36 protein-coding genes are annotated in these 41253 nt (G+C 73.6%); 24 read left to right on the top strand and 12 right to left on the bottom strand.

Features of this window, described 5'->3' with window-relative positions:
• Positions 1-210: 210 nt before the first annotated feature.
• A complete protein-coding gene (locus tag IEZ17_RS22765; protein ID WP_189303041.1) occupies positions 211-1785 on the top strand; it encodes a fatty acyl-CoA synthetase in 1575 nt (524 codons plus the stop codon).
• 88 nt (positions 1786-1873) lie between these two features.
• Positions 1874-2674, top strand: a complete 801-nt coding sequence (locus tag IEZ17_RS22760; RefSeq protein WP_189303039.1) for a VOC family protein — start codon at positions 1874-1876, stop codon at positions 2672-2674.
• A gap of 39 nt (positions 2675-2713) precedes the next feature.
• Here the strand turns inward: IEZ17_RS22760 and paaK are convergent, their stop codons facing one another.
• Positions 2714-4051, bottom strand: a complete 1338-nt coding sequence (gene paaK, locus IEZ17_RS22755; protein WP_189303037.1) for a phenylacetate--CoA ligase PaaK — start codon at positions 4049-4051, stop codon at positions 2714-2716.
• Positions 4052-4202: 151 nt separating this feature from the next.
• Here paaK and IEZ17_RS22750 point away from each other — a divergent pair, with 151 nt between their 5' ends.
• Positions 4203-4343, top strand: a complete 141-nt coding sequence (locus IEZ17_RS22750) for a hypothetical protein (RefSeq protein WP_189303287.1) — start codon at positions 4203-4205, stop codon at positions 4341-4343.
• A gap of 138 nt (positions 4344-4481) precedes the next feature.
• Positions 4482-5135, top strand: a complete 654-nt coding sequence (locus IEZ17_RS22745; protein ID WP_229852526.1) for a chorismate mutase — start codon at positions 4482-4484, stop codon at positions 5133-5135.
• A gap of 22 nt (positions 5136-5157) precedes the next feature.
• Here the strand turns inward: IEZ17_RS22745 and IEZ17_RS22740 are convergent, their stop codons facing one another.
• Positions 5158-6786, bottom strand: a complete 1629-nt coding sequence (locus IEZ17_RS22740) for an acyl-CoA synthetase (RefSeq protein ID WP_189303035.1) — start codon at positions 6784-6786, stop codon at positions 5158-5160.
• A 162-nt stretch (positions 6787-6948) separates the two neighbouring features.
• Between IEZ17_RS22740 and IEZ17_RS22735 the strand changes: the two genes are divergently transcribed.
• The 5 genes from IEZ17_RS22735 (at position 6949) to IEZ17_RS22715 (ending at position 11379) form a co-directional block, all read left to right on the top strand.
• Positions 6949-7794: a crotonase/enoyl-CoA hydratase family protein gene (locus tag IEZ17_RS22735; protein WP_189303033.1), complete on the top strand. Its 846-nt coding sequence runs from the start codon at positions 6949-6951 to the stop codon at positions 7792-7794.
• Between the two features lie 23 nt (positions 7795-7817).
• Positions 7818-8765, top strand: coding sequence for a Zn-ribbon domain-containing OB-fold protein (locus IEZ17_RS22730; protein ID WP_189303031.1), 948 nt, complete (start codon positions 7818-7820; stop codon positions 8763-8765).
• A complete protein-coding gene (locus IEZ17_RS22725) occupies positions 8765-9874 on the top strand; it encodes a thiolase family protein (protein WP_189303020.1) in 1110 nt (369 codons plus the stop codon). Before IEZ17_RS22730 ends, IEZ17_RS22725 begins: the two co-directional genes overlap by 1 nt.
• Positions 9871-11037 carry a thiolase family protein gene (locus IEZ17_RS22720; protein ID WP_189303018.1) on the top strand — a complete coding sequence of 389 codons (1167 nt, stop codon included), beginning with the start codon at positions 9871-9873 and terminating at the stop codon, positions 11035-11037. The genes IEZ17_RS22725 and IEZ17_RS22720 overlap by 4 nt, the downstream gene beginning before the upstream one ends.
• Before the next feature lie 99 nt (positions 11038-11136).
• Positions 11137-11379, top strand: a complete 243-nt coding sequence (locus IEZ17_RS22715) for a DUF397 domain-containing protein (protein ID WP_189303016.1) — start codon at positions 11137-11139, stop codon at positions 11377-11379.
• A 274-nt stretch (positions 11380-11653) separates the two neighbouring features.
• On the opposite strand, the gene IEZ17_RS22710 is transcribed toward IEZ17_RS22715, so the two are convergent.
• From IEZ17_RS22710 to IEZ17_RS22700, 3 genes are all read right to left on the bottom strand, one after another.
• Positions 11654-13144: a carboxylesterase/lipase family protein gene (locus IEZ17_RS22710; RefSeq protein ID WP_189303014.1), complete on the bottom strand. Its 1491-nt coding sequence runs from the start codon at positions 13142-13144 to the stop codon at positions 11654-11656.
• Between the two features lie 258 nt (positions 13145-13402).
• Positions 13403-14134 (bottom strand): maleylpyruvate isomerase family mycothiol-dependent enzyme, encoded by a 732-nt coding sequence (locus tag IEZ17_RS22705; protein WP_189303012.1) that lies wholly within the window; start codon positions 14132-14134, stop codon positions 13403-13405.
• Complete coding sequence (locus IEZ17_RS22700) at positions 14131-14784, bottom strand: pyridoxine/pyridoxamine 5'-phosphate oxidase (protein ID WP_189303010.1); 654 nt, start codon at positions 14782-14784, stop codon at positions 14131-14133. Before IEZ17_RS22700 ends, IEZ17_RS22705 begins: the two co-directional genes overlap by 4 nt.
• 49 nt (positions 14785-14833) lie before the next feature.
• Here IEZ17_RS22700 and IEZ17_RS22695 point away from each other — a divergent pair, with 49 nt between their 5' ends.
• Positions 14834-15457 (top strand): CGNR zinc finger domain-containing protein, encoded by a 624-nt coding sequence (locus IEZ17_RS22695; RefSeq protein WP_189303008.1) that lies wholly within the window; start codon positions 14834-14836, stop codon positions 15455-15457.
• A 74-nt stretch (positions 15458-15531) separates the two neighbouring features.
• Positions 15532-16029: a hypothetical protein gene (locus IEZ17_RS22690; RefSeq protein WP_189302999.1), complete on the top strand. Its 498-nt coding sequence runs from the start codon at positions 15532-15534 to the stop codon at positions 16027-16029.
• A gap of 95 nt (positions 16030-16124) precedes the next feature.
• Here the strand turns inward: IEZ17_RS22690 and IEZ17_RS22685 are convergent, their stop codons facing one another.
• On the bottom strand, positions 16125-18161 hold the full coding sequence (locus IEZ17_RS22685) for an N-acetylmuramoyl-L-alanine amidase (protein ID WP_189302997.1): 2037 nt from the start codon (positions 18159-18161) through the stop codon (positions 16125-16127).
• Positions 18162-18503: 342 nt separating this feature from the next.
• A complete protein-coding gene (locus tag IEZ17_RS22680; RefSeq protein ID WP_189302995.1) occupies positions 18504-19637 on the bottom strand; it encodes an aminoglycoside phosphotransferase family protein in 1134 nt (377 codons plus the stop codon).
• Between the two features lie 284 nt (positions 19638-19921).
• Here IEZ17_RS22680 and IEZ17_RS22675 point away from each other — a divergent pair, with 284 nt between their 5' ends.
• A complete protein-coding gene (locus IEZ17_RS22675; RefSeq protein ID WP_189302993.1) occupies positions 19922-21442 on the top strand; it encodes a DNA-binding protein NsdB in 1521 nt (506 codons plus the stop codon).
• Positions 21443-21859: 417 nt separating this feature from the next.
• Here IEZ17_RS22675 and IEZ17_RS22670 read toward each other — a convergent pair whose 3' ends face one another.
• Positions 21860-23332, bottom strand: coding sequence for a PP2C family protein-serine/threonine phosphatase (locus tag IEZ17_RS22670; RefSeq protein ID WP_189302991.1), 1473 nt, complete (start codon positions 23330-23332; stop codon positions 21860-21862).
• A 313-nt stretch (positions 23333-23645) separates the two neighbouring features.
• Between IEZ17_RS22670 and IEZ17_RS22665 the strand changes: the two genes are divergently transcribed.
• The 5 genes from IEZ17_RS22665 (at position 23646) to IEZ17_RS22645 (ending at position 32089) form a co-directional block, all read left to right on the top strand.
• Positions 23646-25070, top strand: coding sequence for a HEAT repeat domain-containing protein (locus IEZ17_RS22665; RefSeq protein ID WP_189302989.1), 1425 nt, complete (start codon positions 23646-23648; stop codon positions 25068-25070).
• A gap of 158 nt (positions 25071-25228) precedes the next feature.
• Positions 25229-26362 carry a glycosyltransferase family 4 protein gene (locus tag IEZ17_RS22660; RefSeq protein ID WP_189303252.1) on the top strand — a complete coding sequence of 378 codons (1134 nt, stop codon included), beginning with the start codon at positions 25229-25231 and terminating at the stop codon, positions 26360-26362.
• Positions 26359-27603 (top strand): glycosyltransferase, encoded by a 1245-nt coding sequence (locus IEZ17_RS22655; RefSeq protein ID WP_189302987.1) that lies wholly within the window; start codon positions 26359-26361, stop codon positions 27601-27603. Before IEZ17_RS22660 ends, IEZ17_RS22655 begins: the two co-directional genes overlap by 4 nt.
• 2 nt (positions 27604-27605) lie before the next feature.
• Complete coding sequence (locus IEZ17_RS22650) at positions 27606-28469, top strand: SGNH/GDSL hydrolase family protein (protein ID WP_189302982.1); 864 nt, start codon at positions 27606-27608, stop codon at positions 28467-28469.
• On the top strand, positions 28466-32089 hold the full coding sequence (locus IEZ17_RS22645) for a hydantoinase B/oxoprolinase family protein (RefSeq protein ID WP_189302980.1): 3624 nt from the start codon (positions 28466-28468) through the stop codon (positions 32087-32089). Before IEZ17_RS22650 ends, IEZ17_RS22645 begins: the two co-directional genes overlap by 4 nt.
• A gap of 61 nt (positions 32090-32150) precedes the next feature.
• Here the strand turns inward: IEZ17_RS22645 and IEZ17_RS22640 are convergent, their stop codons facing one another.
• The 4 genes from IEZ17_RS22640 to IEZ17_RS22625 form a co-directional block, all read right to left on the bottom strand.
• Entirely contained in the window at positions 32151-32432 is a 282-nt protein-coding gene (locus IEZ17_RS22640; protein ID WP_189302979.1) for a hypothetical protein, read from the bottom strand.
• Positions 32433-32598: 166 nt separating this feature from the next.
• A complete protein-coding gene (locus IEZ17_RS22635; RefSeq protein WP_189302977.1) occupies positions 32599-33492 on the bottom strand; it encodes a 5-oxoprolinase subunit C family protein in 894 nt (297 codons plus the stop codon).
• Positions 33489-34199, bottom strand: coding sequence for a 5-oxoprolinase subunit PxpB (pxpB, locus tag IEZ17_RS22630; RefSeq protein ID WP_229852525.1), 711 nt, complete (start codon positions 34197-34199; stop codon positions 33489-33491). The genes IEZ17_RS22635 and pxpB overlap by 4 nt, the downstream gene beginning before the upstream one ends.
• Positions 34196-34972, bottom strand: a complete 777-nt coding sequence (locus tag IEZ17_RS22625; protein WP_189302973.1) for a LamB/YcsF family protein — start codon at positions 34970-34972, stop codon at positions 34196-34198. Before IEZ17_RS22625 ends, pxpB begins: the two co-directional genes overlap by 4 nt.
• A 176-nt stretch (positions 34973-35148) precedes the next feature.
• Here IEZ17_RS22625 and IEZ17_RS22620 point away from each other — a divergent pair, with 176 nt between their 5' ends.
• The 7 genes from IEZ17_RS22620 to IEZ17_RS22590 all read left to right on the top strand — a co-directional run bounded on the left by IEZ17_RS22620 (position 35149) and on the right by IEZ17_RS22590 (position 41138).
• Positions 35149-35892 (top strand): GntR family transcriptional regulator, encoded by a 744-nt coding sequence (locus IEZ17_RS22620; protein ID WP_189302971.1) that lies wholly within the window; start codon positions 35149-35151, stop codon positions 35890-35892.
• A gap of 125 nt (positions 35893-36017) precedes the next feature.
• On the top strand, positions 36018-36728 hold the full coding sequence (locus IEZ17_RS22615; RefSeq protein WP_189302969.1) for a DUF969 domain-containing protein: 711 nt from the start codon (positions 36018-36020) through the stop codon (positions 36726-36728).
• Positions 36725-37693 carry a DUF979 domain-containing protein gene (locus IEZ17_RS22610; RefSeq protein WP_189302967.1) on the top strand — a complete coding sequence of 323 codons (969 nt, stop codon included), beginning with the start codon at positions 36725-36727 and terminating at the stop codon, positions 37691-37693. The genes IEZ17_RS22615 and IEZ17_RS22610 overlap by 4 nt, the downstream gene beginning before the upstream one ends.
• Before the next feature lie 46 nt (positions 37694-37739).
• Positions 37740-38384, top strand: coding sequence for a pyroglutamyl-peptidase I (gene pcp / locus IEZ17_RS22605; RefSeq protein ID WP_189302965.1), 645 nt, complete (start codon positions 37740-37742; stop codon positions 38382-38384).
• 131 nt (positions 38385-38515) lie between these two features.
• On the top strand, positions 38516-40054 hold the full coding sequence (locus IEZ17_RS22600; RefSeq protein ID WP_189302963.1) for a hypothetical protein: 1539 nt from the start codon (positions 38516-38518) through the stop codon (positions 40052-40054).
• Positions 40054-40203 (top strand): hypothetical protein, encoded by a 150-nt coding sequence (locus IEZ17_RS22595; protein ID WP_189302961.1) that lies wholly within the window; start codon positions 40054-40056, stop codon positions 40201-40203. Before IEZ17_RS22600 ends, IEZ17_RS22595 begins: the two co-directional genes overlap by 1 nt.
• Positions 40200-41138 carry a hypothetical protein gene (locus IEZ17_RS22590; protein ID WP_189302959.1) on the top strand — a complete coding sequence of 313 codons (939 nt, stop codon included), beginning with the start codon at positions 40200-40202 and terminating at the stop codon, positions 41136-41138. Before IEZ17_RS22595 ends, IEZ17_RS22590 begins: the two co-directional genes overlap by 4 nt.
• Positions 41139-41253: the final 115 nt, after the last annotated feature.

The following is a 41253-nucleotide window of genomic DNA, read 5'->3' as shown; positions in this document are numbered from 1 at the left end:
CCGCGGTCGCCAGCAGGGCCACCCCGGCGAGTGCGAGGGTTCTCAGGCGGTTGCGCATGATTCCTCCCAACGGACGTGAGAGCAAAGGCGGTTGAGCGTACCAAGCGGTTGGTCATTTGCTGCCCCGCGTGCCGGATCACGCGGCACGGGCCGCGCGCCGCCACCGCCCGGCGCCTTGACCCGCCTCCGGCCGCGCCCCAGGATCGCCACATGACGCAAGCGCGGAGCAATACGGTCGACGGAGTACTGCGGCGCAGCGCCCGGCGGGTGCCGGAGCGGACGGCGGTGCGCTACGGAGCGCGGAGCTGGACCTATCGCGAACTGGACGCCGCGGTCGACGCCGCGGCCCGGGTGCTGCTGGCTGCGGGGCTGCGGGCCGGCGACCGGGTGCCGTCCTACGGGCACAACTCCGACGCGTACCTGATCGGCTTTCTGGCCTGCGCCCGCGCCGGACTGGTGCACGTACCGGTCAACCACAGCCTCACCGGCGAGGACCTGCGCTACATCCTGACCCAGTCGGGCAGCGCGCTGGTGCTCACCGACCCCGCGCTGGCGCCCCAACTGCCGGAATCGGTACCGGCGATGCCGCTGCACGGCGCGCCCGACGGGCTGCTGGAGCGGATCGCAGGGGCGCCCGGCGCACCGGGCGAGGTGCCTGCCGAGGCCCCCGACGACCCGCCCGCCGACGGTTCCGGCGACGCCCTCGTCCAGCTGCTCTACACCTCGGGAACCACCGCCCTCCCCAAGGGCGCGATGATGACCCACCGCGCGCTGGTGCACGAGTACACCAGCGCGATCGTCGCCCTCGACCTCAAGGAGAGCGACCGGCCGGTGCACTCGCTGCCCCTCTACCACTCCGCGCAGATGCATGTGTTCCTGCTGCCCTATCTGGCGGTCGGCGCGGAGAACACCATCCTCGACGGGCCCGCCCCGGACCGGATCTTCGACCTGGTCGAATCCGGCCTGGCGGACAGCCTGTTCGCACCGCCGACGGTCTGGATCGCCCTCGCCCAGCACCCCGACTTCGCCGTCCGGGAGCTGAGCGGGCTCCGCAAGGCGTACTACGGGGCGTCGATCATGCCGGTGCCCGTCCTTGAGCGGCTGCGCGCCCGGCTGCCCGGGCTCGCGTTCTACAACTGCTTCGGGCAGAGCGAGATCGGGCCGCTGGCCACCGTCCTCGGCCCCGAGGAGCACGAGGGCCGGATGGACTCCTGCGGGCGACCGGTGCTGTTCGTCGAGGCGCGGGTGGTCGACCAGGAGGGCCGGGAGGTGCCGGACGGCACCCGCGGCGAGGTCGTCTACCGCTCGCCGCAGCTGTGCACCGGCTACTGGGACAAGCCGGAGGAGACCGCCGAGGCGTTCCGGGGCGGCTGGTTCCACTCCGGGGACCTCGCCGTCCGGGACGCCGAGGGCTACTTCACGGTGGTCGACCGGGTCAAGGACGTGATCAACTCCGGCGGCGTCCTGGTCGCGTCGCGCCAGGTGGAGGACGTGCTCTACGAGCATCCGCAGGTCGCCGAGGTCGCGGTCATCGGGCTGCCGGACGAGCGCTGGATCGAGGCGGTGACCGCGGTCGTGGTCCGGCGCACCGGCGGCGCGGACGGCAGCGGGGGAGCGGACGGGGGCGCCGCCGGGGTGGGGGAGGCGGAGCTGATCGCCGCGGCCCGCGCCCGCCTGGCGCCGTTCAAGGCCCCCAAGCGGGTGGTGTTCGTTGACGCGCTGCCGCGCAACGCCAGCGGCAAGGTCCTCAAGCGCGAGCTGCGGGAGCGGTTCGGCACTCCCTGAGCGGCGCGCGGAGGGCGGCTGTCAGTGCCCCCTGCCATGCTGAGAAGCGGCGGAAGGACAGCCCGACCGCTTGATCGGAGGACCCCTCATGCTGACGACTCATTACGTTCCGGGCACACCCAACTGGCTCGATCTCGGTGCCCCCGACATCCAAGCCGCCGCTGCCTTCTACGGCGCCGTGTTCGGCTGGACCTTCCAGTCGGCCGGCCCCGACAGCGGCGGCTACGGCTTCTTCCAGCTCGACGGCAAGACGGTGGGCGCCGCGGGACCGCTGATGGAGGAGGGCGCGAGTTCGGCCTGGACGGCGTACTTCCACGTTCCGGACGCCGAGGCCGCCGCCAAGGCGGTGGAGCAGGCCGGCGGCCGGGTCCGGGTCGAGCCGATGGACGTCTTCACGGCGGGCCGGCTCGCCATGTTCACCGACCCGACGGGCGCCGACTTCGCGGTATGGCAGCCCAACGAGGTCAGCGGCCTGGATGCGGTGATGGAGCCGAACACCCTGTGCTGGACGGAGCTGTACACCACCGATACCGCCGCGGCCAAGAGCTTCTACCGCTCCGTCTTCTCCTGGAGTTTCCAGGACATGCCGATGGGCGGCGACAGCGTCTACAGCATCGTCTCCTCGCCCGGGGGCGGTAAGGGCGAGGACACCGGGCAGGGCGGCGTCATGCAGCTGGCGCAGGAGCATCTGGACGCCGGCTCGACGTCCGAGTGGCACCCGTACTTCGGCGTGGCCGACTGCGACGTCACCTTCAACACGGCCGTCGAGCACGGCGCCACGGCCCTCATCCCGCCCTTCGACGCCCCCGGCGTCGGCCGGATGGCGATGCTGAAGGACCCGGCCGGCGCCGCCTTCGCCCTGATCAAGGGGGACCCGACGACGACCTGAGGCGAGCGGCACGGATCCGCCCCGGTCCGGCCGGGGCGGTCACGCCCCGGTCCGGCCGCCTCGGGCGTCCACGATGCGCTTGAGCTTCCCGACCGACCGCTCCAGCGTCTCCGGGTCGACGATCTCGACCGCGACCGAGACCCCGATGCCGTCCTTCACGCCCCGGGCGATCCGGGCGACGGCTGCCGTACGGTCCTCCGAAGTCGCGTCCGGCCGGGCCTCGGCCCGTACGGTCAGCTGGTCCATCCGGCCCTCGCGGGTCAGCCGGAGCTGGAAGTGCGGTGCGACGCCGGGGGTGCGCAGCACGATCTCCTCGACCTGCGCGGGGAAGAGATTGACCCCGCGCAGGATGATCATGTCGTCGCTGCGCCCGGTGACCTTCTCCATGCGGCGGAAGGCCGGGCGGGCGGTGCCGGGCAGCAGCCGGGTCAGATCCCGGGTGCGGTAGCGGATCACCGGCATGGCCTCTTTGGTGAGGGAGGTGAAGACCAGCTCGCCGTGCTCGCCGTCCGGCAGCACCTCGCCGGTGATCGGGTCGACGACCTCCGGGTAGAAGTGGTCCTCCCAGATGTGGAGGCCGTCCTTGGTCTCCACGCACTCCTGGGCGACGCCGGGCCCCATGACCTCCGACAGGCCGTAGATGTCCACGGCATCGATCGCGAACCGCTCCTCGATCTCCCGGCGCATCTCCTCCGTCCAGGGCTCGGCGCCGAAGATGCCCACCTGGAGCGAGGTCTTCCGGGGGTCGAGGCCCTGCCGCTCGAACTCGTCCAGCAGGGTCAGCATGTAGGAGGGCGTCACCATGATGATCTCGGGGCGGAAGTCCTGGATGATCTGCACCTGGCGGCTGGTCATCCCGCCGGACGCCGGCACGACCGTGCAGCCGAGCCGTTCCGCGCCGTAGTGCGCGCCGAGCCCGCCGGTGAACAGTCCGTATCCGTAGGCGATATGGACGGTGTGGCCGGGGCGCCCGCCGGCCGCGTGGATCGACCGGGCCACCACATCCGCCCAGTGCGACAGATCGCGCTCGGTGTAGCCGACGACCGTGGGGCGCCCGGTGGTGCCGCTCGACGCATGGATGCGGCGCACCTCGCTCCTGGGGACGGCGAACATCCCGAACGGGTACTGCGCCCGCAGATCGTCCTTGACCGTGTACGGGAAGCGCGCGAGATCACCCAGCGAGCGGCAGTCCTCGGGCCGTACGCCCGCCCGGTCGAAGGACTCCCGGTAGAAGGGGACGTGCTCGTACGCGTGCCGCAACGAGGCTTGCAGCCGGGTGAGTTGGAGTGCGCGCAAGGCGTCCGGAGAGAGCCGTTCGGCATCCTCGAACCCCGTGACCTGTCCGGACGTCCCGCTGCCCGCAGCCGCTTCCGGCATGGAGTCTCACCGCCTCGTGTCCCTACCGATCATTCGGTAGCCGCATGCGGATCCAAGTAATTCAGCGCGCGGCGACCACGTCAAGGGGCATGCCGCGAGCAGCCGCCGGGTAGCGTCCCCCGCAGGGGCGGCGTACCGAAGGTGCAGGTCGGTGGCGTCCGGCCGGCACACCGGGTCCGGGGACTCCCGCGGGGCCGCGGCCACCCGTATCCCCGGCGCCCGACTGGTCACCGTCGAGGGCGCGGGCCCTCTCGTCCACGAGGACCGGCCCGGGGAATCCCGGCCGCGGTGACCTCGTTCCCGGCGGGGTGCGCGGAGCCCGCCGACGGCAGGTCGGGCGCCGGCTGCCGGCCCGGCCGCACCGGTACCCCGGCGGGGCCGTAGGCTCCCAACATCCGCATGTCTCCCGCAGTTTCGAGAAAGGCCGACCGTGCAGCCGACTTCCTCCCTGCGCCGTATGTTGCTCGCCGGTGCCACCGCCGCGGTGCTGTTCGCCGGCGCCGGCGGGGCCGTCGCGGCGCCTGCCGCCGCGCCCGGCGGGAGCGCGCCGGCCGCCACCGTGCGTACCGGAGCCCCGGTCGCCGCCACCGCGCCCGCTCCGTACGACCGGCTGCGGCTGCTGGCCGCGCTCTCCGAGGAGCGGCTGGCCACCGCCGATCCGGTGGCCGCGGCGAAGTGGGGGACCGGCAGCCCGATCGACGATCCGGTGCGGGAGCGGCAGGTGCTGGACGCGGTGGCGGCGCAGGCCCGGCAGCTGGGCGCCGACCCGGCGGCGACGCTGCGGATCTTCCGGGACCAGATCGAGGCGAGCAAGCTCGTACAGCGGGGGCTGCACCGCCGGTGGGCCGCGGATCCGTCGCAGGCGCCGACCACCAGGCCGGATCTCGCCGAGGTCCGGAAGGAGATCAACCGCATCAACGGCGAGCTGGTGCGGGCCATCGCCGCGTCCCCGCAGGCGCGGTCGGCCCCGGCGTGTGTGCCGTGGCTCGCGGTGTCCGCGGTGCGGGTCGGCCGTCGGCACCACCTGGACGTGCTGCACGCGGCAGGGCTGGCCCGGTCGCTGCGGTCGGTCTGCGGGGGCTGAGCGGCGGGGCCCGGCCCGGCCGTCACGCCCCCCGCTCGCCCGACACCACCGCCTTCGCCCAGCGGTAGTCCGCCTTGCCGCTGGGGGAGCGCTGGATGCGGTCGGTGAAGACGACATCGCGCGGGATCTTGTAGCCGGCGAGCCGGGTCCGGCAGTGGGCCTGGATCCCCGGGACGTCCAACACATCCGCCCCGTCCCGGAGTTGCACCACGGCCGCGACGCGGTGGCCCCAGCGCTCGTCCGGAACGCCCGCCACCAGCGCGTCGTAGACGTCCGGGTGGGCCTTCAGGGCCTGTTCGACCTCCTCCGGATAGACCTTCTCGCCACCCGAGTTGATGCACTGCGAGCCGCGGCCGAGAACGGTGACCACGCCCCGTTCGTCGACGGTCGCCATGTCGCCGAGCAGCACCCAGCGGTCGCCGTGCGCCTCGAAGAACGTCTCGGCGGTCTTCACGGGGTCGTTGTAGTAGCCGAGAGGTACGTGGCCGCGCAGCGCGATACGGCCCGGCTCGCCGACCGCGACCGGCTCGTACGTGACCGGATCCACCACCGCCGTACGGGAGTTGACGTTCAGCCGGAACCCCCGCTCCGGTCCCGAGTCGTCGGTCGCGGTGCCGTTGAAGCCGGATTCGGAGGAGCCGAAGTTGTTCAGCAGCATCGCGTTCGGGACCAGCGCGCCGAACTCGGCGCGCACCGTCTCCGAGAGGATCGCGCCGGAGCTGCTGACGCTGAAGAGGGAGGAGCAGTCCGTCCCCTTGAGGGGGCCGCCGAGCGCGTCGACGAGGGGGCGCAGCATCGCGTCACCGACCAGCGAGACGCTGGTGACCCGCTCCCGCTCGATCGTGCGCAGGACCTCTTCCGGCACGTACTTGCGGTGGATGACGACCTTCTGGCCGAAGTGGAAGGCGATGAACGCGGTGAGGGTGGACGTGCCGTGCATCAGCGGCGGCGTCGGGAAGAAGACGAGGCCGTCGCCGCCGGCCGCGACCCGTTCGGCCAGTTCCGCGGGGCGTTCGACCGGCTCTCCGGTGGGTGCGCCGCCGCCCATCCCGGAGAAGAAGATGTCCTCGTGGCGCCACACCACGCCCTTGGGCATGCCGGTCGTGCCGCCCGTGTAGATGACGATCCGGTCGCCGGCGGAGCGGGGGCCGAAGCCGCGCTCCGGCGAGCCGGCCGCCTCGGCGTCCGCGAGCGGGACCGGGGCGGGTTGCGGCTCGGGGGCGCCGGGGGGCGGGGCGCCGACCCGGACGAGGTGCCGCAGCTTCGTGGTCTGCGGCTGGGCGGCGGCGACCCGTTCGGTGAACTCCGCGTCGAAGACCAGCGCCACCAGGTCGGCGTCCCGATAGAGGTAGACCAACTCCTCTTCGACATAGCGGTAGTTGACGTTCACCGGCACCGCGCGGATCTTCAGGCAGGCGTAGACGGCCTGGAGGTACTCGACGCCGTTGTAGAGGTGCAGCCCGACGTGGTCGCCGGGGCCGATGCCCTGGTCGCCGAGGTGGTGGGCGAGGCGGTTGGCGGCCCGGTCGAGCTGCGCGTAGGTCAGCCGCCGCTCCGCGCCGGTGCCGGGATGGTCGAGGTACACCAGCGCCTCGCGGTCCGGGACCGTGTCGACGATCGACTCGAAGAGGTCGGCAAGGTTGTACTCCACGTCTCCTCCAGATCGGGCGGGCGTCGGCCTGGCGGTCATTAGAGCGCCGTCGGGAGGAGCAGGGAAGGGCCGCAGCCAAGAAAACTGACTGGGCGTCAGAAAAGCCTTGAACTCGCTGTCCGGCTACTGCAACCTGTTCTCGTCGTGAGACGGGAGGACGGAATGGGCGGGACCGAAGGACCCTCGACCCCACCGCGACCGCAGCGGGCCGAGGGCACCGAACACCTCACCGTGGAGCGCGTCGGCGCGACACTGGTGCTCACCCTCAACCGGCCGGAGGCCAAGAACGCGCTCTCGCTGCCGATGCTCGTGGGGCTGTACGACGGCTGGCTGGCCGCCGACGAGGACGACGGGATCCGGTCGATCGTGCTGACCGGCGCCGGCGGCACCTTCTGCGCCGGCATGGACCTCAAGGCGCTGGCCGGCGGCGGAATGGCCGGCGAGCACCACCGCGACCGGCTGCGCGCCGACCCCGACCTGCACTGGAAGGCGATGCTCCGGCACCACCGCCCGCGCAAACCGGTCATCGCCGCCGTCGAGGGCCACTGCGTCGCCGGCGGTACGGAGATCCTCCAGGGCACCGACATCCGCGTCGCCGGCGAGAGCGCCACCTTCGGACTCTTCGAGGTCAGGCGCGGGCTGTTCCCGATCGGCGGCTCCACCGTCCGCCTGGCCCGCCAGATCCCGCGCACCCACGCCCTGGAGATGCTGCTCACGGGGCGGCCGTACCCGGCGCCGGAAGCCGCCCGCATCGGGCTGATCGGCCATGTCGTCCCCGACGGCGGGGCGTTGGCGAAGGCCCTGGAGATCGCCGAGCAGATCAACGCCTGCGGACCGCTCGCCGTCGAAGCCGTCAAGGCATCCGTGTACGAGACCGCCGGGATGACCGAGGCCGACGGGCTGGCCGCCGAACTCGCCCGCGGCTGGCCCGTGTTCGACACCGCCGACGCCAAGGAGGGCTCCCGCGCCTTCGCGGAGAAGCGCCCACCCGTCTTCCGGCGCGCCTGACCCCCAGAGACCGAGGAGTCCGCATGTCAGAGGTCCTCACGGCGCCGCTCGTCGTGGAATTCCCGTTCACCCGCTCGCTGGGTCCCGTCCAGAGCGCCTTCCTGACGGGGCTGCGCGAGCGCCTGGTGCTCGGGGTCCGGGCGACCGACGGGCGGGTGGTCGTACCGCCCGTCGAATACGACCCGGTCACCGCCGACGAGATCCGCGACCTGGTCGAGGTCGGTACCGGCGGCACGGTCACCACCTGGGCGTGGAACCCGTCCCCGCGCCGCGGCCAGCCGCTCACCACCCCCTTCGCCTGGGTCCTGGTCCGGCTCGACGGCGCCGACACCGCCCTGCTGCACGCCCTGGACGCCCCCGGCCCCGACGCCGTCCGCACCGGCATGCGGGTCCGAATCCGCTGGGCCGTCGAGCGCACCGGAGCGATCACCGACATCGCCTGCTTCGAACCGGCGGAGAACGACCCGACGGATCATCAACCGGCCCCGCATGGCGGCGAGTTCGCCGAACCGGTCACCGGCATCACCACCCCGGCCCGGCTCGACTACACCTACTCGCCCGGCCGCGCCCAGTCCCGTTACCTCCAGGCCCTCGCCGAGCACCGGACCGTCGGCGAACGCTGCCCCTCCTGCCGCAAGGTCTACGTGCCGCCCCGCGGCGCCTGTCCCACCTGCGGTGTCGCCACCGACACCCAGGTCGAGGTCGGCCCCCGCGGCACCGTCACCACCTTCTGCATCGTCAACATCAAGGCCCGCAACCTCGACATCGAGGTGCCCTACGTCTACGCCCATATCGCCCTGGACGGCGCCGACCTGGCGCTGCACGCGCGCATCGGCCAGATCCCGTACGACCAGGTCCGGATGGGCCTGCGCGTCGAACCGGTCTGGACCGAGGGCGCCCGCCACCCCGACCACTACCGGCCCACCGGCGAGCCCGATGCCGACTACGACAGCTACAAGGAGCTGATCTGATGCCCGAGCCAGCGCGCGTCCCGGCGCGGGAACCGGTCCGGGACGCGGCACGAGACGTCGCCATCGTCGCCTTCGGGCAGAGCGAGCACGTCCGCGACAGCGCCGAGACCTCCGAGGTCGAGATGCTGATGCCGGTACTCCACGACGTCCTGGCGCAGACCGGACTCCGCGCCCGGGACATCGACTTCACCTGCTCCGGCTCCTCCGACTACCTCGCCGGCCGGGCCTTCTCCTTCACCATGGCGCTGGACGGCGTCGGCGCCTGGCCGCCGATCGCCGAATCCCATGTCGAGATGGACGGCGCCTGGGCCCTCTACGAGGCATGGGTGAAGATCCTCACCGGCGAGGCCGAGACCGCGCTGGTCTACGCGTACGGCAAGTCCTCGCCCGGCGACGTCCGCGAGGTCCTCACCCGCCAGCTCGACCCGTACTACGTCGCCCCGCTCTGGCCCGACTCCGTCGCACTCGCCGCGCTCCAGGCCCGGGCGCTGATCGACGCCGGACTGGCCGACGCGCGCGAGCCGGCCGGGACGGCCGCCCGCCGCCGCGGCGGGCCGGCGCGGCCACCGGGCGAGTACGTGGTCGCGCCGCTGCGCACCGGCGACTGCCCGCCCGTCGTCGACGGCGCCGCCGCCGTCGTCCTCGCCGCCGGGGACACCGCCCGCCGGCTCACCGGCCGCCCCGCCTGGATCCGCGGCCTGGACCACCGCATCGAGGCCCACGGCCTGGGCGTCCGCGACCTCACCGACTCCCCGTCGACCCGGCTCGCCGCGGAGCGCGCCGGAGCCTTCGAACGCCCCCCGGACACAGTCGAGTTGCACGCCCCGTTCTCCTCTCAGGAGGTCGTTCTGCGCCGCGCCCTGAGGCTCGACGGACCGCAGAGCGCGCACGTCCGCATCAACCCGTCGGGCGGCGCCCTCGCCGCCAACCCCGTCATGGCCGCCGGTCTGATCCGCCTCGGCGAGGCCGCCGCCCGGATCCAGCGCGGCGAATCGGACCGTGCCCTGGCGCACGCCACCTCGGGCCCGTGCCTCCAGCAGAACCTGGTCGCCGTCCTCGAAGGGGACCCGCGCCCGGGCACCGGCGGACAACACAAGGAGGGGCAGTGAGCAAGGAGCCCGTGGCCGTCGTCGGCATCGGCCAGACCGAGCACGTCGCCGCCCGCCGTGATGTCTCCCTCGCGGGCCTGGTTCGCGAGGCCGCCCAACGTGCCCTGGAAGACGCCGAGTTGCACTGGGCCGACATCGACGCCGTGGTCATCGGCAAGGCCCCCGACTTCTTCGAGGGGGTGATGATGCCGGAGCTCTACCTCGCCGATGCGCTCGGCGCCGTGGGCAAGCCGATGCTGCGGGTGCACACCGCCGGCTCCGTCGGCGGCTCCACCGCCCTGGTCGCGGCCGACCTCGTCGCCGCCCGGGTGCACCGCACGGTCCTCACCCTCGCCTTCGAGAAGCAGTCCGAGTCCAACGCGATGTGGGGCCTGTCCCTCCCCATCCCCTTCCAGCAGCCGCTGCTGGCCGGCGCCGGCGGATTCTTCGCCCCGCACGTCCGCGCGTACATGCGGCGCACCGGTGCCCCGGACACCGTCGGCTCCCTCGTCGCCTACAAGGACCGCCGCAACGCCCTCAAGAACCCCTACGCCCACCTCCACGAAGCGGACATCACCCTGGAGAAGGTCCAGTCCTCGCCGATGCTCTGGGACCCGATCCGCTACTCCGAGACCTGCCCGTCCTCCGACGGCGCCTGCGCGATGATCCTCACCGACCGCACCGGCGCCGCCCGCACCCCGCACCCGCCGGCCTGGGTGCACGGCGGGGCGATGCGCAGCGAACCCACCCTCTTCGCCGGCAAGGACTTCGTCTCGCCGCAGGCCGGCAAGGACTGCGCCGCCGACGTCTACCGCCAGGCCGGCATCACCGACCCGCGCCGCCAGATCGACGCCGTCGAGATGTACGTCCCGTTCTCCTGGTACGAGCCGATGTGGCTGGAGAACCTCGGCTTCGCCCAGGAGGGCGAGGGCTGGAAACTCACCGAGGCCGGCGTCACCGAGCTCGACGGCGACCTTCCCGTCAACCCCTCCGGCGGCGTCCTCTCCACCAACCCCATCGGCGCCTCCGGCATGATCCGCTTCGCCGAGGCCGCCCTCCAGGTCCGCGGACAGGCCGGCGAACACCAAGTCGAGGGTGCGCGAAGGGCGTTGGGCCATGCCTACGGGGGCGGTTCCCAGTTCTTCGCCATGTGGCTGGTGGGCGCCGAAGCCCCCGCCGGCTGACGCCCGACCGCGCCCGCGGACCGCCTCCCGACGTCCTCTGTCGGTCCCCGGGCGCAGTCGTTACGCTGGCGACCGACGACGACCGGGAGGAGTGGTTACGTGGCCGAGAGCATCATCGACCAGCGGCTCGCGGGCGGGCCCAGGCCCGAACTCGACCTGACGCGCGCCGAATGGCAGTCGACCAGCCGAGGGGTGGGCGGCGATGTCCAGGTCGCATTCGTCGAGGGCTATGTCGCGATGCGCAACGGCCGCAGCCCGGAGGTGCCGGCCCTCATCTTCACCCCCGCCGAATGGCGCGGCTTCGTCCTCGGCGCCCGCGAGGGAGAGTTCGACCTGACGTAGGGCGCGGGCGAGCGCGGGACGGCAGCGCCGGCGGATCGCGGTATCGGCGCGTTCCTTGTCCGCGACGGCGCACAGTTCCGCGGGGACGCCGATGCGCAGGACGTCCTCTTCGCGTTCACAGGGTGCGGCAGCACGGCCCCGCCCGCCGCCGCGCGCACCGGGGCGGGCCGAACCGGGTGCGTACCGTACACACGTCGGGCCCGGGGGCACGGTTCCCCCAACTGCCCGGACGTATCGGTGGCCATGCCGGCCCCTCCCACCACCGCACCCCGCCCTACACCAGGTCGAAGGGGGCAGGGGCGTGGCCCTCCCAGATACGGCGGGAGGCTTCTTCGGGGTAGGGCGCGGTCGTGGGTTCGGCGTCCAGGAGGCGGGTGAGGTGCCGGTCCGGGGCGTAGGCGGCCCAGCCGGGGTCGCCGGTGGTGGCGAAGCGGACCCATGCCTGCTGGAGTTCCCGCGATACCACGATGGCTCCCGGGGCCGGCGGGGCGCCGACGAGGTCTCTGCCGGTGGGGCTGTCGAGCGTGCCGAACGCCAGGGGGACGTCGAGGCCGTGGCAGGCGCCGAGGGCCCCTCCGAGGGCCGGGGAGGGCAGCCGCAGTTCGAAGAGGAACGAGGTGCCGCCGGCCGCGGCGTTCGCCCGGGCCAAGTGCAGTGACGGCATCCGGAAGAGGGCGTCCGAGGAGACCGTTTCCAGCAGCTCCTCGGGGGTGGCCTGCGGGTGCGCGGCGCGGTAGGCGGCCGGACCGTCCGGCGCCGGGGCGAAGAGATCCAGGGCGCTACGGGCATCGTCGTCCGTGAACCCGCCGGCCCGTCCGCTCATCACGCTGAACAGCCGGAACTCATCGCGGGTATGGCCGGCGAGGAGCTCGATTCCGCCGGTTCGGCCGCCGGGCGGCGTGTGCCAGGGCGAAACGGCGAGGACCTCGCCGTCGACGACGGGGTGGACGGCGACTCCGGTGCGGCAGATCGATCCCCAACTCTCCAGGTATACGGGGAGTTCGGCGCCGAGCGACGTCAGTTCTGCGGCCAGGCGCCGGGGGGTGATGCCGGAGAGTTCCCGGGCGGTGGGCGCCGTGCCGAGCCGGGTGGCGAGCGCGACGGTGACCTGTTCCGCCAGCGCGGGGGTGCAGTGGCAGCCCGGCACCGAGTGGGTGATGGCCCGTCGGAACAGGCCGCGGGCCGGCTGCATCGTCAGCAGGGCGGCGATCGATCCCGCCCCGGCGGACTGCCCGGCCACGGTGACCCGGTCGGGATCCCCGCCGAACGCGGCGATGTTCCGCCGCACCCAGTGCAGTGCCGCGATCTGGTCGAGGAATCCGCGGTTGGGCGGGGAGCCGTCGAGGAAGGCGAAACCCTCGGCGCCCAGCCGGTAGTTGATGCTCACCACGACGAGCCCCGCCCCGGCCAGCGCCGCAGGGTCGTACACCGGGTCACTCGACGCCCCCGCGACATAGGCGCCTCCGTGGATCCACACCAGCACCGGCAACCCCGCCGCGCCCGGATCGGGCGTGCAGACATTGAGCGTCAGCCAGTCCGTGCGCTCGTCCGTACTCGGCCGAACCGGGCCGGACTGCGGAGCCGCCGGCCCGAACTCGGCCGCCTCCCGCGTCCCGTCCCAGCGCGGCACCGGGGCGGGTGCGGCGAACCGCAGCGCTCCCACCGGCGGTGCGGCGTACGGGATGCCGCGGAACACCGCGTGGCCCTGCCGCCGGCGCCCCCTTGTCGCACCTTCCGCGGTACGTACTGTCGGCTGCTCGGACATGTAACTCCCTTCCGCCGTAGGCCTCCAGGGTTATCGGCCATATGTATTATGTCAAGCGTATGGGAAAGGGGGTGGAGAGGCCGGCGAGGGCGGGACGGGTGGGCCACGCGCACGAGCCCCGCCACGCCCTCGCCGCCGTCGACCAGCTCCAAGACCGTTGCCTGGACCGGCTGTTCGTCGGAGGCGAGAGGCGCGCGGGGCTCTCGGGGGCGGAACTCGCGTTGTTCCGGCGGTGGTCGAGGCGCCGCCGGACCGGCCTCAGGGCCAGTCGCGCAGTTCGGGCAGGGGTGCGCTCGTTCCGGCGACCGTGCAGTGGAGGGGGTCGCTCGGGGTCCGGCCCGCCAGCCAGGCGGCGAGGTCGGTGAGGGTGCCGCGAACGGTCGCCGTCGGCGCGCCCGCCGGTCCGTACGGCGGCCGTGCTGTCGCGTCGTCGGTCGCTTCGAGGGTGAGGCGGAGGTCCTTCGGCGCGCGGGGGGCCAGGTGGTCCAGGAGGTGGTGGCACAGGGCCGGGGGCCAGTCCGCGGGCCCGGGGCCGAGGAGTGCGTCGGCCGTATGGATCGTCAACTCCCGCCACCAGCACAGCAATGCGCCGTGCAGATCGCCGTCGCGGTACCCGACCGGCCGTGACCAGTCCGCCGGACCGACCGCCGCCCAGGCCGCGGACGCCTCGGCGAGGGCGTCGGTCACGGCCTGACGGAGGGCCGCCGCGTCGCGCCGGGAGCCCTCCTCGATGGCGGCGGTCCGGGCCGGGAACCCGCCGTCGTAGGGGGCGATCAGCTCGCCGCGCAGCGCGTGGCGGGCCTGGCGGGTCATGGCGCGGCCGATGCCCTCGATGTGGGAGAGGACATGGGCGCGGGACCAGCCGGGGAGTGCGCCGGGCTCGCGGACGGAGGCGTCGGTGAGGGCGGGGAGCAGGGCGCGGAGCCGTGCCTGTTGGGCCTCGACCTCGTCGCGTACGGCCTCTGCGGTGAGCGGGGTCGGTGTCGTCATGGCCACAGGAGTCCCTTCTCCCACGTCGTGCCGGTCCGGCGGTACAGGAGCCGGGTGTGGTTGCGCTCCTTGTCGCCCTGCCAGAACTCCACCGACTCGGCCCGGACGGTGTGCAGTGTCCACTGCGGCGGCACCAGGTCGGGGTCGCGGGCGAGCCGGGCGGCGGAGGCGGCCACCGCGGCGTCCCGCTCGGCCGGGTCGGTCAGCGGCGTGCTCTGCCGGCCGAGCAGGGCCTCGGCGCGTGCCCCGGTGCCCCGGGCGCGGAAGTCGGCGGCGGAACGCTCCGCCCTCTCCCGCACCACCGGTCCCCGCACGCGTACTTGGCGGGCCAGCGGCTGCCAGTAGAAGGTCAGCGCGGCATACGGGCGGGCGGCCAGCTCGCGGCCCTTGGTGCTGTCGTCGTGCGCGGCGAACCGCCAGCCGTCCGTGTCGATGTCCTTGAGGATCAGGGTACGGGCGGACGGATCGCCGTCGGCGTCGGCGGTGGAGACCGTCATGGCGTGCGGTTCGGGGATCTGCGCCCGGATGGCGCCGAGGAGCCATGCGGTGAACAGGTCCACGGGGTCGTCGGGCGTGTCCACCGGGTCGAAGGCGGGCAGCTCGCCTCCGAACACCGGGAGATCGCGGAGCAGTTGACGCAGGTCGGCCATGTATCCCCCTCACGTGTTAATGGTTGCTGGCGACGCTACCATTAGCGCCATGGAAACAGCACGGCTCGCCCTGGACCTTGCGGTCACCCTCCGCCACGACGGGCACGGCGGCGTCGCCGACGATCTGGCCGATACGGCGGGGCTCGCGGCATGGGTGGCGGAACGCGCCGCCCTCCTGGACGGCGCGCAGGACCTGGGCACCCCGGACGAGTCGCTGCTCGCCGCCGTCCGGGAGCTGCGGTCCGCCGTCCGGTCGCTGTTCGCCCGCGCCGTCCGCCCGGGACCGCCCAGCGCCGCGGACGCCCACCGGCTGCTCCCGGAGGACGAGGCGATCCGCCGGCTGAACGCCGCCGCGGCCCGGGTCCCGACCGCGCCCCGGCTCAGCTGGGAGCCGGACGCGCCGCCCGCCCTGCGCGACCTCCCGGCCGGCACCCCGCCGGCCGCCGACCGGCTCACCGCCGCGCTCGCCCGCGCCGCCATCTCCTTCCTCCACGGCCCGGACCGCGAACTGCTGCGCGCCTGCCCGGCACCCCGCTGTGTGCGCTACTTCGTCAAGGACCACGCCCGCCAGGAGTGGTGCACACCCTCCTGCGGCAACCGCGCCCGGGTCGCCCGGCACCACGAGCGGCACCGGGAGCAGCGCGGCGGCGCGCCCGGGAATCCGTCCGGCTGACGGTGCCGTCCCCGCTGACGCGTCGCGGCCGACGTCCGCGCGGCGACCGGGGCCGGGCCACGTACGATGGCGGCATGTCCTTCCTCCGCCGCCGTAGCGCCACGCCCGCCGGTCCAGACTTCGACGTACTCGCCATGGACCCCGGGGACTGGCCCGGCAATCTCGGGGCCGGGCTGCTGCCCGCGCCGGACGGGAGCTGCCAGGGCGTCTTCCTCCGCTACGACCTGTTCGGCGGGCGCGGCCCCGCGATGATCATCGGCAATCTGCCGGAGGGCTCCCCGGCCCGCGAGCTGGACGAGGGCGAGGTGCCCTTCGAGGTGGCCCAGCTGCTCGCGGCGCTCGGCAACGACGAGCCGGTGACGGTCGTCGAGAGTGAGGACACCCCCGTGATGCACGAGGACAACCTCCTCATCGTCAAGCGCATCAAGTGCTCCGAGAGCCGCATCTCCTGCGCGCAGTTCGACCGCAGCGACGGCGTGCTGGTCACCATCGCCAGCTGGGACCGTCCGATCACGGACGACCTGTACGCGCTGCTCAAGCCGCTCCCCGCGGAGCTCTTCCAGCAGGGCTGACCCGGAGCGGACATACCGCGGAGCGCGTTCGCGCCCGGTGGACGGCCCCTGCCGCCCACCGGGCGCGACGCGTTCTTCGGGCGCGCCCCGCTCGTCTACGACCCCGACGCCGGCGACTCCGAGGGCCTGACGTCCACATCGGCCGCCCGTACGTACCCCACCCGGTGCCCGAGCTGGATCTCGTAGTACTCGTCCCGGCCGCGGACGATCGCATGCTTGCCCAGGTCGAAGGTCGGCGCGTAGAAGTAGTCGCTCGGGAGGCGCCCGCCGACCGCGTACGCCTGACCGGCGAGGAGCTTGTACGGCAGCGGGGAGACCGCCTGCACCGGCACCCGCGACGGGTATGCCGCGGTCTCCGGGTACGCGCGTCCGTAGACCGGGATCTCCGCCCGGCCGGCCTTCGGTGTGGCGACCAGGCCCTTGGCGTTCACGGCCGTGGGAACGACGAGCGGATTGCGGAACCACGCCTTCTGCCCGAGGTACCAGATCGCCGTCCAGTCGCCGGACCGGCCGGCCACCGCGAACCGCTGGCCCGTCGTCGCCCGCGCCCCCGTGTCGTTGACCCCGGTCGTCGTGGCGGAGCCGTCCGGATGCAGCCCGATGTCCTGGACCAGCGGGGCGCTCTCGCTCGGCCCGGTGTGCAGCCGGACGGCCGTGGAGCCGTGGTCGGGGCACGGCAGGCCGGCCTGCGCGCAGCCGGTGTAGCCCGGCCGGTTGAGCGGGTAGAGGGGCAGGATGGTGACCAGGCCGCCGTGCGGGCCCGCGGTGGGGATGAACGGCCGGCCCAGCAGGGTGAAGTAGTGCGCCCAGTCCCAGTACGGGCCGGGGTCGGTGTGCATCCCGGGGATCGTGGACGTCGTGGTGCCCGGCACGTTGTCGTGGCCCAGGATGTGCTGCCGGTCCAGCGGGATGCCGTACCTGTGGGCCAGGTACGTCACCAGGCGGGCCGACGTCCGGTACATCGCCTCCGTGTACCAGGCGTCCGGCGCGGCGAGGAAGCCCTCGTGCTCGATGCCGATCGAGTGCGAGTTCACGAACCAGTTGCCCGCGTGCCAGGCGACGTCCTTGGTCGGCACGTGCTGCGCGATCAGCCCGTCCGAGGAGCGGACGGTGTAGTGCCAGGACACGTACTTGGGGTCCTTGATCAGCCGGAGGCTGGTCTCCCAGGACCCCTCGGTGTCATGGATGACGATGGTGTCGATCCGCTGGTCCTTGGGGCGGTCCGCCAGGTCGTGGTTGCCGTAGTTGGTCTTGTCGTACACCTCGTACGGGGCCGGCCAGGACTCGCAGGCGACGGTCCAGGGGCACTCCAGCGCACCCGCGGAGCCGTGGGCGGAGGTCCGCCGCTGTGCGGAGCCGGCGGACGCGCCGATACGTTTCGCCTGGGCGGGATCGGCGGTCAGTGCCGGCGCGGCGGCCAGGGTGACCCGCTGGCCGGCGTCGGTGGTCCGCGACTGGCCGCGGCGCATCACCGAGAAAACGTCGTTCGCGAAGGCCGCGCCGCCGCGCGCACTGTCCTCGCCACCGTAGCGCGCCACCGCCGCGTACCACTTCGCCGGGTCGCTGCTCGCCGGCAGCCGCAGCCCGCGCTGCGCCGCGGCCAGCAGGGCAGCGCCGCCGAGCACATTCGCCGCGGAGTCGGTGCGCAGCTTCGCCGCCGGCAGCCCGGTCAGCTTCGCCGCCTCGGGCAACGTCCGCAGCCGGGCCGGGAGTTGGGCGGGCAGCACCGCCCGGCGCGCCTGCGCGGCCGGCACCGTCCGGCGGGTCCGGGAGGTGTCGCCACGGGCGTCCTCGTCGTCACCGCTGAACTCCGGCAGCCGCGCCACGGCCGCGCGGGCGTCGGTCAGGTGCATCGGGCCGTAGCCCCCGGAGACGCTGGGTGCGCCGCCGTGGCCGTCCCAGCGGGACTCCAGATACGAGACGCCCAGGAGCACACTGCGGGGCACGTGGAAGCGCGCGGCGGCCTCGCCGAAGGCTCGCTGGAGCGCGTCGGACCGGGGCTGCCCGGCATGTGCGGACGGAGCCGCCGAGACCATCGGCAGCAGCAGCACCGCGGCGGCGACGGCGGTGGCGGACCTGCACAGCGCGGGACGGTGGGTTCTCGTGTCGTCTTCCGGGGCGGATCCTCGCAAAACAGCCTCCTCAAGCCGGCCCGAGCCGGGGCGGTGTGACGGTGTGCCAGGACCTGGTCCGGCGTTCACCATCAGCCAGGTCCTACGGCCGTGCGGGAGAACCCGAGACTAAAGCCCTCGGTCGGCCGAGAGCCAGAGGCTTGCCGACGTTCCGTCAACTACCTCATCCGGTTGGGATGTCGCATGTCAGGGCGTCACCGGAGGAGTCTTCCCGGGGCGGAGCCCGGGGCTGCGAAACGTCAGTGGAATGGACCAATACAGGGGTGAGCGGCGCGCCCCCGAGGGGCTGCGCCGCTCACCATTCCCCTTCGGGGGTGCCGCCTCGCCGGCACCCCCCGGCGGTCAGCGAGTGCCGACCGCCGCCCGTACCGCACGCCGTGCCATCTGGCAGTCGTCGTGCAGTCGGCGCAGGAGCAGCCGCTGCTCCTCGCCCGCCGCGGGCGCCCCGGGCTGTCCCGGACCCGGTGTCCCGGTCGGCGTGGGCTCGCGCATGGTGCGCTGGACCGCGGTCTCGTAGCGACGGATCTCGCGGGTGAGCACCAGCATCAGATTCACCAGGAAGGCGTCCCGCGAGGCGGTGCCCGCGGCCTGGGCGAGCTGGCTGATGTGCCGGCGGGCCACCGGCGCGTCACCGAGCACCGACCACAGGGTGGCCAGGTCGTAGCCCGGCAGGTACCAGCCCGCGTTGTCCCAGTCGAGCAGCACCGGGCCCGCGGGGGACAGCAGGACGTTGTTCAGCAGCGCGTCGCCGTGACAGAACTGGCCCTGGGTGTGCGAGAGGCCGTGCAGCAGTTTCTGGAGGTCCCCCAGATCACGGTCGGTGAGCAGCCCCAGGTCGTGGTAGCGCCCGATCCGGCCCGCGTAGTCCAGGGGGGCGTCGAACAGCCCGGCGGGCGGGCGCCACAGATTGATCCGGCAGATCGCGCCCAGCGCGGCCCGCACATCGGCGCGCGGCGGCGCCTCCTGGGGATGCCGCGTCAGGGCCGCCACCCGGCCCGGCATCCGCTCGACGACCAGCGTGCAGTTGTCGGGATCGGCTGCCACCAGACGCGGCACCCGGACCGGCGGACGGTGCCGGACGAATGCCCGGTACGCGCTTATTTCCTGCTGGAAGCTCTCGACCCACGCGGGCGAATGGTCCAGTAAACACTTGGCGACCGCGCTCATCCGCCCGGTCGTGCCCACGAGGAGTACGGACTTTCCACTGCGGCGCAGCACCTGGACCGGATTGAACTCCGGGCAGATGCGGTGCACCGAGGCTACGGCGGCGCGCAGCTGGGCGCCCTGAGGGCCGGACAAGTCGAGTCTCCCGCTGAGCGGTTGGGTGCCCATCCCCTGTGCCCGCCGGTTCCGGCCGCCGGGGAGACCGGTCACCGCCCCCGCGGAAGGGGAGGGATCGAGATACGGCCCGCTGCCGGCAGGATGCGGGCGGTACGTCCGGGTGGGGGCGGTCACGGCGGACGATGCTGCATACATGGGTGAGACAGATCCCTTCGTGCGCCGACGAGTTGCGTGCGCTCCCGGCCCGGTGGGGGAACCCGTGAACGGGCCCCGTGCAGGAGGCCGATCCAGGGTCCCTGTGAAGGGCGCGCACCCTGGGGAATGCGGTCCCGCCACCGGGCCGGGGGCTGCACACCTACCGAACACGCGGCTACGGGTGGCAGACCATCTGGCGCACCCTGGCGAACCCTGGCGAATGGTCGCACCGCATGTCACCGGCCGGTTACTGTCAACTCAGTCGAGGAACCTGGGGGCTTGACGTGAACAGGGAGCCGAACACCCGTCTCGCGGATCTTTTCGGTCTGGCCGGCTGGTCCAAAGGAGAACTGGCGAGGCTGGTCAACCGGCAGGCGGCGGCCATGGGCCATCCGCAGCTGGCGACCGACACCTCGCGGGTACGGCGCTGGATCGACATGGGGGAGACCCCCCGGGATCCGGTGCCCAAGGTCCTGGCTTCCCTCTTCACCGAGCGCCTCGGCCGTGTCGTAACCATCGAGGACCTCGGGTTCGCCAGAACCGGTCGCTCGGGGAAGCGGCAGGCCATGGACGGTCTGCCGTGGGCTCCCGAACGGACCGCCGCGGTCCTCACGGAATTCACGGGAATGGACCTCATGCTCAATCGACGCGGCTTGGTGGGTGCGGGCGCTGCGCTCGCCGCGGGCTCCGCACTCACCGGCGCCATGCACGACTGGCTGCACACCGAACCGGCCTCTACCGCCCTCCGCCACGACGATCCGCTCGCCCACTCCTCCCTGCACGAACTCGACCAGATCGGCCTCGACCGCTATGAGGCGGCCCCCGTGGGGTCGCAGGAGATCGACGCGCTGGAGCGCTCGGTCGAGGTGTTCCGCGCCTGGGACGCGGCCCGCGGCGGCGGGTTGCAGCGCAAGGCCGTGGTCGGCCAGCTCAACGAGGTCGGCGGCATGCTCGCCTACCGCCACCCCGACCACCTCCAGCGGAGGCTCTGGGGGGTCGCGGCCAACCTCGCCGTACTGGCCGGCTGGATGTCCCACGACGTCGGCCTGGAGCCCACCGCGCAGAAGTACTTCATCATCGCCGCCCATGCGGCCCGCGAGGGCGGCGACCGCCCGCGGGCCGGCGAAGCGCTCTCCCGGGCCGCGCGCCAGATGGTCCACCTGGGGCGCCCGGACGACGCACTCGACCTGATGAAGCTGGCCCAGTCCGGATCCGGTGGCGAGACCCTGCCGCGGACCCGCGCCATGCTGCACACCATCGAGGCATGGGCCCAGGCGTCGAAGGGGCACGGCCAGGCGATGCGCCGCACGCTCGGCGAGGCGGAGGAGCTGTTCGTCTCGGACAAGGGCGATGTGCCGCCGCCGTGCTGGATGCAGATGTTCGACGAGGCGGACCTCCACGGCATGCAGGCGCTGGCGTTCCGTACGCTCGCCGAGCACGACCCGTCGGCCGCCAAGATCGCCCAGAGTCACGCCAGGAAGGCCCTCCAGCTGAGGGAGAACGGCCGTCAGCGGTCGCAGATCTTCGACTACATCTCGATGGCCTCGGCCTGTTTCATCGGCGACGACCCCGAACAGGCCGACCGCTACGCCCGGTTGGCCCTGGTCTCCATCGGCGAGAACTCCTCACACCGCACCTGGGACCGGCTCCGCGAGATGTTCCGGCTCACCGGCCAGTACGCCGACTACGGCAAGATCCAGGACCTGCGCGAGGAGATCCAGCAGGTCCTGCCGAAGGCGAAACCCCGGGCCAAGGGCGCGTCGCTGGGACCGGGAATCGGGACGGGACCGAACTTCTCGGTCTGACCCGGCGGCCGGCACCGCAGCGCGGTCGGCGCTCGGGACCGCGGTCCCGTATGCGCTTTCCGCCGCACCCGCGCTACGGACATCCGCAGCACCGGCGCTACGGACAAGGGCGCCGAGCCCCCCACTCCGCCGCACCTTCCGGCCACCCCGGCAAGACAAGCGACCACGGCAATACAAGGGACGGCGTAGGCGTTACGGCGTACCCGAGCGCAGGCGTCAACGTGTGCCAACATCCGCATCCGCCATCAACAACCGATCATCAACCATCCTCGATCGATCGTCATCCATTCCCCACTGACCTCGACCGACCCCAACGGACCGATCTCAGCCGTTATATGACGAACCGTTCACCGACCGCGACCCTCGGGGCGACCGGCATCCCCACAGCCGGACCGCCCTCGGCTGTCGCGCCGCGCGTCAGCCACCGACCCTGGCGATCAGCACACACGCGTCGTCCTCGCGCTCGGTGCTGCCGAACTCCTCGACCACGACACGGACGCTGTCCTGCGCGCTGCGGGCCGTGCCGAACCGCGGTGCCAGGGCCAGCAGTTGTGCGGCACCCTCATGGGCACTGTCCGGGCCGTGGGCGCGGCGCGGCGCGAGGCCGTCGGTGTGCAGGACGAGCAGATCGCCGGGCTCCAGCTGTTCGGTGTGCTGGGCGTAGGCCGCACCTGAGGTGGCCCCGAGCAGGACGCCCTCGGGCGGGTCGAGCGCGCGCCCCGTGCCGCCGCGGAAGAGCAGCGGTGCGGGGTGCCCGGCCTGGGCCCACTCCAGCGTGCGCGTCGCGGGGTCGAACCGGCAGCACACCGCGCTGCCCAGCGCCGGCTGGGCGGCGGTGTCCAGCAGCTGGTTGAGAAAGCCCATCAACGGCCCGGGCCGGTGGCCCGCGACGGCCATCCCGCGCAGCGCGCCGAGCACCATCGCCATTCCGGACGTCGCGGCGACGCCGTGCCCGGTGAGGTCGCCGACGCTCAACAGGGTCGTGCCGTCGGGGAGTTGCAGCGCGTCGTACCAGTCGCCGCCGATCAGGGCGGACGTCCCGGCCGGCAGATAGCGCCCGGCCAGGTCGAGGGTGACCGGACCGCCTTGCGGGAACCGCAGGGAGCCGCGCCATGGCGGCAGCACGGCTTCCTGCAGCTCGACCGCAAGCCGGTGCTCGGTCTGCGCGACATGCCGCTGGCGCTGGAGCGAGTCACGGGTCTCGCTGACCGCCATCTGGCTGCGGCGCAGCTCGCTGACGTCCCGGAGGACGGCCCACATACAGGCCGTACTGCCGTCGGCGTCGAGCACCGGCTCGCCCACCATGTGCACCGTGCGGACGCCGGCGTCGGCGCGCACGATGCGGAATTCGCCGTCGATCGGCCGGCCGTCCACCAGGCAGTCCGTGACCATCACGGCGAGTGACTCCTGGTCGTCGGTGTGCACCAGGGACGGCAGCTCGTCAAGGGTCAGCGGGCCGTCGGACGGATCCCGGCCGAACATCGCGAAGAGCTCGTCGGACCAGGTCACCTCGTCGGTGAGCAGATTCCACTCGGCGCTGCCCACCCGGCGCAGCAGTGCGCCGCGCTCATGGGCGACCGGCTCGGGCGGGGCCACCGGCAGCTCTGCATGCGGCTCCGGCTCCGGCTCCTCCACGATCTCGGGAGGCAGGCCCTCTTTGAGCTGATCGAGATGACCGTCGAGGTCGTCAAGGTGGTGGACGGCGAGGTCGCACAGCGCCCGGTGCCAGCGAAGCTGCGGGTCGGCGGCGAGATCAGCCGCCACCGAGGACTCTCTGCGCACCGCGTCGAGACCACCGCGCAGGCTGCGGGCCTGCGAGATAAGTGCCTCGACCGCGTCGCGCTCGGGGGTCCGATCGGCTGGGTGATCCGCGAAGAGAGGGGGCGGCATGACGTACTCCGTGATCAGGCGGCGCCGGGTCGTGTGGGCCGGTAACGACTCTTGCACAGGCTGCGACCGTCCGTAAGGGATTTGGCATTACCCGATACGGTGGTGCACTTGGCATATGCCAACGGCCTCCCTGTGGCAGCCGCTGCCGAATCTGCGGAATCCCAGCTTCCACGCTAGGCTGCGGGCCGCCGTACAGCTGTCTACCCCGCCGATCCACGGTGGGAACGACGCTTAAGGCCCGCAGTCACCGGCAAGAATGCCGGTCAGCGGAAATCCCGTTGCCAGCCTGTCCCCCGCACCGGATGCTGACTTCATGTTCGATCCAGACATAGCGCCCAGTGGCACCCTGCTCGGCCTCCTCCAGCGAGGCCGCGGCGACGGGACCCTGCATGCCCTCGCGGCGCCGCGGGCCGAGGCGCTCGCGGCACTCAACGACAGCGTGCTGCGCGACCCCCGCCGCGACTGGCAGGTCGAGAACCGCTCGCTCTACTACGCGCGCCTCTACATGCAGCTCGACGGCGGGCTCGAAGAGATCGAACGCCACCTCTTCCACCCCGACGACCTCACCGACACCGGCGAGGAGCGCACCGGCCTCGCCCTCTCCGTCCTCGGCCACCTCGCCGCGTACGGCAGGGACGCGGCCCGGCTGCTGCTGCGCAGCTACGCCGCGGCCGGCAGCAACTGGCGCTGGGCCCTGGACGAGCTCGCGCTGCGTGACGACGACGCCGGGCTGATGACCCTGGCGCCCGCCGTCCTGGCGCGCTTTCCCGAGACCGAGGAGGGCGCGGCCGAGCTGGCCGCCGCCGTCCGCGATGCCTTCGAACCCCGGCCCTGGCGGCTGTGGGCCGAGGACCCCCGGTACGGCGCACGGCTGACCGCCGCCGGGGAGCAGGGCTCCTTCGACCGCTGGCAGCGGCAGCTGCGGCCCCGCGGGCCGCGGCCCGGCTGGAGCGTCACCGAGGTTCTGGACTGGGCCCAGGAGGAGCTGGACCCGCGCCACGGGGAGCACCGGCACATCGCCGCCGCCCGCTGCCTGAGCGCCGTCGCCGGACCGGAGGACCGCCCCGAACTGCTGCGCGCGGCGCGCACCGGACCGGACACGGCGCGCGCCGCAGTCCTTCACCACCTCGCCGAGCGCGGCGACCGGGAGGTCCTCGATCTCATCGAGGCCGCGGTCGCCGATCCGCTGGCCTCCGAGCAGCTGACCGCCGCGGCGCTCGCCTCGTACGAGCGGATGCGCAGTGTGGCCGCCGTCGAGCGGGCCCGGGTCTGGGCCGCGCGGGCGGACCGGCTGGGCGCCTCCGCCGCCGCGATGCTGGCCCGGCGCGGCGCCCGGCGCGACACCGAGCTGGTGCTGGCCGCACTGCGCCGTACGGTGCGGGAGGAGGGGCCGGACGCGTCCGGGCTCTGGGAGCTGGTCGACGGCGCCGGCCGCCTCGGCGTCGCCTGCGCGGCCCCCGTGCTGCGCCACGTCTACCGCGAGACCTCCTCGTCCCACCTCCGTGGCCGGGCCGCCGGCGCGCTCGCCGTCACCGACCCGGGTTTCGCGGCCGGTTTCGCCGTCGAGTGCCTGTGGGACTGCGAGGAGACCACCCGCGAACTGGCCGCCCGGCACGCCGCCACCGGCGACGACCGGGTCGTCGAGCAGCTCCGCCGCCTGGCCGCCGACCCGGCCGAGGAGGCCGAGGTCCAGACGGCCGTCCGCAGCCGCTTCGGCCCGGACGCGTCGGCGGTGTGAGCGGCGTGCGAAGGCGACCGGCAGCCGCTGTTCTCCTGTAGCGGGGTACGGGCGGCCGGGCGGCACCGTGGCGCCCGCGGGGGAACGCTCATGGGACGTTCGCCGGTTGGAAAGATCCCCTTGGTCCGGTCCACGCACGGTGCGTGGACAACAGCGGTATGCGTGTCGTCATCGTCACCGAATCCTTCCCGCCCGATGTCAACGGCGTCGCACACTGCGCCCTGGAAACCGCCCGGCATCTGGTCCGGCGCGGGCACGAGCCGCTGGTCATCGCGCCGCTCGGTGGCTCCGCTCCGGCCGCCGGTTCGTACGGGTACGAGAGCCCGTGCCCTGTGGTGCGGGTGCCGTCGATGCCGTTGCCCGGGTATCCGCAGGTGCGGATCGCGCTGCCGGGGCGGCGGCTGTCCGCGGCGCTGGCCGGGCACCGGCCCGATCTCGTGCACCTGGCCAGTCCGTTCGTCCTCGGTGCACGGGGGATGGCGGCGGCGGCGCGGCGGCGGGTGCCGGCGGTCGCGGTGTACCAGACCGATATGGGGCGGTATGCCCGTACGTATCTGGGGCGTGGCGGGGCGACGGCCTGGCGGCGGATCCGGGCGGTGCACGCCGCCGCCGATCTCACGCTCGCACCGTCCAGTTCGGCGCTACGGGATCTGACCGACCACGGGGTGCCGCGGGTGCGGCTGTGGCCGCGCGGGGTCGACTCGGAGCGGTTCGATCCCGGCAGGCGGGACGCGGTGCTGCGCAGTTCGCTGCTCGCCGGGCGGGAACTGCTGGTGGGGTACGTGGGGCGGCTGGCACCGGAGAAGGACGTCCGGCTGCTGGCCGAGACGTCGCGGCTGCCCGGTGTGCGGACGGTGGTGATCGGCGAGGGGCCGAGCGCCGCCGGGCTGCGGGCGCAGCTGCCGGAGGTGCGGTTCCTGGGGCGGCGGACGGGCGATGAACTGGCCCGGCTGTACGCCTCGCTGGACGTGTTCGTGCACACCGGGCCGTACGAGACCTTCTGCCAGACGGTGCAGGAGGCGATGGCGTCCGGTGTGCCGGTGGTCGCGCCGAGCGCCGGCGGACCGCTGGATCTGGTCGACCACGGCGGTACGGGCCTGCTGGTGCCACCGGGCGACGGCGGTGCCGTACGGGACGCCGTGCGGCTGCTCGGCAACAGCGCCGAACTGCGGGTGCGCTACGGCGCGGCCGGCCGGCGGGCGGTGGCGGACCGCACCTGGCAGGCGGTCGGCGACCAACTGCTGGGCCACTACGACGACGTGCTCGCCGACCGGACGGCGGTGGCGGTATGAGCGGGCGCCGGGACCGGGACGCCGCGCGGGGCCTGCGGATCGTACGGATCGCCAACTTCGTCACGCCGGCCTCCGGCGGCCTGCGCACCGCGCTGCGCGAGCTCGGCGCCGGCTACCGGGCCGCCGGCCACGAACCGGTGCTCATCGTGCCGGGCCCGCCCGAGGCGGTGGGCGGCGCGGGGGCGCGGGACGAACACACCGCGCAGGGGCGGGTGATCACCCTCCCCGGCCCGGAGGTGCCGGGCACCGGCGGCTACCGGGTGCTGACCGACCGCCCCCGGCTGCGGCAGCTGCTGGAGGCGCTGGCCCCCGACCGGCTGGAGGTCTCCGACCGGACGACGCTGCGCTGGACGGGGGAATGGGCGCGGCGGGCCCGGGTCCCCGCGGTGATGGTCTCGCACGAGAGTGTGGACGGGGTGCTGCGTACGTGGGGGGTGCCCACCCTGGCGGCCCGTACCGCCGCGGACCGGCTCAACCGGCGGACCGCGTACGCCTACAGCCGGGTGGTGTGCACCACCGAGTGGGCGGCGGCGGAGTTCACCCGGGTCGGGGCGCGGAACGTGGTGCGGGCGCCGCTCGGGGTCGATCTCGCCGTGTGGCACCCGGACTGCCGGAGCGCAGGGCTGCGCAGCCGGTACGCGGGGCGGGCGGCGGTGCTGCTGCTGATGTGCTCCCGGCTGTCGCAGGAGAAGCGGCCCGGACGGGCGCTGGAGGCACTGGCGGAGCTGCGGCGGCGCGGCGTGGACGCGGCGCTGGTGGTGGCCGGCGAGGGGCCGCTGCGGGCGCGGCTGGAGGCGCGGGCGCGGGCCGAGCGGCTGCCGGTGGCGTTCCTGGGGCATCTCGGCGACCGGGAGCGGCTGGCCGGGCTCCAGGCGAGCGCCGACCTGGTGCTGGCGCCCGGGCCGGCCGAGACGTTCGGGCTGGCGGCGCTGGAGGCGCTGGCCTGCGGGACGCCGGTGGTCGCGAGCGCGGCCTCGGCGCTGGCCGGGCTGGTGGACGGTGGCGGCGACACGGCGCTGGACGACGGCCCGTCCTTCGCGGACGCGGTGCAGCGGGTGCTGGCGCGGCCCGAGGAGATACGCAGGGACGCCGCCCGGCGGCGCGCCGAGGGGTATGGGTGGCGGCCGGCGGTGGCGGCGTTCCTGGCGGCCCACGATGCGCCGCCGGTGAGCGAGGGACCGTCAATTCCGGCCGCCGGTCCGGTCGTTCCGCGCCCGGTCGGGCCCCGGGGCGGGTGGTGACGGTGGCGGCGCCGCGGTTCGTCGCGCTGGGGGATTCCCTGACCGAGGGGCTGGGGGACCCGGTGGCCGGGGGCGGCTGGCGGGGCTGGGCGGCATTGCTGGCCGATGCGGTGGGGGAGCGGACCGGGGACCTGGAACTGGTGAATCTGGCGCGGAGCGGCGCGCTGGCGGGCGATGTGGCGGAGCGGCAGCTGCCCGCGGCGCGGGCGCTGGCGCCGCGGCTGGTGTCCCTGGTGGTCGGGGCGAACGACACCCTGCGGGCCGCGTTCACCATCGAGCGGGTGGCCGCCGCGCTGGATCACGCGCACGGCGCGCTGAGCGCCGACGGGGCCGTGGTGCTGACCGCATGCCTGCCCGACCCCGGGCGGATGCTCGGGCTGCCCGGACCGCTGGCCCGGCCGCTGGCGCGCCGGATGCGGGCGGTGAACACCGTCGTCCATGCGGTGTCGGCGCGCTACGGGGGCGTCCATCTGCATCTCGCCGACCACAGCTGGGTGGCCGACCGGGCGTCCTGGAGCGTCGACCGGCTGCACCCCAGCGAGCGCGGCCACCGGCTGCTGGCCCGAGGCTTCCACGCCGCCCTCGTCGAGCGGGGGCTCGCCGCCGGGCCGCCGCCCGCGCTCGACCTGGACGGTCCGCCGCCCACCCGTACCGGTTCCGCGGTGTGGATGGCGACCCGCGGCACCCGGTGGGTGGCCGACCGCTGCACCGACCTGCTGCCCGGTCTGCTCGCGCTGGCCGTGCAGGAGTGCCGCTACGGGCTGGCCGGATCCGGGCGGTTGCTGGACGCCGCTGCCGACCGCGCCACGCGTACCGCGCTCGCCGCCCTGGCCGACCCGAAGGGCGCTGCGACAATGGCGGGATGACCGGACGCTGGGAGTTCTGGATCGATCGCGGTGGCACGTTCACGGACGTCATCGGACGGCGGCCGGACGGGCGGCTGGTCACCGGCAAACTGCTCTCGCACCACCCCGAGCGCTACCGGGACGCCGCGGTCGCCGGGATCCGGATGATGCTGGGGCTCGGCCCGGACGAACCGGTGCCCGCCGAGCGGGTCTCGGTCGTCAAGATGGGCACCACCGTCGCCACCAACGCGCTGCTGGAGCGCACCGGTGAGCCGACGGTGCTGCTCACCACCGAGGGGTTCCGGGACGCCCTGCGGATCGCGTACCAGAACCGGCCGCGGATCTTCGACCGCCGCATCGTGCTCCCGGAGGCGCTCTACGACCGGGTCATCGAGGTGCCGGAGCGGGTCGGCGCGCACGGTGAGATCGTCCGGCCGCTGGACGGCGAGGGGGTCCGCCGGGCGCTGATCCGGGCCCGCGCGGACGGGCTGCGCAGCGCGGCCGTGGTGCTGCTGCACGGCTACCGGCACGCCGCGCACGAGCAGGCGGTCGCCGAGCTGGCCAGGGAGGCGGGCTTCACCCAGGTCAGCTGCTCGCACGAGGTCAGTCCGCTGATGAAGCTGGTGGCGCGCGGGGACACGACGGTCGTGGATGCGTATCTGTCACCGATCCTGGGGCGGTACGTCGACGAGGTCGCGGCCCAACTCCCCGGCGTCCGGCTGCTGTTCATGCAGTCGAACGGCGGGCTGCGGGAGGCCGCGCACTTCCGGGGCAAGGACGCGGTGCTGTCCGGGCCGGCGGGCGGGGTGGTCGGCATGGTGCGGACCGCCGCGGAGGCCGGCGGCGGAGCGCCGGGGGCGGACGGCTTCGACCGGGTGATCGGCTTCGACATGGGCGGCACCTCCACCGATGTGTCGCACTACGCAGGCGAGTTCGAGCGGATCTTCGGCAGTGAGGTCGCCGGGGTGCGGATGCGCGCCCCGATGATGAACATCCACACCGTCGCGGCCGGCGGCGGCTCCGTACTGCACTTCGACGGCCGCCGCTACCGGGTCGGCCCCGACTCGGCCGGCGCGGTCCCCGGACCGGCGTGCTACCGGCGCGGCGGACCGCTCACCGTCACGGACGCCAATGTGATGCTCGGCCGGATCCAACCCGGCCATTTCCCGGCGGTGTTCGGACCGGACGGCGATCAGCGGCTGGACGCCGAGGTGGTCCGCACCCGCTTCGCCGAGCTTGCCGGGCGCATCGCCGCGGAGACCGGCGACGACCGCGGCCCCGAGGACGTCGCCGCCGGCTTCCTCGACATCGCGGTGCTCAACATGGCCAACGCCGTCAAGAAGATCTCCGTCCAGCGCGGCCGGGACATCACCCGCTACGCCCTCGTCAGCTTCGGCGGTGCGGGCGGCCAGCACGCCTGCGCGGTCGCCGACGCGCTGGGCATCGACACCGTGCTGGTGCCGCCGCTGGCGGGGGTGCTCTCCGCGTACGGCATCGGGGTCGCCGACGCCACCGCGATGCGTGAACAGGCCGTCGAGGAGCGGTTCCTGGAGCCGGGCGCGATGGACCGGGTGCGCGCGGTGTGCGAGGCGCTGGCCGCGCAGACCCGGCGCGAGCTGCTCGACGACGGGGTGCCGGACGCGTCCGTCACCATCCGCGCCCGGGTGCTGGTCCGCTATGCCGGGACCGACTCCACCATCGGCGTTCCGCTGGCCGGGGCCGACGCCATGGCCGCGGAGTTCGTCCGGGCGCACCGCGAGCGCTACGCCTTCACCATGGACAAGCCCCTGGTGGCCGAGGCGGTGTCGGTGGAGGCGCTGGGAGCGGCCAGCGGGGCGAGTGGATACGACGTGCACCTCGGCGTAAGGAAAGGGGAGTTGCGGAGACCTGCGACGGTGCGGATGTATGCCGGCGGGCGCTGGCGGGACACCGCGCTGCACCACCGCGCCGACCTGCGGCCCGGCGACACCGTCACCGGTCCGGCGATCATCGCCGAGGAGGACGCCACGACCGTGCTCGACCCCGGCTGGCAGGCGGCCGTGGGGGAGCGCGGACATCTGCTGCTGACCCGGGCCCGGCCGCGGCCCCGGCGCACCGCCGTCGGCACCGAGGCCGACCCGGTGATGCTGGAGGTCTTCAACAGCCTCTTCATGGCGATCGCTGAGCAGATGGGCGTGCGGCTGGAGAACACCGCACACTCCGTCAACATCAAGGAGCGGCTGGACTTCTCCTGCGCACTCTTCGACGCCGAGGGCAATCTGATCGCCAACGCCCCCCATATTCCCGTGCACTTGGGGTCGATGGGGGAGTCCATCAAAGAGGTGCTGCGTCGGCGCGCCGGCGATCTGCGGCCGGGCGACGTGTATGCGATCAACGACCCGTACCACGGGGGGACGCATCTGCCGGACGTCACCGTCGTCACCCCGGTGTTCGATCCACAGGGGAAGGAACTGCTGTTCCTGGTCGCCTCCCGCGGCCACCACGCGGAGATCGGCGGTATCACCCCGGGCTCGATGCCCGCGTTCAGCAGCACCATCCAGGAGGAGGGCGTCCTCTTCGACAACTGGCTGCTGGTGCGCGCCGGTGAGCTGCGCGAGCAGGAGACCCGCGACCTGCTCACCTCCGGGCCGTATCCGTCCCGTGCGCCGGAGGTGAACCTCGCCGATCTGCGCGCCCAGATCGCCGCGAACGAGAAGGGGATCCATGAACTGCGGCGGATGACCGAGCAGTTCGGGCTGGACGTCGTACGGGCCTACATGGGGCACGTCCAGGACAACGCCGAGGAGTCGGTGCGGCGGATCCTCGGCCGGCTGCCGGACGGGAGCTACCGCTACGAGACGGACGGCGGGGCACGGATCCGGGTCGCGCTGACCGTCGACCGCGCGGCCCGCAGCGCCGTGCTGGACTTCGCCGGTACGTCACCGCAGCAGCCCGGCAACGCCAACGCGCCCAGTTCGGTGGTGATGGCGGCGGTGCTGTACGTGCTGCGGACCCTGGTGGCCGAGGACATCCCGCTGAACAGCGGCTGCCTCAAGCCCGTTGAGGTCCGCATCCCGGAGGGCTCGATGCTGGCGCCGGTCTTCCCGGCGGCCACCGTCGCGGGCAATGTGGAGACCTCCCAGGCGGTCACGGGGGCGCTCTACGCGGCGATGGGCATCCAGGCCGAGGGCTCGGGCACGATGAACAACGTCACCTTCGGCAACGAGCGGGTGCAGTACTACGAGACCGTCGCCAGCGGCTCGGGCGCCGGCGACGGCTTCGACGGAGCGGACGCGGTGCAGACCCATATGACCAACTCCCGGCTGACCGACCCCGAAGTCCTGGAATGGCGCTATCCCGTCCGCGTCGACAGCTTCGCCCTCCGCGACGGCAGCGGGGGCACCGGCCGCTGGCGCGGGGGTCGCGGGGTGGAACGGCGGCTGCGGTTCCTGGAGCCGATGACCGTCGCCCTGCTGTCCAACCACCGGCGGATCGCGCCGTACGGCATGGCGGGCGGCGGGCCGGGCGCACTCGGCGTCAACTTCCTCGAACGGGCCGATGGTTCGCGGGAGGAGCTGCGAGGGTGCGATGCGGCGGAGGTCGGCGTGGACGATGTGCTGGTGATCCGGACGCCGGGGGGCGGCGGGTACGGGGCGGCGTAGCCGGCGCCCGGCCGCGGACTCGGAGGGGTCCACGGCCGGGCGCATCGAGGCATGCCCCCGGCTACTCCTCTGCCGCGCGGCGGCACGCCTCGTAGGCGATCACCGCGGGGACGTCGTCCCGCCGCAGCTCGAAGTAGCAGGCCCGCAGGTTCTCGTGGCCGCCCTCGGCGCCGCGGAGGCAGGCTCGTTCGGCCACCTCCTCATCGGCTCCGGGGTGCTGTTCCAGAAGGCCGTAGAAGCAGGCTTGCGGGGTCGCGTGGGCGGCCGGGGCGGCGGCCACGGCGCCGCCGAGGGCGAGGGCGAGACCGCTGAGCGCGGCGGCGAGGCGTGGGACGAGGCGCATGTGGTCGTGGTTCCTTCCGTGCGGAAGCCCGAGTTGGTCACTCGGTGCGGTTGATCCGCTACCGACCGTTCCCCTCTGTGGTGCGGGCGACGCGCGGGGAGGTGGGGTGCCGGGCGTGAACGGCGGGTGCACGAAGCGCACTTGGGCCGGGCGGTGCGCTCCGGTGTCAGCCGGAGTGCGCTGCCGGGGCCGGGCGCCGGGAGATGCGGACGAAGCGCACCGGAGTGCCCGGTACCGCCTGCGCCGCCGGGGCCAGAAAGCGCTCGGGGACGACGCCCACGACCGGATAGCCGCCGGTCGTGGGGTGGTCGTGCAGAAAGAGCACCGGCAGGCCGTTGGGCGGGACCTGGAGGGCACCCAACGGCATTCCCTCGCTGGGGAGTTCACCGTCCCGGGCACGCTCCAGGGGGGTGCCTTCGGTGCGCAGCCCGATGCGGTTGCTCGCCGCGGAGACCCGGAAGCGGCCGGTGGCGAGGGTGCGCAGTCCGGCGGCGGTGAACCAGTCGTCGCGCGGGCCGGGCAGGAAGGGCAGGACCAGTTCCGCCACCGGGCCGGGGTGCGGAACGGCGTCGACGGCGGCCGGCGGGCCGTGCGGCGGGCCCAGCGGAAGCACCGCGCCGTCGGCGAGCGGGTCGGGGCCCAGGCCGGAGAGCAGGTCGGTGGCGCGGCTGCCGAGCACCGGCTCGGCGGCGACGCCGCCGGCGAACGCCAGGTAGGAGCGCAGTCCGTGGGCGGCGGGCCCGGCGTCCAGGACGGCGCCGGCCGGTACGCGGACCGGGGCGCCCCAGGGGGCGGGGCGGCCGTCGACCGTCACCGGGCAGGCGGCGCCGGTGACCGCGACGGTGGTGGCGGCGCGGAGCCGGACGGCGCAGCCGGTGAGCGTGGTCTCCAGGGCGGCGGCCGGCTCGGGGTTGCCGACCAGGCGGTTGGCGAGGCGGTGCGCGGGCTCGTCCAGGGCCCCGGCGCGCGGCACACCGAGGTGGGCGTGGCCGGGCCGGCCGAGGTCCTGGACCGTGGTGAGCGCACCGGCCCGGACGACCGACAAGGCGCGGTCGGTCATCGGGCGGGCTCCCGGTGCGTACGGTCGGACCCGGAGGCGGCCGGTCCGGGCACCTGCCGGTGGGCCGGCTGCGGGACGAAGCGGACGCGGGTGCCGGGTGCGAGCAGCGCCGCCGGTTCGCGCCGCGGGTCCCACAGGGCGGCGTCGGTGCTGCCGATGAGCTGCCAGCCGCCGGGGGAGGAGCGCGGATAGACCCCGGTGTACGGGCCGGCGAGCCCGACCGAGCCGACCGGGACCTTTGTGCGCGGGGTGTCCCGGCGCGGTACGTGCAGCGCCTCCGGAAGGCCCGTCAGATAGCCGAAGCCGGGGGCGAATCCGCAGAAGGCGACATGGAACTCGGTGCCGGAGTGCAGCCGTACCACGTCCTCGGGGGTGACGTCCCAGAGGGCGGCGACGTCGGCGAGGTCCGGGCCGTCGTAGCGGATGGGGAGCTCGACGGCGGGGCGGTCGCCGGTGGTGAGCGGCGGGATCTGCCAGGTGGCGAGTTCGGCGATCAGCCCGCGGGGGTCGGCGAGGCCGTCGAGGAAGACCGTACGGGCGGCCGGCACGATCTCGCGGACGGCGGGCAGGGTGCCGTCGGCGGTGCGGCGCAGCAGTTCGGCGTGGAGCGCCTCGACGTCCTCGGCGCGGTCCAGTTCGATCAGCAGTCCGTGCGCGCCGACCGGCAGCGGCCGGAGGGGGAGCGGCCGGGCGCCGTCCGCGCTCACGCGAAGCTCCGGATGCGGACGCCGGCCGCGGTCAGCTCGGACCGTACCCGGCGGGCGAGTTGGGCGGCGCCCGGGGTGTCGCCGTGCAGGCACAGCGAACGGGCGGCGATCGCGATCCGGGTGCCGTCGCGGGAGGTGACGATGCGGTCGCGGGCCATGCCGAGGGCGCGCTTGACGACCTCGCCGGGGTCGTGGACGACGGCGCCGGGCTCGCGGCGCGGTACGAGGGTGCCCTCGGCGGTGTAGGCGCGGTCCGCGAACGCCTCGCCGACGACCGGGAGTTCGGCCGCCTCGGCGGCCCGGTGCAGCCGAGAGCCGGGCAGGCCCAGGACCGGCAGGCCGCCGCCCGCCATACGGATGCCGGCGACGACCGCGGCGGCCTGCTCCGCGTCGTGGACGCAGCGGTTGTAGAGCGCGCCGTGCGGCTTGACGTAGCCGACCCGGGCCCCGGCGGCGTGCGCGAAGACCTCCAACGCGCCGATCTGGTAGGCGATTTCGGCGGCCAGCTCGTCCGGCGGTACGTCCATCGCGCGGCGGCCGAAGCCGGCCAGATCGCGGTAGGAGACCTGGGCGCCGATGACCACCCCGCGCTCGGCGGCGAGCTCGCAGACCCGGCGCATGGTCGCCGGATCGCCGGCGTGGAAGCCGCAGGCGACATTGGCGCTGGTGACGACGGACAGCAGGGCGTCGTCGTCGGTGAGCTGCCAGCGACCGAAGCCTTCCCCGAGGTCGGCGTTGAGGTCGATGACGGGAGGGGCCGCCGGGTCGATCATGGATGTCCGTTCCGGGGTGCGGATGCGGTGGGTGCGGGGCGCAAGCCAACGTACAGATCGTTGAACGATCCGACAAGAGGCGTGTTGTCTCGTCCTGCCATCTGGGATTGACTTCCGCTGACATGGCACCTGGACGGACCCCGCGGTCCGTCCTTACGGGACGGAGCGCGCAGCGTATGGCCGGCGGAGTGGCGAAGAACGATCAGCGGCGGCTCGCCGAGGTCGCGGGCCTGGAGCGGGACCGCGCGCTGCTCGGTCGCTCCAGTACGGCCGAGCGGGTCGCCGACATCCTGCGGGACCGGATCACCGAGGGCTACTTCCCGCCCGGCGCCCGGCTGTCGGAGGAGAGCATCGGCGGTGCGCTCGGCGTCTCCCGCAACACCCTGCGGGAGGCGTTCCGGCTGCTCACCCACGAACGGCTGCTGGAGCACCGGCTCAACCGCGGGGTCTTCGTCCGCGTGGTGACCGTGGAGGACCTGGACGACATCTTCCGGGTGCGGATGCTCGTCGAGTGCGCGGCGGTCCGCGGACTGGGGCAGGGTCCGTACGACGCCGCGGTGACCGAGGCCGTCGCGGCGATCGAGGCGGCGGTGCGGGCCGGCGAGACGGCCGCCGCGGACCGGCAGTGGGAAGACCTGTCGACCGCCAACATCCGCTTCCACCAGGCCGTCGTCGCCCTGGCGGGCAGCCCGCGCACCGATGAGCTGATGCGCGGCGTGCTGGCCGAACTCCGGCTGGTCTTCCATGTGATGGACGATCCGCAGCGCTTCTACGCGCCGTATCTGGTCCGCAACCGGCAGATCGCGGAGTCGCTGCTGGCGGGCGACGCGGTGGCGGCCGAGCGGCTGCTGCTGGCTTATCTGGAGGACTCGCGCGGCCAGCTGTCGGGGGCGTACGCCCGGCGCATCGCCGAGAGCTGAGAAGTACCCGGAGTTCACCGCCGCCGACCCCTTGTCGGATCGTTCAACAATCACATAGCCTCCGCAGCAATCTTTTCTCGCTCCCCACGCATCCGTGGGGCATCCCCTACGCGGAAGGCGGATCCATGATCGTGCTCCTCGGCGTGCTCGTGGTCGTGATCGGCTTCGCCACGAAACGCAATCCCCTGCTGGTCGTCGGGGTGGCCGGGATCTTCACCGGCTTCCTCGGCGGACTCTCCCCGGGCAAGGTGCTGGCCGCGTTCGGCGAGGGCTTCGCGAGCAGCCGGGCGGTGACCATCTTCGCGATCACCCTCCCGGTCATCGGCCTCCTGGAGCGCTACGGCCTCCAGGAGCAGGCCCGCACCCTGATCGCCCGGTTCGGCCGGCTCACCACCGGGCGCTTCCTCGCTCTCTACCTGGGGCTGCGGCAGATCGGCGCCGCGGTCGGGCTGACCAATGTCTTCGGCCACGCCCAGACCGTCCGCCCGCTCGCCGTCCCGATGGCGGAGGGCGCCGCCGAGCGCGCCCACGGCCAACTCCCGGACCGGACACGGGAGAAGATCCGCTCGTTCGCCGCCAGCGCGGACAACGTCGGCCTCTTCTTCGGCGAGGACGTCTTCCTCGCCGTCGGCTCGATCCTGCTGATCACCGGCTTCGTCAACACCACGTACGGCACCCACCTCGAACCGCTGGACCTCGCCCTATGGGCGATCCCCACCGCGCTGTGCGCCTTCGTGGTCCACGGCTGGCGGCTGCTGCGCCTGGACCGGCAGCTGGAGCGCGAACTGCTCACCGCACATGTCCACCACACCAGCGCAGCGGAGGCCGACCAGTGATCAAGGCAGAGTGGTTCTACTGGCTCGTCGGCATCAGCTTCCTGGTGATGGCCGCCCGGATGGTCGCCGACCGCAGCAACCCCAAGCGCTTCGGGACCGGCGCCTTCTGGGGCCTGATCGGCGCCGGATTCATCTACAGCAGCTGGGTCGTCACCAAGCAGGCGCCCGCCGCGCCGCTGGGCGCCGCCGTCCTCGTCACGGCCGTGCTGGCCGGCTTCGGCTTCACCGGGCGCGGCACCCCGCGCACCACCAGCCCCGAGGAGCGCACCGCGAGCGCCGCCCGCCTCGGCAACAAGCTGTTCGTCCCGGCCCTGACCATCCCGGCCGTCGCGCTGGCCTGCGCCGTCGGCGTCAAGCACCTCTCCATCGGGGGCCGGCCGGTCCTCCAGGAGGGCAGCGAGACCATCCTGGGCCTGGGGCTCGGCGCGGTCGTCGCGCTGGCCGTCGGCATGGCGATGCTGCGCGAGAAGCGGATAACCGTGCCCGTGGAGGCCGGCCGCTCCATGCTGGAGGCGATGGGCTGGGCGATGCTGCTGCCGCAGATGCTGGCCACACTGGGCACCATCTTCCAGGTCTCCGGCGTCGGCGGTCAGGTCGGCAAGCTCGCCGCCTCCGTCCTGCCCAAGGACTCCCTCTACATCGCCGTGGTCGTCTACTGCGTGGGGATGTTCGCCTTCACCCTCATCATGGGCAACGCCTTCGCCGCCTTCCCGGTCATGACCGCGGCCGTCGGCTGGCCGGTCCTCATCGGGCACTTCCACGGCAACCCGGCCGCCGTCCTCGCCCTCGGCATGCTCGCCGGCTTCTGCGGCACCCTCGTGACCCCGATGGCCGCCAACTTCAACATCGTCCCGGCCGCCCTGCTGGAGCTGAAGGACCAGTACGGGCCCATCAAGGCGCAGTTGCCCACCGCGGGCGTGCTGCTCGGCTGCAACATGGTGGTCATGGCGCTGTTCGCCTTCTGAGGCGGCGCCGTCCCGCCGGCCCTCCCGACACCTCACGGAAGACCGTATGACCCGCGTACTGCTCACCGGATTCGAACCCTTCGACGGGGAATCCACCAATCCCTCCTGGCGGGCGGTCCGCGCCGCCGCCGCCGAACCGTTCGCCGGGGCGGAACTCTCCACCGTCGAGCTGCCCTGCGTCTACGGCGGCTCGCTGACCGCCCTGCGTGCCGCCGTCGACGCGGCGCAACCGGACATCGTGGTGTGTGTCGGACAGGCCGGCGGCCGTCCGGACATCACCGTCGAACGGGTCGCCGTCAACGTCGACGACGCCCGGATCCCCGACGCCTCGGGCGCCGAGCCGATCGACGAGGTGATCGTGCCCGGCGGGCCCGCCGCGTACTTCTCCACCCTGCCGATCAAGGCGTGCGTGGCCGCCGTCCGCGCCGCGGGACTGCCCGCCTCGGTCTCCAACACCGCCGGCACCTTCGTCTGCAACCACGTCTTCTACGGGCTCGCCCACCTCATCGCCACCGAACTGCCCCACGTACGCGGCGGATTCGTGCACGTCCCGTACGCGCCCGAACAGGTCACCGACCGCGCCCAGCCGTCGCTCCCGGTGGACGCGGTCGCCCGGGCCCTGCGGGAGATCGCCGCCACCGCCGCCCGCACCCGGACCGACATCCGCGTCGCGGAGGGGGCCACGCACTGAGCCGCGGGTGACGCCGTAAACTGGAGCGCCGGCCGGGCGGCAGGTCCGTCAACGGACCCGGCGGCGGTCCACCCATGAGCGGATCCGCGCCGTTTCGTCCGTTGTCAGTGCCAGCGCCTACTCTGTGCGACGTGACTTTTTCCGCCCCGGGGGCCGCTGCGCCCCAGCTCAACGGCCCGAACCGGCCCGCGCCGGGCCCGGCCGCCGACGAAGGACTGGCCCGCCGGCTGCGCGCGCTCGCGTGCACCGCGCCGCTGCACGACCTCGATGTGCGCAAGGCCAACCTCGCGGGCGAGTACGGGGTCTACGCGATGGCGGAGGTGGCGCTCGCCGTCATCGACCTGGTCACCCTCAACATGGACTTCGACACCGGCGCCGACCACGAGGAGATAGTGGCGAAGGTGCTCCCGCGGGTCGCCGCGCAGGCACCGCGCCGCCCGGTGGCGGAGCACGAGCGGGTGGCCCGCTGGGTGCTGGAGAACCTGATCAACGTCGGCAGTGTGGACCGCGGCTTCCGCGCCGTGTACGGCACCTTCACCACCGAGGGCGAGTACGTCCGCCGCGACTACGACTTCAAGCTCATCGAAGAGGTCCCCGGCGCGGGCGGCGCGGTCTACCTGCGCGCCACGGACGAGGCCGTCAACGTCCTGGTCGGCGCCCTCGACACGGACGTCACCAGCGCCCAGATCGCCGCCGAGGTCAAGCTGGAGGTGCTGATCAGCCGGGGCCGCCTGGCCGACGCCCAGCTGGCCGCCGAGCAGGCCCGCTACCGCACCGTCCAGTACGCCGAGACGCTCCGCAAGACGCTGGACGCCACCCGGCGCAACGTCCGCGCCGTCGACTGGCTGAAGACCGTCCCCGACATGATCACCGAGGCGCTGGACCACGTGGCGGACCGCTACCGCCACGAGAACGCCATCCTCACCAACATCCGCAAGGCCCGCGACGAGGCCGAGGCCGTCGACGAGAAGACCAGCGAGCACAAGCGGCGCGCCGCCGAACTCGTCGACATCGTCAAGGACTGCATCCGCCGCCACACCCAGCTCCAGTCCCGGCTCCTGGAGGCCGGGCCGCTGTTCCGCGCCGAGCAGGACCGGCAGGCGTTCGCCGCCCCCACCGCCCGCGCCGGCCTCGACCTCTACGGCCAGCTGGTCGCCCCGGTGCTGCCGCTCTCCGTCGAGCACGCCACCCGGGTCACCGACGCCTTCTTCGCCCACGGCACCGGCCTGCGCACCCCCTCCGCGGTCCGGGTCGGCGACCTCGTCGAGATGCTGCTCACCCCGCCCATGGAGCGCGAGCACCTCGGCGCCGAGATGCCCGAGCCCGACCTGGTGGCCACCCCCGACGACAGCCGCTTCAGCGAGGCCCAGCTGGATGCCGCGATGGCGCTGCTGGACCTCCCCGCCGACGCCCCCCGCCGCCTCTCCGGGCTGCTCGCCGAGGCGCGCCGCAGCGATCCGGAACTCCCGTACCTGGTCGCCCTGCTGGCGGTGCACGCCGCCAGCCCGCCGGTCGGTACGGCCTACCGCCAGGGCGAACAGCAGCTGCTCTTCGCCGTCGACGACGGTACGGAACTGACCGACCCCGAATTCGGCGGCGCCGACCTCATCGTCGGCACGGCCCTGCTGGACGCGGCCGGAATGGCCGCCGACCGCTCGGAGGTGGCCTGATGCCCGTCGCACACGGCCTCCCGCCGATAGCGGACGACCCGCCGCCGGTGGCCCGCCGGGCCGCCGCGCCGTACGGCCACCCGCCCGCGCACCGGCCACCGCAGTACGAGATACCCCCGACCGTCCCCCGCAAGGAGCTTGCCCCGTGAGCCAGTACGACGCCGACGAGGCGCCGCAGCCCGACCCGGCGCCCGGCACCGGCGAGCCGGGCCGGGGCGCGCCCACCGACGGCACCGAGCCGGCACCGGCCGGGACCGCGCCGCTGACCCCCGCCGACGCGGCCGACGCCGCCCGGCTGGTCTCCTTCGGCCTCCAGCCCAAGCTGCTGCCCGCCCGCGACGCCGAATACGGCGAACTGCTCCGGCGCCATCGGGACGACCCCGCCTTCGCCCGGCTCGCCGACGCGGTCGCCGCCGGCCTCGGGCTGGTCGTCCTGGAGGTCTCCACCCGCGCCGGGATGGCCGTCACCGCCGCCGAGGACTCCGTCTTCGCCGTACGGATGGGCGACTACGCCCGTCGCGCCTCGGTCGACTCCGGGGACCGCTTCCTGCACGGCCTGGCCCATCTGGCCGTCGCCGCACTCGCCTTCCCGCGCCCCGAGGACCTGGCCGACGACGGCTACATCGGCCGGATCACCGTCAACGGCGTCGACGCCTTCGTACGGCAGGCGTGCCGCCGCCTGGAGGAGCGCGCCGAGCAGGACGGCGAGAACACCGACCCGGTGAGCGACGCCCCCGGCCTGGAGTCCGCCTGGCGGGTCTACGCCCGGCGGAGCGCGACCGGCGCCACCAAGGACGCCCGGCGGCTGGCCGGTTCGACGACCGGCATCATCGCCAAGGCCGTCACGTTCCTCGTCGACTCCGGCTTCCTCCAGCGCACCGGCGACGACGCCGGCGGCGCGTACCGGACCACTGCCCGCTATCAGCTCCAGGTCCGCGACATGGCCGGCACCGCGGCCATGGCCGAGCTCCTGGAGCTGGGCATCGTGCCCGTCGCCGACGGCAGCGCCTCCCTGCTGCCCGGCGAGGAGACCGATGACCTCGACCTGGTTGCGGAGGCGGGCCTGCCGTTCCACTCGGGCTGACGGGGCGGGGAGACGGGGGAGCGTGCGGTGCTTGGGTTGCGGCGCTCGGCGGTCCCCCCACCCCCGAACCCACCCCTCCCCCGAAGGGGGAGAGGGGGAGGGGGCGGGGGAAGAA

This window comes from Streptomyces albospinus (genome assembly GCF_014648695.1).
GTDB classification, from domain to species: Bacteria; Actinomycetota; Actinomycetes; order Streptomycetales; family Streptomycetaceae; genus Streptomyces; species Streptomyces albospinus.
Note: the sequence above shows the minus strand (reverse complement) of the source record. Positions and strands in the feature narration are given on the sequence as shown.

What these genes read in the sequence shown, in the direction of transcription:
- IEZ17_RS22735 (WP_189303033.1), top strand. Translation starts at nt 6,949, where the DNA reads ATGGGCGGGACCGAAGGACCCTCGACCCCACCGCGACCGCAGCGGGCC.
- paaK (WP_189303037.1), bottom strand. Translation starts at nt 4,051, where the DNA reads ATGCCGGAAGCGGCTGCGGGCAGCGGGACGTCCGGACAGGTCACGGGG.
- IEZ17_RS22670 (WP_189302991.1), bottom strand. Translation starts at nt 23,332, where the DNA reads ATGCCGCCCCCTCTCTTCGCGGATCACCCAGCCGATCGGACCCCCGAG.
- IEZ17_RS22730 (WP_189303031.1), top strand. Translation starts at nt 7,818, where the DNA reads ATGTCAGAGGTCCTCACGGCGCCGCTCGTCGTGGAATTCCCGTTCACC.
- IEZ17_RS22705 (WP_189303012.1), bottom strand. Translation starts at nt 14,134, where the DNA reads ATGACGACACCGACCCCGCTCACCGCAGAGGCCGTACGCGACGAGGTC.
- IEZ17_RS22615 (WP_189302969.1), top strand. Translation starts at nt 36,018, where the DNA reads ATGATCGTGCTCCTCGGCGTGCTCGTGGTCGTGATCGGCTTCGCCACG.
- IEZ17_RS22655 (WP_189302987.1), top strand. Translation starts at nt 26,359, where the DNA reads ATGAGCGGGCGCCGGGACCGGGACGCCGCGCGGGGCCTGCGGATCGTA.
- pcp (WP_189302965.1), top strand. Translation starts at nt 37,740, where the DNA reads ATGACCCGCGTACTGCTCACCGGATTCGAACCCTTCGACGGGGAATCC.
- IEZ17_RS22640 (WP_189302979.1), bottom strand. Translation starts at nt 32,432, where the DNA reads ATGCGCCTCGTCCCACGCCTCGCCGCCGCGCTCAGCGGTCTCGCCCTC.
- IEZ17_RS22760 (WP_189303039.1), top strand. Translation starts at nt 1,874, where the DNA reads ATGCTGACGACTCATTACGTTCCGGGCACACCCAACTGGCTCGATCTC.
- IEZ17_RS22695 (WP_189303008.1), top strand. Translation starts at nt 14,834, where the DNA reads ATGGAAACAGCACGGCTCGCCCTGGACCTTGCGGTCACCCTCCGCCAC.
- IEZ17_RS22690 (WP_189302999.1), top strand. Translation starts at nt 15,532, where the DNA reads ATGTCCTTCCTCCGCCGCCGTAGCGCCACGCCCGCCGGTCCAGACTTC.
- IEZ17_RS22660 (WP_189303252.1), top strand. Translation starts at nt 25,229, where the DNA reads ATGCGTGTCGTCATCGTCACCGAATCCTTCCCGCCCGATGTCAACGGC.
- IEZ17_RS22635 (WP_189302977.1), bottom strand. Translation starts at nt 33,492, where the DNA reads ATGACCGACCGCGCCTTGTCGGTCGTCCGGGCCGGTGCGCTCACCACG.
- IEZ17_RS22645 (WP_189302980.1), top strand. Translation starts at nt 28,466, where the DNA reads ATGACCGGACGCTGGGAGTTCTGGATCGATCGCGGTGGCACGTTCACG.
- IEZ17_RS22665 (WP_189302989.1), top strand. Translation starts at nt 23,646, where the DNA reads ATGTTCGATCCAGACATAGCGCCCAGTGGCACCCTGCTCGGCCTCCTC.
- IEZ17_RS22725 (WP_189303020.1), top strand. Translation starts at nt 8,765, where the DNA reads ATGCCCGAGCCAGCGCGCGTCCCGGCGCGGGAACCGGTCCGGGACGCG.
- IEZ17_RS22710 (WP_189303014.1), bottom strand. Translation starts at nt 13,144, where the DNA reads ATGTCCGAGCAGCCGACAGTACGTACCGCGGAAGGTGCGACAAGGGGG.
- IEZ17_RS22620 (WP_189302971.1), top strand. Translation starts at nt 35,149, where the DNA reads ATGGCCGGCGGAGTGGCGAAGAACGATCAGCGGCGGCTCGCCGAGGTC.
- IEZ17_RS22625 (WP_189302973.1), bottom strand. Translation starts at nt 34,972, where the DNA reads ATGATCGACCCGGCGGCCCCTCCCGTCATCGACCTCAACGCCGACCTC.
- IEZ17_RS22680 (WP_189302995.1), bottom strand. Translation starts at nt 19,637, where the DNA reads ATGTATGCAGCATCGTCCGCCGTGACCGCCCCCACCCGGACGTACCGC.
- IEZ17_RS22595 (WP_189302961.1), top strand. Translation starts at nt 40,054, where the DNA reads ATGCCCGTCGCACACGGCCTCCCGCCGATAGCGGACGACCCGCCGCCG.
- IEZ17_RS22700 (WP_189303010.1), bottom strand. Translation starts at nt 14,784, where the DNA reads ATGGCCGACCTGCGTCAACTGCTCCGCGATCTCCCGGTGTTCGGAGGC.
- IEZ17_RS22765 (WP_189303041.1), top strand. Translation starts at nt 211, where the DNA reads ATGACGCAAGCGCGGAGCAATACGGTCGACGGAGTACTGCGGCGCAGC.